The following is a 41,429-nucleotide window of genomic DNA, read 5'->3' as shown; positions in this document are numbered from 1 at the left end:
TCCCCCCCCCCCCCCCCGCGCGCCCCCCCACTCCTTTTCCTTTAATCTCCCTTTTTTTGGGGGTGGGTGGGGGGGGGGGGGGGCCGGGGGGGGGGGGGGCCCCCCCCCCCCCCCCCGACCCGGGTTACCGTCAACTTCAACGCTGCAGGGGGACGGAGTGACTGCCGCCGCCATTCTTGAAATCCGCGACATATCGAAATCCTTCGGTGCCATCAAAGCGCTGACCGGGGTCGATTTCACGCTGCAGCGAGGCGAAATTCACGCGCTGTGCGGCGAGAATGGCGCGGGCAAGTCCACGCTGATGAATATCATCGCCGGCATTGTGCAACCCGATGAAGGCACCATTCGTCTCGAAGGCAGGGACGTCACCATCGCATCGCCATCCGCCGCGCAGCGGCTTGGCATAGGCCTCGTCCATCAGGAAATCGCGCTCTGCCAGGATGCCACGGTCGCCGAGAATATTCTCATGGCGGCGATCAACAATCGGCGTGCGCCGCTGATGAATTTTCGCCGGCTCTACGCCGATGCGCAGAAGATAATGGACCTGCTGGCGCCGATCTCGGTCGAGACGCCGGTCGCCGAGCTTTCGATTTCCAACCAGCAGCTTGTGGAAATCGCCAAGGCGCTGACGCTCGAATGCCGGGTGCTGATGCTCGACGAGCCGACGGCCGCCCTGACCGAGACCGAGGCGCGGCGTCTTTTCGCAATCGTCCGCGATCTCAAGGCGCGCGGAATTTCAATCATCTACATCAGCCACCGCATGGCCGAGATCTTCAGCCTGTGCGACCGCGTCACGGTGTTTCGTGACGGCAGATATGTAGCGACCGATCCTATCGCTTCGGTCACTCCCAATGATGTCGTGCGCAAGATGGTCGGGCGCGAAATCACGCAGCTCTATCCGCAAAAGCTCTCGCCTGAACGGCGCACCGACCGCCCCGTGCTGTCGGTCGGGAATCTCTCCTATCGAGCGGGTTCCGACGGCGTCAGCTTCACGCTTCGTGCAGGCGAAATTCTTGGCATCGGCGGATTGATTGGCGCTGGCCGCAGCGAGATGGCTCAGACCGTTTGCGGCTTGCGCGCGAAGCTGTCGGGATCGGTCGAACTCAATGGCGAGCCGGTCAGCATCAGGACCTACAGCGATGCAGTGCGCGCCGGCCTGGTCTACCTCTCCGAGGACCGCAAGGCGTCTGGCCTGTTCCTCGACCTATCGGTTGCCTCGAACATCTCCGCGCTGGACCTTCGGAAACTGACCACACCACTTGGGCTGCTCGATCGCCGCGCCGAGGCAAAGCAAGCCACCGACCTGGTCGAGCGCCACGGTGTGCGCATGGGCGGCATCGAGACACAGGTGTCGACGCTTAGTGGTGGCAATCAGCAGAAAGTCGCCATCGCCAGGCTTCTTTCGGTCGGCCCCAAGGTGGTCATTCTGGACGAGCCCACACGCGGGGTTGATGTCGGCGCCAAAGTGGAAATTCATCGCCTGCTTCGCGACCTCGCCGAGCGGGGCGTCGGCGTCATCCTGATTTCATCCGAGCTTCCGGAATTGATCGGGCTCAGCGACCGGGTGCTTGTCATACGCGAAGGTGTCCTCGTCGGCGAACTGGAGGCGGACGAATTGACCGAAGAAGCGATCATGCTGCTGGCTTCGGGTGTCCGCCAGCGACGATCAAACGCAAGGCAGGTTCAGAATGTCGCTTAGACAGACCGGAGGAACCCTCATGGACGCTGAAATCAAGGCGAGCGCCCCCGGGCTTGGCGGGCGCAACTGGCTGCGTTTGGGGTCAATGCGCGAGGCGGGGCTGATCGCAATCATGCTGGCGCTGTGCCTCGCCATGACATTCGCCTCGCCGCATTTCCTGACTTGGGGGAATTTCCGCGCAATGCTGATGAGCTTCTCCATTGAAGGCATCGTCGTGGTCGGCATGACGATACTCCTCATTGTCGGCGGCATCGACCTGTCCGTCGGGTCGGTGGTCTGCTTCTCCATGGTCGTGTCAGGCGCTCTCTTCCTGATGGGTCTGGACCCGTGGACCGCGAGCCTCATCGGCATAGGCGCCAGCGCGCTGATCGGCGCGGTCATGGGCTTCTTCGTGACCGTTATCGGGCTCAATCACTTCATCACATCGCTGGCGGCGATGGTGATCGTGCGCGGTCTCTGCCTTGTCATCACCAAGGGAACCCCGCTGTCGCTGTTCACCCTGCCGCCCGGATTCAAGGCGATCGGCCAGGGCAGCTTCGGCAATGTGCCTTATGTCATCGTCATCTTTGTTGTGGTCGTGGCCATCTTCGATTTTCTGCTTCGGCGTGCCACCGCCTTCCGCAAGGTCTTCTATACCGGCAGCAACGAGAAGGCGGCCCAATTTTCGGGCATCAAGACCAAGCAGGTCAAATTCTGGGTCACGGTTCTCTGCTCCACCCTCGCGGGCTTTGCCGGCGTCATCTATATGTCACGCTTTGGCGCTGCGACCCCGACCTTCGGCGCTGGCATGGAGCTCAACATCATCGCCGCGGCGGTGATTGGCGGAGCATCGCTCAATGGCGGCTCGGGCACCATCTTCGGCGCCATACTGGGCATGGCGCTGCTCTCGGTCGTCACAAGTTCGCTGATCCTGCTCGACGTTTCCGTCTATTGGCAGGACATGATCAAGGGATGCATCCTGCTCGCGGCGGTATCGATCGACCACTTCCTGCACCGCAGGAAATCCTGAGCAGCAGCGGCGAGAGTTGAGCATCCATCATGTCACCAACCAATTCGCGGGACGACGTCACGATCGTCCGCCAGATGTATCAGGCGCTGGTGCTTCATTACATGGAAGCCAAGACGCAGGCGGAAATCGCCAAGGAGCTCGGCATCTCGCATGCGACCGTCAACCGGCTGATCAAGCGCGGTCACCAACTCGGGCTTGTCGAGATCAAGATTAAGTCGCCGATCGAGCAACTGGTCGACATCGAGGCGCGACTTGTCGCGATAGGGGGACTCCAAAGGGCCGTCGTCGTTCCTTCCGTTTCGGACAATCCGCAGACTGCCCTCCAGCGCGTCGGCGAGGCCGCGGCGAGGCTGGTGCTCGAGACGATCAAGGACGGCGACACGATTTCCATTACCGGGGGCAAGGGGGTGAGTGCCGTCGTCGCCGGCCTCAAGCCGAACCGAAGCTACGACGTCGAGGTCGTTCCCGCGACCGGCCTGGTTCAGGGCAAGCATTACACCGACGTCAATCATGTCGCGTCTCTGATGGCCGACAAACTCGGCGGGCGCGCCTATCAGGTTCACGCGCCGCTGTTTGCCGACAGCCCGGCCCAACGCGACATGCTGATGGGCGTCCGGGCGGTTTCGGATGTCTTCAGCAAGGCGCGGGAAGCAACGCTTGCGGTCGTCGGCATCGGCTCCATCCTGACCGACGATTCGAGCTACTACGATCTGCACCCGTCCTCGAGCGCCGACCGGCTGGCCATCGAACGCTCGGGCGCGGCGGGCGAGCTGCTCGCGCATCTCATAGACAGCAACGGCAAGCTCGCCGACTACCGCCTCAACCACTCACTGGTTTCGCTGACGCTCGAGGAATTCGCGACCATTCCGCAGTCGATAGGGGTCGCCAGCGGCGCAAGCAAGGTGGTCCCGATCCTCAGTGCCATGCGCGGCTCTCACCTCGACACTCTCGTCACCGACGAAACCACCGGCTTGAAGATCCTCGAGCTCGCCGAAGGAAATGCAGCATGAATTCTCGACAAATCACCCGCTCAATCGGCAAGTCCGGCGTTGTCGCTTCGGCGGTGGGACTCGGCACCTGGGCCATCGGCGGCTGGATGTGGGGTGGCACGGATGAAGCAGAATCGATCGCTGCGATCCAGGCGTCCATCGATGCCGGCGTCTCGCTGATCGACACCGCGCCGGCTTACGGTCTCGGCCGCAGCGAGGAGATCGTCGGCAAGGCCATCAAGGGCCGGCGCGACCGCGCGGTCATCGCCACCAAATGTGGCCTGAACTGGCATTCGAAAAAGGGCAATCACTTCTTCGATCAGGACGGAACGCCGGTGAACCGATATCTCGGCGCCGAGGGCATCGCTTATGAAGTGGAACAGAGCCTGAGGCGGCTCGGCACCGATTGTATCGATCTCTACATCACCCATTGGCAGGACCCGACGACCCCCATTGCCGAAACAATGCAAGCGCTCGAACGCCTCAAATCAGCTGGCAAGATCCGCGCCATCGGCGCAAGCAATCTCAGCCCCGCCGAGCTGCAGCACTACGTGACCGCTGGCCAGCTCGATGCGATCCAGGAAAGATATTCGATGCTGGATCGCGAGATTGAGCAGACATTGCTGCCGATCGCGCGCCAGCATCAGGTCGCTGCGCTCAGTTATTCGTCGCTTGCGCTCGGCCTGCTTTCGGGCGCGATTGATCCGGCGCGTGAGTTCAGCGGCGACGACCAGCGCAAAGACAACCCGCGCTTCTCTCAGGCCAACCGGCGCAAGGTAGCCGCTTTGAAGCATGCCCTGGCCCCGGTCGCGGAGGTCCACCAGGCAAGCATGGCGCAGATCGTCATCGCCTGGACGCTGGCGCAGCCCGGCATCACCTTCGCGTTGTGTGGAGCGCGAAACGCGACGCAGGCGCTCGACAACGCCAGGGCAGGGGAGATTTTACTGAGCGCCGCGGAACTGACCGCCATCGATGCGGCGGTGGCCGGGCATCTCGTAGCGATAGATGCGTGATCGAAAGCGCGTCCTGAGATGAATCGCATCCAGACGATCGCCGGCTTGCGCGAGAACCCCGATATTGACGTCCTCGTCATAGGCGGCGGCATTAACGGCATCAGCGTGTTTCGCGAACTCGCTTTGCAGGGCGTCAATGTGCTGCTCGCGGAAAAAAACGATTATTGTTCCGGCGCCAGCGCAGCCCTCTCGCGCATGGTTCATGGCGGCTTGCGCTATCTTGAAAACGGCGAGTTCAAGCTGGTCCGCGAATCTCTGCTCGAACGCGATCGGCTGTTGAAGAACGCGCCGCACTACGTTGCGCCACTGCCAACCACAGTGCCTATCTTCGACCTGTTCTCAGGCATAGCAAATGGCGCATTCCGCTTCCTTGGGCTAAGCCGCCGTCCGGGCCGGCGTGGCGCCTTGGTCATCAAGACCGGTCTGGCGATGTATGACTTCTTCACCGCCGCGCGGCGTATCGTCCCGCCGCACAAATTCAGGAGCCGCGCTGAAACACTCAAGGTCTGGCCTGCAATCAATCCTGCTATCCGGAATTCGGCGACATACTATGACGCCTGGGTCAGCCACCCCGAGCGGCTGGGTACCGAGATGCTGCGCGACACCATAAAGGAAAAGCCGTCCGCCCGGGCGCTCAACTATGCACGGGTATCGCTCGGTGACGCGAGCCTGGTGCTTAACGACGGACTGTCTGGCGAAACCGTGGCCGTGAAGCCGCGGCTCGTGGTCAATGCCACAGGCGGCTGGGTCGACCTGACCAATTCGGCGATCGGAGCCGTTGCGCCGAAGCTTATGGGCGGCACCAAAGGTTCGCATCTGATCGTCGACAATCGCGAGCTTCATGACGCGCTCGACGGTCACATGATCTACTACGAGAACGAGGACGGCCGGATCTGCATCCTGTTCCCCTATCTCGGCAACGTGCTGGTCGGCTCGACGGATATCCGTGTCGACGATCCCGACCAGGCGCGCTGTGTGGATGACGAGCGGCAATACATTCTGCAGTCCCTGTCCTTCGTGTTTCCCGGGATCGAGATCGCCGATACCGACATCGTCTTTCAGTTCACCGGGGTGAGGCCGCTACCGATAAGCCAAGACAGTTTTACCGGGCGCATTCCCCGCGATCATTTCTGCGAGCTCATCGAGGGCGCCGGTATAGTGCCGCCGACGCTCTGCATGATCGGCGGGAAATGGACGACCTTCCGCTCGTTCGGCGAACTGGCAGCGAATATCGTGCTCGAGCGATTGTGCCGACAGCGCATCGTCGGCACCGAAAACATGCCGATCGGCGGCGGCCGGCATTTTCCCATTGCCCCGGCAAAATGGTGCGCAGAACGCGCGGCCGCACACGGCCTGTCGCTTGACCGCATGGGTAGCCTCTTCGAGCGCTACGGTACCGCGGCGGATGCCGTCGCCGCCCATATGGCAGCGGGACATGACGAGCTCTTGCCCGGCAATGACTACTCGGCCCGGGAGATCCAATATCTCATCGCCGATGAATATGTCGAACAGCTGGAGGACCTGCTGCTTCGCCGCACGACAATCGCCATCACCGGCGCGCTCTCTTCCGGCCTTCTCGATGCGGTTCTCGATATTCTCGCTGTCGAAAAGAACTGGGACGCCGCGCGCAAGGCATTCGAGCGAACCGATTTCCTCGCCATGTTGCAACGCCGGCACGGCATCGATCTCGACCAGCTATCCCAAGAAGACGAAGGAAGGAGCGCCGAATGCGCATCAACAAGAAAGTCCGCATGAACCGGTTGTTCGGCCGGGCGCGCTGTCTCGACGTCGCAATCGACCATGGCGTGTGCAACGAGCCGTCGTTTCTGGAAGGGCTCGAGGATATGGCCGGCGTCGTCGCCCAGCTGGTTGGCGCGGGACCGGACGCCATTCAGATGAATTATGGCCAGGCCGATCTGCTGCAGTCCTTGCCCGGCAAGGACAAGCCGGCATTGGTCATGCGCATAGACATGGGCAATCCATATAACAAAACCCGCCATCGCTCGATGTGGGCCATCCTGCAGAACGAAGCCGAACCATTGATGGGCGCGCTGGAGATGGACGCGGCCTGTGTGGTCGTCAATCTATTCATGCTGCCCGACGAGCCGGACCTGTTCCGGCAATGCGTCCACAACATTGCCCGCGTTCGCGCCGACTGCGAAAAATACGGCCTGCCGCTGATGATCGAGCCGCTGGCGATGCTGCCGAACTCGGAGCGCGGAGGCTACATGGTCGACGGCGACCCCGAAAAGATCGTCACCCTGACCCGGCTCGCCAGCGAGATGGGCGCCGACATCATCAAGGCGGACCCGACCACCGATCCGAACGACTTCCACCGGGTGGTGGCGGCGGCGCGCTGTCCTGTCCTTGTGCGCGGTGGGGGCAGGGAGGATTTGCGCGCAGTCTTCGACAAGTCGGCGGCGCTGATTGCACAAGGCGCGGCAGGCATGGTCTATGGCCGCAACATATACCAGCATTCCAACCCTCGCGCCGTCGTGAGAGGATTGATGGCGATCATCCATGAGAATGCGGATGGCGCGGCGGCCTGGGAGCTCTACCAACAAGAATAATCTTTGCAGCTTGGGAGGAGCTTCAATGCAGCGATACATTCTTGGTCTTGATGCGGGCAATACCGTCATCAAGGCCATCATCTTCGACACCGCCGGTCGCGAACTCGCGCTCGCCGCCCGGGACGGCCGCTCCTGCATGCCAAAGCCCGGCCATGTCGAGCGGGACCTCGGTGAATTGTGGCGCGACGCCGTCGAGGTCATCCGCCACTGCCTCGACCAATCGGGCATTGACGCTGGCGATATTGCGGTGATCGGCTGCGCCGGGCACGGCAACGGGCTCTACGCGCTGGACCGCGGCGGCGACCCGCTGCTCGGCATCCAGTCGCTCGACACGCGCGGCGTCGGCATCGTCGGCGAATGGGCGGCCGCAGGCGTTGGCGACCGGACCTATATCCACTGCCTGCAACGGCCCTGGGCGGCGCAGACGCCGACTCTGCTGGCGTGGCTCAAGCACCATGATCCGGCACTTTTTGCCAAAATAGGCACCGTCTTCCTGTGCAAGGATTTTATCGTCAACCGCCTCACCGGCGCGCGCTCGACCGACACTTCGGACATGTCGGGCTGCGGGCTTTTGCACATGCCTGATCGACGATACGAGCGAGAGTTGCTGGCCGCCTATGGTCTCGACGATTGCATGGAACTGCTGCCTGACGTGCTGGAAGCCTCCGGCATCGCCGGCCATATCACGCGCGATGTCGCCGCTGCCACCGGCCTTCGGGCGGGCACGCCTGTGGTGGCGGGCCTGTTCGACGTCGTCGCCAGCGCCATCGGTTCGGGCGTCACCAGCACCGGCGCCGCCTCGATCATTGCCGGCACCTGGAGCATCAACCAGGTCATCACCGAAGAGCCGATCCGCGATCCGTCGATCTTCATGCTGTCGACGTTCGATCCGCTGCGCTACCTCGCCATCGAATCGAGCGCCACTTCGGCCGCAAATCTCGAATGGATCGTCCGTGAGTTCTTCGAGCATGCGCCGCCGGCAGGCGCATCGCCATTCGAAATCTGCAGCGAGCTTGTTGCTTCCGTCGATCCCGCGGGAGACATGCCGATCTACCACCCCTTCCTTTACGGCTCGCAGCAGAATGGCAAGGCGCGTGCAGGTTTCTACGGCATCGCCGGCTGGCATACGCGGGCGCATATGCTGCGCGCACTGTTCGAGGGCGTCGTCTTCGAACACCGGCGGCATGTCGAGACGCTGCGCCGAGCGGGAGCGACTGTCAGCCAGGCGGTTCTTTCGGGCGGCGGCTCGCGCAGCGCCATCTGGCCGCAGATATTTGCGGATGTGCTGGACGTGCCGGTGACCGTGGCGCGTAGCCGCGAGACGGGGGCGCTGGGAGCTGCAATTGCAGCCGGGACAGGCGTCGGCCTGTTTGCCGACTTCTCTGCAGGCGCGGCCGCGATGACCGCGCCCGACCGCTGCTACCAGCCCAATAGCGAGATCGCACCGGCCTATGAGCAGCGTTATCGTCTGTATGGCGAGATCAACCAGGCCATGGGTCCGCTATGGGACAGGATGGCAAGCGAACGGACGTCCAATTGACACAGACCGCTGCCGATTTTGGACGATACGACTTCATCATCGTCGGCGCAGGTTCGGCCGGCTGCGTGCTGGCCAACAGACTGTCGGCCAATCCAGCCATGCGCGTGCTGCTTCTGGAAGCCGGCGGCAGCGACCGCTATCACTGGGTCAACATTCCCATCGGCTATCTCTACTGCATGGGCAACCCGCGCACCGATTGGCTTATGAAGACCGAGCCGGAGCCCGGGCTGAACGGTCGTGCGCTCGACTATCCGCGCGGCAAGCTTCTGGGCGGCTGCTCATCGATCAACGGCATGATCTACATGCGCGGCCAGGCGGCCGACTATGATGGCTGGCGGCAAGCCGGAAATCTCGGTTGGGGCTGGGATGACGTGCTTCCATATTTCCGCAAGTCCGAGGACCATTTTGGTGGCGCCAACGACCTTCATGGCGCCGGTGGCGAATGGCGCGTCGAGCGCCAGCGCCTGTCCTGGCCGATCCTGGATGCCTTCCGCGATGCTGCCGAGGAACTCGGCATCCCCCGGACCGAGGATTTCAACGGCGGGACCAACGAGGGGTCGGGCTATTTCGAGGTCAACCAGAGGAAGGGCGTGCGCTGGAATACCTCGAAGGCGTTCCTGCGGGGCGTGCTCCGGCGGCCGAATTTGCGCGTCGTGACCGGCGCCGAGACCGAGAACCTAAATTTCGACGGAGCTTGCGTCACCGGCGTTGTCTTCCGCATGGGCGGCCAGTTGCATCGTGCGTTGGCGGGCGAGACGATACTTGCCGCCGGCGCGATAAATTCGCCGAAGCTGCTCGAGCTTTCCGGCGTCGGCCGACCCGACGTGCTTGGCGCAGCAGGAATCCCGGTTCGCCACGCGTTGGTAGGCGTCGGCGAGAACCTGCAGGATCATTTGCAAATTCGCACGGTTTTCAAGGTCGCCAATGCCTCGACGCTAAACCAGCGCTACCACAATCTGTTCAGCCGCGCGGCCATGGGCGTCGAATACGCCATCCGTCGCAGCGGACCGCTATCGATGGCGCCGAGCCAACTAGGTATCTTCGCCAGAAGCGATCCACGCCTGGAGACCCCCGACCTCGAATATCATGTCCAGCCGTTGAGCACTGACCGGCTGGGCGAGCCGCTGCATCGCTTCCCCGCGGTCACGGTTTCGGTCTGCAACCTCAGACCGGAAAGCCGCGGCAACGTCCACATAGGGGCGCCCGATCCGCAGACGGCCCCGAAGATCCGGCCGAACTATTTGTCTACCGAGGGAGACAGGACCGTGGCTGTAGCATCGCTCCGCCACGTCCGCCGCTTGATGAAGGCGCGTGCCGTTGCCCGTTTCGCGCCTGAGGAAATGCTGCCCGGTGCACACTATGAAAGCGACGAAGATCTCGTCCGCAAGGCCGGCGATATCGGCACTACGATTTTCCACCCGGTCGGCACCTGCAAGATGGGCGCAGGCTCGATGGCAGTTGTCGACGGCCGGCTGCGGGTGCACGGCATTTCTGGCCTGCGCGTCGTCGACGCTTCGATTATGCCGACGATCGTTTCCGGCAACACCAACTCTCCAGTGGTCATGATCGCGGAGAAGGCATCGGAAATGATCTTGCAGGACGCCAACCAGGAGAAATAATCCTCGCCGGCGCGAATAGCTGCCGGTCTGCGTTAACTCAGATGCAGTTTACTGCGGCTTTGTCGCGCAGATCGCGAAGCGATGTTGAGTGGCGCGTTCGAGCGCCTTGGGCCAACTCATCTGTCGAGCCTGAGCGCGATGGATCGCGCCCAGTTTCCAGTCGACGACCGGCTGCTCGAACTCGGCTTCGGCCAGCAAGCGAACTATCTCTTCCGCCCGTGCGCCGCCTGAGAAATAGACACGAGCAAGAATGCTCAGGTGGCGTTTGGCCATGGAGGCGCCGTCATTGTCCGAGACCCGGGACTTGCCGGCCGTGAGCCTCTCCCAAAGTTCCCGCAAACTCACCGCCCAGTTGCGGCCGACAAAATCGCCGTCGATGACCAGCAGCCTGCCGCCGGGCTTCAGCAGCGAGAACCATTCGGCAAAGGCCGCCTTCGGATCCAGTAGCGTCCAGACCAGGTGACGGGTGACGATGACATCGTAGCTCGCCTTGTCCTCGAGCGTCCGTTCGGCATCCCTCACGATGAAGCGGATATCGGCGTCGCGGTTTTGTGCCTTGGCGCGCGCCTTGGCGAGCATGGCTTCCGACCAGTCGAGGCCTGTCACCACAAAGCCTAGATCGTGCATCAGATGCGAAATAACGCCTGTCCCACAGGCGAGATCCAGAGACGCCCGCCCGGCGCCTGGCCCAAGGTGCCTGCTTATGAGCGCATGCCAGGCAGCGCGCTCCCGCTCGGAAAAAATCTCGTGGCCGACCTGCAGGTCGAACGTTTCGGCGCGATCGGACCAATAGTCCCGAATTTCGTCGCGCAGCGAATAGTTTGCGTGAGCCGTCATTGCCCGAAACGCTCTCCCCAAAAGCGGTACATTGGAATTGCTCTAAAAGATAATTCTTGATTACACAATTCATGTTTTCTAAAGCCGGGCCGGTAAACTGAATTGCGAGAGCACAATGATTTTGAAGTCGATATTTGCGGCCGCGGTCGCCCTCGCGGCCTCCATGCCGCTAACCCACGGCGCGCGCGCCGAAACCGTCACCGACATTAGCGGCCGCAAGGTCGAGGTGAAGACGCCGGTCGAGAAGGTCATCCTCGGCGAAGGCCGGCAAATCTACCTGATCGCCGCGCTCGATACCGACAACCCCTTCAAGCGAATCGTTGGCTGGCGCGAGGATTTCTCCCAGGCTGATCCCGACAATTACGCCGTCTATCTGGAAAAATTCCCCTCGATGGCCACGATACCGACCTTTGGCGGTTTCAAGGACGGCACCTTCGACATCGAGCAGGCCATCGCGCTTCAGCCGGACGTGATGATCATGAACATCGAGTCCAAGCAGGCGACCGAGGATGCGCAATATATCGAAAAGCTCGCCGCCGTTGGCATCCCGGTGGTCTATGTCGATTTCCGCGAGCATCCCTTCACCAACACCGAGCCGAGCATGCGCCTCATCGGCAAGCTCTTTGGCCAGGAAAAGCGGGCCGAGGCGTTCATCGCCTACCGCGCCGCGCAGATCGCGCGCGTCACCGAGGTGATCGCAGAGAAGGATCCAAAGCGCCCAACCGTCTTCGTCGAGCGCGCCGGGGGCTATTCCGACGATTGCTGTATGAGCTTCGGCAACGACAATTTCGGCAAGTTCGTCGAGATGGCCGGCGGCCGCAATATCGCGGCGGATCTGATCCCGGGCACTTTTGGCGCGCTCAATCCCGAACAGATCATCGCAAGCGATCCCGACCAGGTGATTGTCACGGGCGGTAATTGGGAGGCCTATGTGCCGGGCGGCAAATGGGTCGGCGTCGGTCCCGGCGCGGACGAAGCGGCAGCAATGAAGAAGCTCAAGGGCCTGACGGAGCGGCCCGCCCTCACCGGCATCAAGGCGGTGGAGAACGGTCGGGTCCACGCCATCTGGCACCAGTTCTACAACAGCCCCTATCAGTTCGTCGCCATCCAGCAGATGGCCAAGTGGCTGCACCCCGACCTGTTCGCCGATCTGGACGCCGAGGCCACCTTCAAGGAGTTGCACGAGAAGTTCCTGCCGGTCGACTACAGGCCTGGCCATTGGGTCTCGCTCTCCAATGAGCAGTGAACCAGCAGCACTATCGGCCAAAGAAGGGCGCGGCCTCTACCGCGCCCTCGTCCTGCGCAAGCAACTCATCCTCGCAGGGCTCGCCCTGGCGCTGCTCCTGAGCCTTTGCATCGACCTCGCGCTCGGCCCGGCCAGCTACAGCCCGGACCAGGTTGTGCTCGCGCTCGTTTCTCCCAGCAGCGTCCCGCTTCAGGTGCGTGTCGTGCTGTGGGAAATCCGGCTTCCCATCGCGCTTATGGCCGTGGTCGTCGGCGCGGCACTGTCGGTCGCCGGTGCACAGATGCAGACTATCCTCAACAATCCGCTCGCCAGCCCGTTCACTCTCGGCATTTCGGCGGCGGCCAGCTTCGGCGCCGCGCTCGCGCTCGCCTTCGGCGTCACGCTCATCCCCGCGGCAATCGAATATGTCGTGCCGCTCAACGCCTTCGTGGTGGCGATGCTGACCGCGTTCGTTATCCACCTGCTGAGTCTCAAGCGCGGCGTGACGGTCGAAACCATCGTGCTTCTCGGCATCGCGCTCGTATTCACCTTCAATGCGCTGCTGTCGCTCGTCCAGTATCTTTCCTCAGAGCAAGCGCTCGCCGCGGTCGTGTTCTGGACCATGGGAAGCCTCACAAAGGCCACCTGGCCCAAGCTCATCATCACCAGCCTCATCCTTCTCGCAACGCTTCCGATATTCGCACGCCGCGCCTGGGCGCTGACGGCGCTGCGGCTGGGCGAAGACAAGGCCGCGAGCTTTGGCGTCAAGGTCGCGCGCCTGAGGCTCGAAACCATGATGATGGTGAGCCTGCTCGCCGCCATTCCCGTCGCCTTCGTCGGCACGATCGGCTTCATCGGGCTGGTCGGTCCGCACATCGCCCGCATGCTGATCGGGGAAGATCAACGCTTCTTCCTGCCCGCCTCGGCGCTTTCGGGGGCACTCATCCTGTCGGCGAGTTCGGTTGCCAGCAAGTCGCTCATTCCAGGCACGATCTTCCCGATCGGCATCGTCACCTCGCTTGTCGGCATTCCCTTCTTCATCTCGCTGATCCTCTCGAATGTGAGGCGCTCATGGTAACGATCAGGCTCGATGGTCTCGGAGCCTTCCACGGGACGCGGCTCGCCCTCTCGGACGTTTCAACTCCCATTTTTCGGGGTGGCGAAGTAGTCGCCGTTATCGGGCCCAACGCAGCGGGAAAGTCGACGCTGTTCAAGCGCATCGCTGGACTTCTGAAAGGCCCGGGGCGTGTCTGCCTCGAGGGGGCGGCGAAGGGACCTGAGGGCATCTGCTATATGCCGCAGGATACGGCAGCCAACGCGGTGCTGACCGTCTATGAATCGATCCTGCTCGCCCGTAAGCAGGGCTCGGCCTGGTCGGTCGGCGATGGCGACCTCGCACTCATAGACGGCATCCTGGCCGCGCTCAGCATTTCGGATATTGCCTTTCGCAATGTCGGCGAACTGAGCGGCGGACAAAGGCAGATGGTAAGCATCGCCCAGATCCTCGCCCGTGAACCTGAAATCCTGCTGATGGACGAGCCGACGTCCGCGCTTGACTTGCACCGGCAGGTCGAGGTGCTGAGCTTCGTGCGCGGGCTTGCGCGCAAGCACGGGATCGCTGTGCTGATCGCAATTCACGAGCTCAATCAGGCCCTGCGCTTCGCCGACAAATGCATCGTCCTCGCCGAGGGGCGGATGATCGCCTGCGGCACGCCGGAAGAGGTTGTCACCCCGGCGCTTTTGCGTGATGTATACCGCGTAGAGGCGAGGATCGAGCGCTGCTCGCGGGGCATCGGTCATGTCATGGTGGACGGCGTCGCGGCCGAACCGGCAGCGACTGCATCGATAGCAGCTTAAAGCGTCGGTGGTCGGAAGCCAAGAACCTAGAAAATAGATCGAAAATTCTGTCGTAAATATTTGAATTAAAAACATTTTCCGTCGCCATTGGTGGGCTACTTGGGCGACGAATGGAGGCGTTCGCTCACGACCGCTGCACGTCCTTCGACGAGCCGCTGTCGTACGAGACACCTTGGGTAGACAGAGGTCGTGAAAACGCGCGATAAGGTTAGCCTGCGCTAGATCTAGAGATGGCCGGGGCACCAGAAGATGGCACGCCGAATGTGCAACGCAATGCTTGGCTTCGCGGCGCTCATAACCGCGTGCCAATCGGCTCCTGAAACGCCGCGACCCAATCTCGAACCTGCGTTAGAACCTGGACCCATTCCTGCCCAACCCGCCTCGGATCCTGCCGCTGTTCCCCCCGGCTCGGCAACTTTGGATCAATCCGTGGCGGTCACTCCCCCTGACAAGACCGTTCCGACAAAATATGCTGTTTTTTCAGGCCTATGGGCCGGACGATTGGATGGGATGTATGACGCCAAACTTGCTGTTCAGACGATTTCTTCCAATGGCAAGGTGACGGTTACCTATGCTTGGGGAACTCTGGGCGACAACCATCCGGGAGAGGCCGCCGGCGTTGGAAGAATTGTGGGGACGACGTTGAAGCTTGAGCGCCTGCCGAATGGCGCAGACCTCAGTTTTGTCATGCGGCCCGACAGAACCCTGGCCGGAACCGTTAGGCTTGCCGGCCAGACCTACACGGGCGCGTTCCTCAAGCAATGATCAAAGACATGTCTGAAGGCTATGTCGGTGCCAGGCGACTGCCAGAAGGTGGAAATTGCTGGAAGTGGATGCTGACCTGCCAGTTTGGGTCTGTGAAGGCCGATAAAGCTTGGCATGCGTTCTGATACCACCACGCCCAGGATGCACCCGAACACTCAGTCGTAGACATTGGCAAACATGCTCAAATTGTCACTGCCGTGTTTGAAGCGTCCGGCGTATGAACCTTGTGGCAAGAGCAATGCCTCGCCTGAACCCATCCGCAAAGTTACAGCCTTCGGCCCGCTTGAGAGGCGGACTGGCGGATCAAAGACGGTGCCGTCAATGTCAACCGCGCCCCGTAGTGGCGTCCCGGTTGCGCTATAGAGTCCATATACGCCAGGGATTGGGACATCGAAGACCTCCTGCTCATCGAGGTAAAGTCGGCGACCGGCAATCCTCAAGTTTGGCGCGACGGTGACATAGCTGTTCCGGATCAGAGGTGCGATCACTGGATAGATATATTCCGTGCGGTAAGACCACAGGATCATTTTAGGCGGAGACTTACTGAATACTTCATAGGCCTCGGATCTGTCGCCCTGTCGCAAAGTCGCGAGGACATAGTGTCTATCAAGCCATAACGTCGACGGTTCGCTCCTGTTGGGCAGCATCCCGATGCCGTCGAAGTACCGGTCACCCGGAGCGAGCAATGATTCTGCACGCGCGACCAGTTCAAGTTGCGCCGCGTTGTTGAAACGGAGGTAAACAATATTGCTGACGAAACTTAGGACCACGGCGGTCACCAGCGCCACCGATGCAATTCGAAAGTGGCGTGTGTTGGGCCTGATCCGGTCCAATGGTGCCAGTGACCACAATGACATGAACGGCAACGCCATGATGAATACGTAAGGCCAAGGCTGATCGTGAATGAAGACCAGAACGGTGATCACGATCGAGAAGATAAGCGCGATGCGATTTCTTTCCTCAAGCTGCCTGAACCGCATCAGTGACAAAGCCATGCCAGAGAAACAGAAGACATAGAGTACTGCGTTCCGCAACAGCGTCTGCAACACGAGGTGCCTCAGTCCGCCGTACTCAACACCTCCGCGGGTCGCAACTTCAATCGGACCGAATACAAGGCTTTCGGCGATGGGGACCGGGTTGCTGCCGCCGAAAAAGAAGCAGTACGCAAGGATCGAAATAGTCCACCCCACCACCAGGCATGCCCCGCGAGCCAGCCCAGTTGAATAGCGTCTCATTACAGCTGCGTCAGTGACCAAGCCGAGCCCCAGCGCAACATTGAAGTAGACCGATTTTTGAGTGGCCAGGAAAGCCAGTCCGCTTAGGACGCCGGCAGCAAGTATATGCCGTGCACTCAACGCATGTGCACGCACCACGACCAGGAGCGCAGCCACCGCGAAGAACACCGCCAGCGGTTCTGCGATTGTCCGGAAAACACGCTCCATGAAATTCGAAAAGCACAGTAGGACGAGAACGATGCTTAAGGCACGCACCCGATCCTCCCCGAGCGCACGGGCGCAGGCGTATACCATGGCAACGATCGCGCAGCCCAGAAGCGCGGTTTGTATGCGCCCGACAAGCAGAATAGACGTGGCATCCCAGCCTACCAGGTGCGCCAGCTTAAAGAACGCTGTCGATCCCGCCGCTTTACTCGGCTGAATTGTATCGAAAAGTTCCCTGAACAGATATTTGGCGTATCCGAGCTGCCCGAACTCGTCCATGACGAAGAGGCTATTCCACGCAAGGACGAAAAGCAGAACAATCTTTACCATGATAAGACCGAGTGCGATTGTGCCTATCTGGTATCGGTCTCCACGGTAGCCTCGCATTCAAACATCGCCCTGATTTTCAGGAGAATTGGGCTTCTCTCCTCGTGCCAACGCAAGTAGACGCTCCGCCATAGACCTCCAGTCATAATGTGCTAACGCGTAGCGAACCATGGCGGCCCGTTCTTTAGACGTGGGTGCAAGGGAATTAATAGCTTGGGCGCAACGTCTGGCCGAGCCTTCCGCGTCGCTCAGATCGATGGTCACGCCATGGAGCCAATCGGTTGCGTTAGGATCGGCTCGGTTGCTGGGTTCACCGCAGACGACCGGCAGCCCAGATGCCATTGCCTCCTGGATTACGAGCGGAAAGCCTTCGCCCACACTCGGCAACAGCAAGAGGTCAACGCTGCGATAGAGAGCGGCCAGAGCGTGCGGGCTCTGAGTCCCAAGGTCATGGACGTTGGCGAGTCCCCACATGGCGGGGCAGATCGGTCCGCTGCCGACCATCAGAAAGGTCAGGTCTTCCCTGGACGCAGCCAGGGCGCGGAGCACCCTGAGCCCCTTCTTCTCGACATAGCGACCAACGAAGAGAATGCGGCGCGCACCCGGCGCAATTGACATCCCTGCCAGAGCGTCCGGCTCGGGAGCCAAACCTTCGCCGGGATGAAAAACTGCACTGTCGACACCATTGAACAGTAGAGAATACGGGATGCGGGCTGGCGTACCGACAAGGTCGTGTCGCACGGTATCGCTAATGAACACGAGTGCGTCGGCTGCCCTCAGCATGGGGCGTGTGACGACGATGTTGGCCAGTGCAACTGCCGAGCGGAGCACCCGCGATGAAAAAGCAACGCCAGCAATATGCTGGATCAAGACAACGCGCTTGCGGTGCGCCTTCGCCATCAGCAATGCGAGTATCGAGGTGACGTACAATGCGTCATGCACCACCACCGCGTCGCAGCGGCGTACTTCGCGAGCCAGGGTTCGGATCGCGCGCGCACCCGGTAGGGGCATCGGCAGGCCAGTGATCTTCTCTATTGGGTTGGCGCAGGCAAGCGGGTGCGCCTCAACTTCGGTATACGGCGCAGGATCGGCATTACTAGCCGCCCAGACTGCCTCAGCACCTAAGCGTGCGAATTGGCGGCACAGGTGTCCAGCGACACGCTCTATGCCGCCGCCATGGGCCTCATAGAAATGGCTGATCGTGAGAATGCGCAACGGGTTATTCGGTCATACTGGCTCGAAGCGCATTGTTATTTCGAGCCGATTGGGAAACAGCAGTGCTCCGACGCTTTTTCGATACCGCGCTGGTGTAGCGCGACAAGCGATGCGGTAGCCACTGTTGGCGGCCAGCATCTCCCATTCTGCTCGAGTGAGGTAACGCGCCCAGATCATGCCCCCAAAGGGGATATTCCCTATCGCATCCAAGGCCATGAGCCGCAGGGTGTCCAGGGTGCCGCATCTTTCGTGATCCTTGATATAAAGTGGACCGGTTACTACCCGCCGTATTTCGCGCAAGAGATCCGAACGGGCAGTGACCGGAACGTGGTGCACCACGTTGTTGAGTGTCGCTGCTTCAAAAGTTGCGTCAGCGAAAGGTAGTGTTTTGCCGTCATATTGCCGGGTTGGTACGCTGAGCGAGGAGCAGAAGCGATCGATTAGATCAACTGCCTGGACCTCGTCCACTGGGAAAAGTTCCGCCATGGCCTGGGCAATCACGCCAGTGCCGCCGCCGACGTCGAGCAAATTCCGATGGCGCGCGGCCCATACCTCACGCAAACTATCGAGCATCGTCGCTTGATAAAATGGGACCCTGGTCCGATACACAGCGAGATGACGCGATAGGATGACTTGCAGGAGCCGCGGGTCTATCGGCGACATCGTTGTGTCCATCGTTAATCACCTGAGCGCCGTCCAGCGGGTCGGCGTGACGATGGCCCAGCGACCGAGCAGGAAATTCAGAGCTAGCATGCAGACCGAAGCGATCGGTGCGGCGAATGTCATCGGCAGGTCGACCTGCTCATGCCAGAACCAGGTGGCAACGAAAGCGAACGGTATATTAGCCGACATTGCAATGAAGTAACGAACCAGGCCAATCGGGGCTAGCGGCTGACGAAAAGTGAACAACCCATGCAGAACATACCCGGCGCAAGCAACGATCCCGAAGGACAGCAGCACGGCGAACCACAGCGGCATACCGACACTATCTGCCAAGATGATAACGGCGTTGTGTAGCGCAATGCACAGGCCGGCGACAGCAACGTAAGCGAGAGGGGTCCGCATAGTCATGCAGCAGCCTTGCGAGCTCGTACCAGGAAGACACAAGCGTTGTCATCGCGTATCTGAGCGGGCGTGATCCGGTCTTCCAACTGAGCGCGCAGGTTCATCAACACGGCCAACGAGGACGCCAAAATGCCACCGATGATAGGCACACGCCTGAGGATGAAAGAAAATCCCGTCGATCGGATCAGTGTGGTAGTCGCCAGCGGACCGACGATTGCGTGCACATCCTCCACTTCGAGGCCTCGATTGGCGAGGTCCACGATAAGCCCGGTGCGCGTCCAGCGGCGATGATCTTCGGGGTGAGGATGATAGAGCCAAGTGCCGTGAGTAGATAGCAGCAGCACGCCATCATCGCGCAACAGCCTCCGTATTTCGCCACAATAGGCGTCGAGGTCACGCACGTGCTCAAGTACCTGCACCGAAAGCACTGCACCTGCCGCACCATCGGCCAGCGGCACACGGCCCTGCTCGTCTATTTGCAAGAAACCTTCACCGCCGATGTCTGCACCGCAGTAATCGATATTCATCTGACGCATCATCTCAGCATACGGCATGTCGCCGCAGCCGAGGTCTACCATCAGCGAGCCTTGTCTGACATGCGCACTTGCTTCTTCCCGCAACAGTCGCGCAAGCGCGCGTAGGATCAGCCAGTCCGTATCCCAGACCCGTGGAACAGCCCTGCTTTGTCTCATGCGGTCCAGTCCTCAAGAACACGCACTATCTGCCCCGCGGCACGTAGGTCCGGAATGTCCGAAACCGAATGGTTAGCAGACACGTCGATTGTCCAGGTTATCCAGGAGCAATTTGAGAACAAATCCGGAAAGCACCATGGAAACGCCTGCCACGCAGGCCGTGGTAATCACAAAAGTCAGATGCACGGATTGCTCCATTGAGCCGCCAACGAAGATCCATCGCAGCGCCAGCAATATATCCGCGAGGAAACCAATCGTCGCGAGCACACCTCCGGAGAGGACTAGCCATTCCAGCGGGCGACTGCGCGTCAGCCAGGCGATCATCAGTCCTGCGCGTACAGGGTGATAGATTGCGATCGCTACCTTGGCCAGCGTCCCGAAGAGAATGGCCGAAAGACCGATCAATGTTGCCATGGATGAGAGCGCGACGAAGTGGATCCCGAAATACTGCCCACCTATGGTGACAGGCCCAGCAGCGAGGATGGCAAGCCCGATGACACCGGCGATCATCAGGATTAGTCCGGGTACAAGATACATCGTGTCCGGTGCATGAGCTACGATCAGCCGCAAGTGTCGCCACCCGTCACGGAAAGAGCGCAGGTGAGGAGGGCGGTCACGTTTGTCGGGATAGAGCTTGATCGGCACCTCACGAATGATCAATCCGGCACGATGCGCGTTGATGACCATTTCGGAAGCGAATTCCATACCGGGCGAGCGTGCGCCCATTCTTTGGAACGCGTCACGAGTGAAACCCCGCATGCCGCAATGAAAATCGCCTATAGGAGAGTGATGAAGCCAGCGCGCAATCGTCGAAAGCACAGGATTGCCAAGGTATCGGTGCAGAGGAGGCATGGCGCCAGGCTCTATCCCGCCAGCAAAGCGATTGCCCATGACCAACTCCGCACCAGCCTCCAGCGCGTCGATGAAGTCGTCGAGTTTGCTCCAGTCGTAGGAATCGTCTGCATCGGCCATGATCAGGTACTTGCCGTGCGCAGACCCAGCCGCTGCACTAATCGCGGCGCCGTAGCCCTTGACCGGCTGGTGCGCGACGCGCGCACCAAGCGACCGGGCAATCTCCACCGAGCGATCGCTCGATCCATTATCCCCGACCACCACCTCACCTCTGATGCCCCGCTTTGCGAACGCATCAAGCGCCTTTCGAATGCAGATGCCGAGCGTGCGCTCTTCGTTCAGGCAAGGTATGATCGCCGATACCAAGGGAGCCTCCAACTCAAGGAAGCCTTGGTCAGTTTGGCCCGTCGCGACGTCAGACCGGCTATTTATCATTCCACCTGATCCAGTCGAATCGTCAGCTGCATCGAGAGTCGGGCACGTGACCAACGTGTTGCTTCTGGCCTTTATCGACCTAGAAAGAACAAGTTGCGTAATTATTCCCAAAGCCTAATTACCGTTGGGCGCGTTAATTTTTTGTGCTTATGCAACCACGACGATTGCAATCAGGAACACGATAGCTCCTGGCCAACACGACGCGCACAGCGCAAACCTAGCGGGAGAATGTCTGGAACTTTGGTGGATAGCTGTCGTTCTCGTCAATCTGCAAGCCTGCAGCCACTTTGGGAGGCATTCGGTCAGCTTTGAGCTGACGTTGAGGCCGGTCGTGCCACGGTGTCGCAAATCACCTTCGCCAGGCTCTGACGAGCCGAGGGGAATCAAGCAGGCACTCCATCCGAAGATGACCGCGGGGCGGTTGAGTTTATTCGACGCGCGCTTGATCGCCAGTCTAGCCGCTGTTTGCGCTGACCGCGTCACCAAGCACCTTTGTGCGGGGCTGCATGCGCGCGGCCGCAGGAGCGAAGACCGAAATCGCCTTCGGGTGGACCTTGAAATGCGCCGGGGTCGAGGTGACGATCTCACCATCGGTGTTCACCGGCATCGGCCTTTTCGTCTCGATGTCGAACTCGACGCATCTGGCCGTGCGAACCTCGCTCCAGGCGCCGTGCGTGCCTGAGCGGAACGAGCGCAGCAAGAGCGCCATCTTCCAGAGGTTCGTCATTTCCAGGCTGTACAGGTCGAGATGGCCGTCATCGATCTCCGCCGTCTCCTCAACCACGTTGCCGCCGCCATAGTGTCGGCCGTTGCCGACTGCTATCTGGTAAGTCTCGACTTCGGTCGCTACGCCCTTTTCGGTAATCCTTGCTTCGAAGTGGCGGGCCTTGGTCAACACTTTCATGGCCGCCACGGCATAGCCAAACCGGCCGAAACGTTTCTTCAGTGCCGGGTCGAGACCCTGGGCAAGGTCGGTGCTGAGGCCGATGCTCGCAACATTGAAGAAAGCGTGACCATTGACGGTCCCGACATCGATCAGACGCCTTCCGCCCTGTACGATCACGTCGGCGGCCTTCCGCAGATCCAACGGTATTTCGAGCGTTCGTGCCAGATCGTTCGCCGTCCCCATTGGAATGATGCCCATCGGCAGCCCGCTTTCCATGGCCGCGACCGCCGCTGAGGACACCGAGCCATCGCCGCCGCACACGATCACAAGGTCGGCCCTATGGCGAAGGCGTACGATATCGCGTGCTATCTCGGGCAGCGCCTCAAACGTCTCGACGCTGACGCGGAGCCCGCCGGCCTCCAGCCGTTCGACGATCGGTGCGATAGATTCCTGCCCGCGTCGCGCCTTTGGATTGACGAGCAGAAGGGCGCGTCTGGTCGTGATGTCGTTCATGCGGCGTAGATAGGGTGCTTGCCTGCGGATTACGACGTCAAAAGGCGCCTGGGAAGACAAGTCACAAAATGACGGCTCCGGCAGCCGTTTGCGAAGGTTGAAATTCGGCCCACAAGGTAATACCTTATAGAAAATGGGTATTACCAGGATGCGGACATGACCAGCACAGTCACAGCCAAGGGACAGGTGACCATCCCGAAGCCGGTCCGCGACCTGCTCGGAATCGTTCCGGGCAGCAAGGTTGATTTCCGCCGCACCGATGACGGCAATGTGTTGATCGTGCGTAGCGACAAGAAGCAGCCCGCCAGCCGCTTCGCGAAATTGCGCGGCCATGCCGGCAAGGGACTCGACACCGACGCGATCATGGCACTGACGCGTGACGCTGGTCGACACCAACGTTCTGCTCGACCTTGTCACGGACGATGCGAACTGGGCGGATTGGTCGATCGCCCAGCTTGAGACGGCAAGCCTCAATGGGTCGTTGTTGATCAACGATGCAGTCTATGCCGAGCTTGCCGTTCGCTACGACCGCATCGAGGATATCGACGCGTTTCTCGACGAAGCCGGTCTCCAAATGGCTCCGATGCCCCGGGCAGCACTGTTCCTCGCCGGAAAGGTCTTTACGCGGTATCGCAAATCGGGCGGATCGCGCACTGGTGTCCTGCCTGACTTCTTCATCGGCGCCCATGCCGCCGTCGATGGACTGCCGTTGCTCACCCGCGACGTCGGCCGCTACCGCACCTATTTTCCATTGCTGAAACTGATCGCACCGGACTACTGAACAGCCCGCCGGCCCGAGAAGCACGATTTGGCGCCAAGGCAGAGGCCCTTTTGCCTCTTAATCCGGAAGTCTTGGTGAGATGTTCCGTGCAAGATTGTCGTCTGGCTATAGAACTGAGTGGCTGCATGGCCTAATCGGCGACCGGTCGCTGGTTTCATCACCTGTTCAGAGCGGTTTCCGGATCCATTTTGCCAGGACGCCAACGATGCCCTCCCGGAACAACAGCACCGCGACAACGAAGATGATGCCTTGGCCGATCGTGACCCAGTCGCCAAATGTCGCGAGGTAATTCTGCATCGTGACGATGACTGCCGCGCCGACGATCGGTCCGAACACCGTGCCCATGCCGCCTAAGAGCGTCATCAGCACGACCTCGCCGGACATGGTCCAGTAGACGTCGGTAAGCGACGCCAATTGGAACACGATTGCCTTGGTTGCGCCGGCGACGCCGGCGAGCGTGGCCGACAGCACGAATACGGCGAGCTTGTAGCGGTTGACCCGATAGCCCAGCGAGATCGCGCGAGGCTCGTTCTCGCGGATCGCCTTCAACACCTGTCCAAACGGCGAATGGATGATCCGATAGATCAACAATATGCCGGCGAAGAAGATGGCGAGCACGAAGAAATAGAGCACTTCGCTCGAGCGCAGGTCGATCAGCCCGAACAGATGCCCGCGCGGCACGGCCTGGATGCCGTCCTCGCCACCGGTAAACGCCGCCTGCAGCGAGAAGAAATAGATCATCTGCGCAAAAGCCAGCGTCACCATGGCGAAATAGATGCCGTGGCGGCGAATGGCGAGGGAGCCAATGGCGAGACCGAGCACGGCAGCCACCAGCGCGCCCGCGATGATGGCGAGTTCGGGCGTCAAACCCCACACCTTTGCCGCATGGGCCGAGACGTAGCTCGCCATGCCGAAATAGGCAGCGTGGCCGAACGACAAGAGCCCGCCATAGCCGAGCAACAGGTTGAAGGCGCAGGCAAACAGCGCGAAGCACAGCACCTTCATGACGAAGATCGGATAGAGCAGAAATGGCGCGGCGATGAGGAAGACGAAGAGCGCGGCGAAGATCGCAAAGTGATGACGTGGCATGCCCGCGGCGCCAACCGACGTGATGGCCACCATCGCGATCGGGTTGGTGTCGGTTGTCATCACACACTCCGCCCAAACAGACCCGCGGGCTTGACGAGTAGCACGAGCGCCATGATGACAAAGATCACCACGGCCGAGCCTTCCGGATAGAACACGCGGGTCAGACCCTCGATCAGCCCAAGCCCGAAGCCGGTGAGGATCGAGCCCAGAATCGAGCCCATGCCGCCGATGACGACGACGGCGAAGACGACAATGATCAGGTCTGCCCCCATGTTCGGATTGACTGCGTATATCGGCGCGGCGAGCACGCCGGCGAAACCCGCCAGTGCGACGCCGAAACCATATGTGAGCGTGACCAGCAGCGGCACGTTGATGCCGAACGCGCCGACCATGGTCGGGTTCTCGGTCGCTGCCCTGAGATAGGCGCCAAGGCGGGTCTTTTCGATAATGAACCAGGTCGCGAGACACACGATGAGTGAAGCCACGATCACCCAGGCGCGCGAATTTGGCAGGTACATGAAACCGAGATTATGCCCGCCGGTCAGAAGCGGCGGCGGCGGGTAAGGCAGGCCGGATACGCCGAAAAACTGGCGGAAGAAGCCGACGATGATCAGCGCCAGGCCGAAAGTGAGAAGCAGACCGTAGAGATGGTCGAGGTGATAGAGTCGTCGGATCAGCACGCGCTCGAGCACGATGCCGGTGACGCCGACGATCGGCGGCACGATGAACGCGGCCCACCAGTAGCCGACGCCGAGATAGTTGAGCAGCATCCAGGTGCCGAAGGCGCCCAGCATGTACTGCGCGCCATGCGTGAAATTGATGATGTTCAAGAGACCGAAGATGACCGCCAGCCCGAGGCTCAGAACCGCGTAAAAGGACCCATTGATCAGCCCGAGCAGCAACTGGCCGAACAGGACCTGCGGCGGAATTCCAAGCAGTTCGAACATGGTCGCTCCGGCTGACTTGTCGACGAAAGGACGCGCCGAGCGGCTCGGCGCGTCGTTGGCGAGGCTCGCTTACTTGACGAGCGGACAGCCGCCGTCGGCGAGCGGGCGGAACGCTTTGTCGGCCGGAATGGTGGCCACCGTCTCGAAATAATCCCATGGCCCCTTCGATTGGTCCGGCTTCTTGACGCGGAACAGATACATGTCGTGCAGCTTGCGCCCGTCCGCGCGGATCGTGCCCTTGCCGAACAGCGGATCATCGGTCGGCATTTCCTTCATCTTGGCCATCACCTTGGCCGCGTCCTTGTCGCCGACGGCCTCGACGGCTTTAAGGTAATGCAGGACCGAAGCGTAGACTCCGGCCTCGATCATCGAAGGCTTCTGTCCGGCATTCCGCTCCTGGAAGCGGGCAGAGAATTCCCGCGTTTGATCGTTCTTGTCCCAGTAGAACGCGCCGGTGAGCACGAGGCCCTGCGCCACTTCGAGGCCAAGCGCATGCACGTCATTGATGAACATCAGCAGGGCGGCGAGCGCCTGGCCACCCTGTGTGATGCCGAATTCCGACGCCTGCTTGACCGCGTTAATCGTGTCGCCGCCGGCATTGGCGAGGCCGACGACCTTGGCACCCGACCCTTGCGCCTGCAGCAGGAAGGACGAGAAATCCTGGCCGGGGAAAGGATGACGGACGGCGCCGAGAACCTTGCCGCCCGATGCTTCGACGACCTTCGACGTATCGCGCTCGAGCGCGTGGCCGAAGGCGTAGTCCGCCGTGACGAAGAACCAGCTATCGCCGCCTTGTGCGACCATGGCCGAGCCGGTGCCGTTGGCAAGCGCCCAGGTGTCGTAGGTCCAGTGGACGGTGTTGGGCGAACAGGCTTTGCCGGTGAGGTCCGACGAGGCCGGACCCGAGGCGAGGAAGATCTTGTTCTTCTCCTTGGTAATCTCGTTGACGGCGAGCGCCACCGACGAGGTTGGCACGTCGGCGATCACATCGACATTTTCGGTGTCGTACCACTGGCGGGCGATGTTCGAGCCAACGTCCGGCTTGTTCTGGTGGTCGGCGGAGACGATCGACACATTGATGCCCTTGTCCGCCGCCTTGAAGTCTTCCGCCGCCATCTGGGCGGCGATGACCGAGCCTTCGCCGGCGATGTCTGCATAGATGCCGGAACGGTCATTCAGAACGCCGATCTTGACATCCGTGGCGTAGGCCGCGCCTGCCATCAGCAGGCTCGCCGTTGAAGCCAGAATAAATCCCATTTTTTTCATCGCTACTTCCCTCCGATTGCGGCGCAATGCGCCGTTGATGATTGCCTCAGACACCGAGATAGGCGTGCAGCTTGTCAATGTTGGCGTCGAGTTCGTCGTTGGGGATCGTGTCGATCACGCGCCCCTGTTCCACCACGTAGTGCCGGTCCGCGACCAACGCGGCAAAATGAAAATTCTGTTCGACGAGCACGATCGTGAATCCCTCCTCCTTGAGCCGGGCAATGGTGCGGCCGATCTGCTGCACAATGACGGGTGCAAGCCCTTCGGTCGGCTCGTCGAGCAGCAAGAGCTTCGCGCCGGTCCGCAAAATCCGGCCGATGGCAAGCATCTGCTGTTCGCCGCCCGAAAGCTTGGTGCCTTGGCTCGAAAGCCGCTCCTTCAGGTTCGGGAAAAGCTCGAAAATCTGCTCGACGCTGAGCCCACCGGGGCGCACCTTCGGCGGCAGCATCAAATTCTCCTCGACCGAGAGGCTGGAAAAGATCGCGCGCTCCTCTGGGCAGTAGGCGATGCCCATCTGTGCGATCGACCGCGACGGCAGCTTGATCGTCTCACGGCCGTCATAGGTGACCGAGCCCGAGCGCCTGGAAAGGATGCCCATGACGGCCTTCAGCGTCGTCGTCTTGCCGGCGCCATTGCGGCCGAGCAGCGTCACCACTTCGCCTTCGCCAACCTCGAAGCTCACGCCGTGAAGCACATGGCTCTCGCCGTACCAGCCCTGCAGGCCATCGACGCGGAGGAGGGGTCTCGCCGAGGAGGCAACAGCCGGCCTGCTCGTCAGTTCAGCTTCAACCATGGCCGGCCCCGATATAGGCTTCGATAACGCGCGGATCTTTGGATACCGCAGCATAGTCGCCTTCGGCGAGGACTTTGCCGCGCGCGAGCACGGTGATGCGGTTCGACAGCGAGGCTACGACCGACAGATTGTGCTCAACCATCAAAATGGTGCGGTTCTTGGAGATGCGCCGGATCAGCGCCGAGATGCGCTCAATGTCTTCTTGTGCCATGCCTGCCATAGGCTCATCGAGGAGCAGCATTTCAGGGTTCAGCGCCAGTGTCGTCGCGATTTCAAGCGCGCGCTTGCGGCCGTAGGACAGATCGCTGGCGCGGATGTCCGAAAACTCGGTCAAACCGACATCGGCGAGAAGAGCCGCAGCCTCGCTATTGAAATTGGAGAGCACTTTCTCGGAGCGCCAGAAATCGAAACTGTCGCCGCGCCGGCGCTGCAGCGCGATGCGGACATTCTCGAGTGCGGTCATGTGCGGAAACACCGCCGATATCTGGAAGGAGCGCACAAGGCCCAGCCGCGCGATGTCGGCCGGCTGCATCCTGGTGATGTCCCGGCCCTGGTAGCGGATCGCGCCGCGCGTCGGCTGCAGGAATTTGGTCAGCAAGTTGAAGAGGGTCGTCTTGCCTGCGCCGTTGGGGCCGATCAGCGCGTGGATCGATCCTCGCTCCACCGTCAGGTTGACATTGTTGACAGCGACGAAACCCTTAAATTCCTTAGTCAATCCCGCTGCTTCGAGGATCGCTCCGGAATTCATGCGCGGGAACCTTCGCCCGTCATCGGCGTGAAAACGTGGAACCGCGCTGCGAGGCTGTCCGCCCCCAGGGTGACTTCCATGGTTTCCTCCCGTGGCACTCCTGCCCGCAACAAACGACCTAATGCACATCGCGTCAAGGCCGCAATTTTCAGAAGCCTCGAACTTCACGAAGCGCTGAGTCAACTGCCCTTGGCACAGGCTCGCCTCGAGAAGCTGGCGTGCGGTTGGCATCACATCCGATCGAGCGGCATTTACAGGGATCTGTTGCGGTCTTTGACTGCCGGCGCTGTGGCACGGGGCCTTCGATGAACCCCATCCCTGGCCGAGCAGTGCGAAATCCCTCGCCGCCCGACTAGATGAATGCGAAAAGCTTAGCTGCGTTAGTTCGAGTTGGGGTTGTCCTTGCCGCGGTTTGGATCCTTGCCGGCAGCCTGGCTGCTCTGTTGGGCTTGTCCTTCTTGTCCTGATTGCCGCGGTTGCTCGACGCGGCGATTGTTCCCGCGGGGAACATATCGGCCTTTCGAGAGTTCGCGCTATAGGACCGCAATGAACGCGAGGAAGGGGATTGCCGTCGAAGCTTTTTGAAGGATGACCTTCGCTTTTGAGAAGTTGTCAGGATTGATCGTGGACACACCAGACGAAGCTGTGGACGCGGCACCGCGGATAAGCGGCCTCGATCGTGCACGGGTGCGACAAGCTTTTGACGTGCGATTCACGATCGAGCGCGTGCGCAGCGATTACTTGGCGATCTATCGCTCGCTCATGGAGGGCACAACGAATGCACTTGGTTCTCAAAACAAGCGCGCTAAAAATACCGCAATGATGACTATGGCTACCTGACAGAGCAAGGAGAGGGCTCGGCTGCCCGTACGGCCGGCCCGGATCAGCGCCTGAGCCGCCTTGGTCGCTTCTGAACGGGAGGGGTTGACCATGACCACTCAACTCGAAGACCGCAAGATTGATCCAGCCGTAGCGCTCCCGGCAATCGACGAAACGGCACCGCGCGAGCCGCATCGGCAATTTGCGCTGAAACACGAGGATTGCTTCGTCGTCGCAGACAGCTACGGCGACATACGCGGCACCGGCGACGGGCTTTTCCGCGACGACACGCGTGTACTGTCGCGCTTCCGCCTGTTCATCGGCGGCAGGATGCCGTCGCTGCTCGGCGCCTCGCTGTCGCAGGACAACATCCTGTTCACCGCCAATCTCACCAACCTGGCCACTATCGGGCCGAATGGCAGCGAAGCATTGCCGGGCGTCGTCCATATCGACCGGACGCGGTTCATCTGGCAGGACCGCATGTTCGAACGCATCACCTTCACCAACTATTCCGCGCGCGAGGTGGATCTGCCGGTTCGGCTCGACTTCGACGCCGATTTCCGTGACATGTTCGAGGTGCGCGGCACTACGCGTAGCCGCCGCGGCCGCGCGCATGACGCGCTGGTCGGCGAGGCGAGCGTAACGTTCCGATATGAAGGCCTCGACAATGTGGCTCGTCAATCGGTCATCGCATTCTCGATCAAGCCCGATCAGGTGCACCCCAACCACGCCGACTTCCTTATTCTCGTGGCAAGGCGTGACAGCAGAGCATTGTACCTGGAGGTCGGCCACAGCGAAGAGACCCCCTCCAGCGACCGCTTTCGCGCGGCCGCTGCGCGAGCCCGCTTTGCCATGCGCTCAAAGCGCCGGCAGGGCGCCACCGTCTTCAGCTCCGGCCGCGTGTTCAACGACTGGCTGACACGCACGCGCGCCGACATCGCGCTGCTGACGACCGATCTGGAAACCGGGCCATACCCGTATGCCGGCATCCCCTGGTTTTCGACGGCTTTCGGCCGCGATGGCGTCATTTCCGCCTTACAGATGCTCTGGCTCAATCCGGACCTTGCTCGCGGGGTGCTGGCCTTCCTTGCCCACTATCAGTCGACCGAGATCTCTGTGTTCGACGATGCCGAACCTGGCAAAATCATGCATGAAACCCGGAAGGGCGAAATGGCCGTGCTGCGCGAGCTGCCGTTCGGCCGCTACTATGGCGGCGTCGACACCACGCCACTCTATGTCTATCTGGCTTCGTCCTACGCCGATCGCACCGGAGACGAGGCATTCGTCGATCGCATGTGGAACTCGCTGGGCGCTGCCACTGCGTGGATGGAGGAGGTCGGAACCCGCAACGGGGAAGGCTTTGTAACCTACAACAGGGCGGCCGACACGGGTCTGTTCAACCAAGGCTGGAAGGACAGCGCCGATGCCATCTTCCATGCCGACGGCACGATCCCCAAAGGGCCGATCGCATTGGTCGAGGTGCAAGGTTATGTCTTCGCCGCATATCAAGGTATGGCCGCGCTGGCCGCCAGACGCGGCGACGATGCAAAGGCGGCGCACTGGAGCGCCCTGGCAGAGAGGATCCGTGAGGCGGTGGAAACGCATTTCTGGATGCCGGACCGAGATTTCTATGCTTTGGCAATCGACGGAGAAGGCAAGCAATGCGCGGTTCGCGCGTCCAATGCCGGTCACCTGCTCTATGTCGGGCTGCCTTCAGCGGAACGGGCGCAGGCCCTTGCCACCCAGCTGCTCTCTGGTCATCTCCATAGCGGTTGGGGCGTTCGCACACTGGCCGACGACGAGGTCCCATTTAACCCGATGTCCTATCATAATGGGTCGATCTGGCCGCACGACACTGCACTCTGCGCCTCCGGGCTCGCCCGCTATCACGAGCGCGACAGCGTCGTGAAGCTGATGAGCGGTATGTTCGAGGCGGCGGTCCGTTTCAACATGCGCCTGCCGGAGCTGTTCTGCGGCTTTACGCGCGCGGCCAGCGATTCACCGGTGGCCTACCCGGTCGCATGTCTGCCGCAAGCATGGTCGGCAGGCTCCGCGTTCATGATGCTGCAGGCCTGCCTGGGTATCCGGGTCGACGGCTGGAAGCGCGAGATCACTGTGGAACGCCCGCGGCTGCCGATCGGTATCGACAACATTGTTATCCGCCATCTGGCCATCGGCGAGGCGAAAGTCGATCTCATCTTCGAGCGCATTGGCGACCGCGTTGTGTGCTATCTCGACCATCGCCATGAAGGTCTGGTGCCTCTGGTGGTGCGCTCTTAGCGCAGGCCGGCTCCCCATGTGCTCCGTGACGGACTCTGCCATCAACGACTACGGCCCAACTGATACCTGCGCCGATCGCCAGCGCACCGACTGTACGGTGGTACCTGCCCAAGCCAAACCGGACGGCTATCTGCTCGCAGCGTCGCTACAAGATCGCTGAAACGTCGCCCTGGATGCTGACATGCTGGCGCAGGAGCGTGCGCGCCCGCGTCGCCGGCGAGGATTGCTTCCACGATCGCGCACCCACCGTCCTCATTGCCCTCCGCGCATGCGCCGGGCTTTCCTTCTGGCCGAACGTCGCGCCAGCCACAATGAGCCGGCGCGACTTTGGTTCTTCATCTGTCGCCGGGCGTGTCGGGCGCACTGTTATGCTCCCCAGACCTGCCGGGATCCCGATCGCCTAGCTCGCCGGCAGCACCTTCACCGCCATTGCCTGGACCTGAGTTGACGTGGCCGGAGTTGCCGTTTCCGTCGTCATCGCCGTCATCGCCGTCATCGCCGTCATCGCCGTCATCGCCGTCATCGCCGTCATCGCCGTCATCGCCGTCATCGCCATCATCGCCGCCGCCGCCGCCATCGCCGCCATCATCGCCCCCATCGCCATTATCGCCGCCATCGCCACCATCGCCATTGTCGCCACCGCCGCCATTATCGCCGCCGCTGTCGTCGGGAGCCAAGACACTTTGGATTTGCGCAGTGGTCATCGGCGGACATTGGTCGATTTGCGCCGCCGTGAGAATGTCAGTCCGGTTCAGCGCCACGCAGCAAAGCTCATAGTTAGCGTTCGTCAGAGGGTTGCATTGCTGAGCCGTGAGTACGGGCCGCTCGATCTCTTGGACTCGTGCTGGAACGGTCGCTGCCACTCCAAAAAAGGTGGCTGATATCAACACTATACCGGTGCTGTTGAGTAGTGACTCTAGCGTACACATATTAGCTCTCCATTATATTAATTGCTACTAAAACGCGAATACTGTTTCAAATGTTCCCGTCACCGTTACAATTTGTTAACCAAAAACGGGACGCTAAGGCGTCGCGAGGGATTGCTTTAGGTTCAGCGTCGACTATTGCGAGGCGACCACAGAGGCCCCTCGTTTATGATGCGAATTCTGACGCTGCACACATGCGCTGTCCTGCTCTCGGCCTGCACCCAGGCTTCCGGCGCTGGCACTACCATGCAGACGCAGGGCTATGCGTTTGCGCCCCCTGCCTTCAAAACCTTCTGCGCTAAGGAAAAAACGCTTTGCGACACCAGAGGCAAGACCAAAGTTGTGGACTTGACGGGACCTCGCAAGGCGGAGCTCGCAAGAGTCAACGCCGCAGTCAACCACCGCATTGCTGAACGAAGCGATGTCAGCACCACGGGCAAGGCCGACGAGTGGGACTTGCCGAAAGACCAGGGCGATTGCGAGGACTTCGCCATCCTCAAGAAAAGCGAGCTACTCAAGCTCGGCTGGCCGGCTTCTGTCCTGCTGCTGACTGTGGCGCGCAGCGGGAAAGAAGGCCACACCGTTCTGACAGTGCGCACCAGCCAGGGTGATCTGGTGCTCGACAACAAAACGTCGGCGATCAGGGACTGGTCGCGAACGTCCTACCGTTACTTTGCACGCCAGTCACAGTCGAACGGCAAGGTGTGGGAGCGGATAGGCAAGGCCGGACAACCGTAGGCGCGTCTGCGGCTCGCGCAACCGCTTGTGCTGCGGTCCCTCAAGATCGTTCGGGCACGCGTTTTTGGCGAGCGCGAACTCGCAATGCTGAAATGGGATATGCCGTCACCGCCGGAGCGCATCAAGGGCAAGGCCGACTATGACTATGACCTGATGGTCGTGGAGCCGCGAATTGACCGTCCATGATGCCCGCCTGATGCCGCCGAGCTATGTCAAGCCGTACGTGAAGCGCCAGAAGAACGATGCTGCCGATGCCGAGGCGATCACCCGGCCGACGATGCGGTCGTCGAGATCAAGGAGCGATGAGCAGCAGAGCATCATGGTGCTTCACCGGGTCCGGCTGACGTCCACACATGGCGCAACTGAGCCTATCACGAAACGCGAATCCGCAGCATGTGAGGGAAGCCGCTATAGGAATGATCGATGTTTGTTCGCCAAAAGTCGCGTAACATTGTATTCGGGAACCACTGGGCGATCCACTATCTGCTCGCCATCGTCGCTACAAGATCGCTGAAACGCTCGCCCTGGATGCTGACATGCTGGCGCAGGAGCGTGCGCGCCCGCTCCGCGTCGCCGGCTAGGATTGCTTCCACGATCGCGCCATGCTCGGCGAACGAGGTGGCAACGCGGTTGCGCACGCGAAGCTGGAGACGCCTGTAGGGTTGCAGACGGCGATGCAGTGCGACGCACTGCTCGGCCAGGAAACCGCTGTGGCTGGCAGCATAGATAGCCTTGTGAAAACGTTCGTTATCGTAATAGTAGAGGTCGCTGTCGCCGGCCGAGGACGAACGCTCGCAATCTGCATGCGCGGCCAGGATGGTTGTGCGATCGGCATCGGTGAACCGTCGCGCGGCCAGCGAACCGGCCAAACCTTCAAGTTCCGCCATCACCTCGAACATTTCGAAAACGCGGTGCGGTCCCGGATCGATCACCACGGCACCCCGGCGCGGCCGGATCTCCACCAGCCCGATCGCGTTCAACTGCATCAGCGCCTCGCGCACCGGCGTTCTCGACACGCCGAAGCGTGTTGCCAACTGCACCTCGTCTAGTCGTGCACCGGGGGCGAAGTCGTTCGAGATGATGCCGTTTTCGATCTCGTCACGTAGGCGTTGAACAACATTCCCTGACATTTTCGGACTCCAAAATGCATTACGCGCATTCTTGTATGCAAGATAGTTGACTTTGCGCACAATCGCATTTAATAACGATACCACAATAGGCAAGTCGCACACAATTGGCGGATTCAACCGAGCAGTAGCACCGCGAGCGCGCGGAGGGTCTTTTGCGCCGATTTCGACTTTGCCAGGAGGACTCCGACATGGCAGGTATCTCGTTCTTTAGCGATATGGTGCAAAGCATCACCGATCGCGGCCGCAGGCTGCTTGCGGCAGGCGCGCGCAGCGAGCCGATCCAAGCCGAGACGAATATCGACACGCTCTGCGACATGCTTTTGTCGAGCCGGGGCGAAGCCTCGGGCATGGCATTGGCCGCCGAGGTCCTTCAGCGCTGGGCCCAACTGGACGCGGTCGGTCAGCAAGACTTCGTGCGTATGCTGCACGAACAGTTCGGCCCAGACATCGCCAAGCTTGACAAAGCCATCGAGCGCTACCGCAGCGACAGGAGTTCGGACGCCGTCATCGAACTGCACCAGGCCGCCGAGCCGCGTCGCCAGGAACTGGTGCGCAGACTCAACCTGGCCCCCAAAGGCACGGCAAGACTGGTGGAGATGCGCGAGCGCCTATTAGCCATGAAGGACGCGACGGAGCCGTTTCGCGCCGTCGATGCCGACTTCGCCCACCTGTTCGGCTCATGGTTCAACCGCGGTTTTCTGACCCTGCGTCCGATCGACTGGTCGACGCCAGCCGACATCCTGGAGAAGATCATCAGATACGAGGCTGTGCATGAAATCGCCGGCTGGGAGGAACTGCGGCGGAGGCTAGCTCCAGCCGACCGCAGGTGCTTTGCGTTCTTCCACCCGCGTCTCGCAGACGATCCGCTGATCTTCGTTGAGGTTGCGCTGACCAAGGCGATTCCCTCTGCCATCGCTGATGTGCTCGATGTAAACCGTTCGCCGATCACGGCCCAGGACGCCACCACCGCTGTCTTCTATTCGATCTCCAACTGCCAGGACGGACTGCGCGGCATCTCTTTCGGGAACTTTCTGATCAAGCAGGTGGTGGAGGATTTGCGCCGCGACCTGCCGGGCTTGAAGACCTTCGTGACGCTGTCGCCGGTTCCGGGTTTCGCTGGCTGGCTAGCAAGACTGCGCAAGGCGACCGATCCGAGCCTCGATGATCAGGCCCTCAAGACGCTCGAGCTGCTGGACGATCCGAGCTGGGCGGACAATCCGCAGAAGGCACGGGTCGTTGAAGCTGTGCTCCTCCCGCTCGCCGCACGCTATTTCGTCAAGGAACGTGCCACCGGCAGACGGCCGGTCGATCCTGTGGCGCGTTTCCATTTGGGCAACGGCGCTCGCCTTGAACGGCTGAACTTCCTCGCCGATCGCTCCGCCAAGGCGATGCGGCAGTCCCACGGCTTGATGGTCAACTACTTTTACAAGTTGGACGACATCGAGGCGAACCACGAAGCCTTGGCGCAACATGGCGAGATCGCTGCTTCGCCGGAGGTGAGAAAACTGGCGGCAACCGCTTCGACCGACACCAGTATTGGCGCCCCGGTTCGTCGACGCCGCACCGAAATGCAGAAAACCTAATAAGCAAATTGGGAGGAGTTCAATGAGCAATCACCTGTTCGACGCCATGCGAGCATCCGCCAAGTCAGGCGAGTCGATTTTCATCGAGACTATTGATGGTCAGCGTTGGACCTATGCAGATGCGCTGCGGCTCTCCGGACAGATCGCCAGCGCAATTGATGTGCTCGGCGTTCGCCCAGGCGACCGCGTCGCGGTCCAGGTGGACAAGAGCCCGCTGGCTCTGATGCTCTATCTCGCATGCGTGCGCTGCGGGGCGATATATCTGCCGCTGAATACCGCCTATACGCTGGCTGAACTCGACTATTTTATCGGTGACGCCGAACCGCGGCTCGTCATCGTCTCCTCGAAGTCGCGAGCTGATGTCGAAAGGATCGCGCACGGCCACGGCGCGATTGTCGAAACGCTCGATGCGGACGGCGCCGGGTCGCTCATGGAGTTGGCCCGGGACGAGTCTGCCGATTTTCTCGACGCGGCGCGCGCGCCTGACGATCTCGCCGCGATCCTGTACACATCTGGGACCACCGGCCGTTCCAAGGGCGCAATGCTGACGCACGACAACCTTTTGTCCAATGCATTAGCACTGCGCGAATGCTGGCACGTGACCGCAGCCGACCGGCTGATCCACGCGCTGCCGATTTTTCACACGCATGGGCTCTTCGTGGCGACCAATGTCACGCTGGTTTCCGGCGCCTCGATGTTTCTGCTGCCAAAGTTCGAGCCTGGCGAAATCCTTCCTCTGATGTCGCGGGCGACGCTGATGATGGGCGTGCCGACCTTCTATGTCCGGTTGCTTCAGCATGAGGGCCTGAACCGGGAGACGGTCGACAACATTCGGCTGTTCATCTCCGGCTCGGCGCCGCTGCTCGCTGAAACGCACGCCGCATTCAAGCAGCGCACCGGTCACGCCATTCTCGAACGCTACGGCATGACCGAAACCAACATGAACACCTCAAACCCCTATGACGGCGAGCGAAGGGCAGGGACAGTAGGTTTCCCACTCCCGTGCGTGTCGGTGAGGGTCACCGATCCGGCCACGGGCGAGACGCTCGGACCAGGCGAAACCGGCATGATCGAGATCAAGGGCCCGAACGTTTTCAAAGGTTATTGGCGGATGCCTGAAAAGACTGCGGCGGAGTTCACCAAGGACGGCTATTTCATCAGCGGCGACCTCGGCAAGATCGATGAGGCGGGCTATCTCCACATCGTCGGCCGCGACAAGGACCTGGTGATCTCCGGCGGCTATAATATCTACCCGAAGGAAGTCGAGGGTGAGATCGATCAACTCGTCGGTGTCGCCGAGAGTGCGGTCATCGGCATTGCACATCCGGATTTCGGGGAGGGGGTGACGGCCATCGTGGTGCTCAAGCCCGGTGCCACAATGGACGAAAAGGCCGTGCTCAACGCGCTGCGCGACCGCCTCGCGCGCTACAAGCAGCCGAAACGGGTGATTTTCGCCGAGGACCTTCCGCGCAACACCATGGGAAAGGTGCAGAAGAATCTTCTGCGCGACCGGTTCAGCAACCTTTACATGCCCGCCTCCTAGGAGGCGCTGACTACCCTGCGTTGGTGCTTGGGAGCGAGACCAACGCAGGCTGATCTACTAACCGATGGAAATGAGAACGGGCGCCTGAAGGCGTTTCCCGAGGGAGGAAGCTATGAACATCCAGATTCTGTCGATCGCGCTGCTGGTCGGCATGTTCGTGATCGCCACCATCCAGCCGATCAATATGGGCGCACTCGCCTTCGCATGCGCCTTTCTGGTCGGCTCGCTCATCATGGCCATGAAGCCGGCGGAAATATTTGCTGGCTTCCCGAGCGACCTCTTCCTGACACTGGTCGGCATTACCTACCTGTTCGCCATCGCCCAGATCAACGGTACTATCGATTGGCTGGTCGAGGGCGCGGTCAAACTGGTGCGCGGACATGTGGCGTGGATTCCCTGGGTCATGTTCCTGGTCGCCGCCGTCATCACCGGCTTCGGTGCGCTCGGACCTGCGGCGGTCGCCATCCTGGCCCCGGTGGCGCTGGGTTTTGCGTTCCAGTACCGCATCAATCCGGTCATGATGGGATTGATGGTTATTCACGGTGCACAGGCGGGCGGCTTTTCGCCGATCAGCGTCTATGGTGGCATCACCAACCAGATCGTCGAAAAGGCGGGGTTGCCGTTCGCGCCGACATCACTGTTTCTCTCCAGCTTCTTCTTCAACCTGGCCATCGCCGTCCTCGTATTCTTCCTCTTCGGCGGCTCGAAGGTGCTGCGTAAGTATTCGATGGCGTCGGGACCGCTGCCTGACCTCCACCCCGAGGGCGTGACGCAGTCAATCGTCGGCCACGGCGGCACGCCGGCTACTCCGATCAGCCATCACGTCTTTGAGGAGCAGACAAAAAATGTGTCGGCGCTTTCCGGCCTGACTACGGAAAGGTTGACGACATTAATCGGCCTAACCGCGCTCGCGGTCGGCGCACTTGTCTTCAAGTTCAATGTCGGCCTGGTGGCGATCACTGTTGCGGTCGCGCTCGCACTCCTCTCGCCGAAGACCCAAAAGGCAGCGATCGACAAGGTCAGCTGGTCGACGGTGCTCCTGATCGCCGGCATCATCACCTATGTCGGCGTCATGGAGAAGATCGGCACGATCGACTACGTCGCCCACGGCATTTCAAGCCTGGGCATGCCGCTGCTGGTTGCACTCCTCCTCTGCTTCACCGGCGCCATTGTATCGGCATTCGCCTCGTCCACGGCATTGCTGGGAGCCATCATTCCACTGGCCGTGCCCTTCCTCCTGCAGGGACAGATCAGTGCCATAGGTGTGGTTGCCGCGATCGCGATCTCCACCACCATCGTTGACACCAGTCCGTTTTCGACCAACGGCGCGCTGGTCGTCGCCAATGCCCGGGAAGCAGAGCGCGAGAGCGTGCTGAAGACGTTGCTGATCTACAGCGCGCTTATCGCCATCATCGGCCCTGTCATCGCCTGGCTGGTTTTCGTGGTCCCCGGGTTAGTTTGAACGGTCGGCCGCTTCCCGGACATTCCCAATCAGTCTGGCCGCTCCGGTGCAATTTGACCGGCGGCCAGGCTTGACCCCGAACCTGATCTGGTCGGCGTCAACAAGAAAAACGCCGGCGCAGGCAGAACTGATTCCCTATCAAAGCAGCCGTTGGGCCGATAGGGTGCCCCGCCCGGTTTGGCTACGTGACCCCGCTCAGGCAGGCGAGGGCGCGTAGCGGCTGCCCAGCGAATAGCGGCTGCCGACATAGGTGAGCTTGTTGACGGTGGCGACCGCCGCGCCTGACCAGGTCCGCCGATGCAGGAGCAGGCAGGGGTCGCCTGGCCGGATCATCAAACGGCCGGCGGCCACCTCGTCGGCGGCGACGGCCGAGATCACGTGCTCCACTTCCGTCAGCGGCGTCGCCCGCTGCAGATAGTCGTAGGTGGTGGTCGCAACAAAATTTTGCCGGTGGTAGTCCGGTGCGAGCGCCGAATTGACGAAGCGTTCCTCAAGCTGGACGGGCACATCGTCCTCGAAATGCACGATGATCGAATGGGCGACCGGCCTGCGGCGCATGAACTCGAAGGCGACAATGAGGTCCAGCGCCGGGTCGCGGATCTTCTCGAGCACGACGACCTCGGCCCTGTGGCGTCCGCCGCGCGCGGCGATCTCGCCGGCGATGTTCCTGATTTCGATGAGAGCAGATTGCGGTTTCGGCGGCGCCACGAAGGTGCCTACGCCCTGGATGCGCAGGAGGTGGCCTTCCGAGGTCAGTTCCCTCAGCGCCCGGTGCACGGTCATGCGCGAGACGCCGAGCGTGCTGACCAGCTCGTTTTCGGAAGGCAGCCTGCGGTCCTTCGGCCATTTGCCGCTGCCGATGTTGCCAAGCACGTAGTCCTTGACCTTTTCGTAGAGCGGTCCGGCAGTTTCGGGAAGCTTGATCATCGCCCTCTCTCCATTCGGACGATGGTCTTCAGGCCGCCGCTCGCACCTGCGATCAGGCGGTGGTAGGCGGCGGGAATTTCGCCGATCGCGATCTCCTCGGCCACGAAACGCGACAACGCGGGGGCGAGATCGCCAAGCATGGCTACGGCCGGCGCAAGCTCGTCGGCGAAGGCGTGGCAGCCGACAAGCGCGATCTCGCGCTCGACCAGGAAGTTGGGGTCGAGGTCGAGGCGGCCATGCGAAATGCCGACCAGCGCCAGCGTGCCGCCGCCGGCCAAACGATCGAGCAGCCGCGCCATCACCGTCACATTTCCCGTCGCGTCGATGGCATGGCGCAAGTTGGGATCGTGGGACAGGATGTCCAGGTCGACGACGGTCGCGCCGCTCACCTCGGCCACGAGATCCGCACGTGCCGCATTGCGGTCGGCGACGAGGACCGGTCTCTCGCTGCGCCGCGACAGGAGCAGCGCCGCCAGCCCGCCGATCGGGCCGCAACCGGCGATAAGCACTGGCGCCCCGGCCGGCGCCGACAGCCGCCGCACTGCGTGCAGGGTGACCGCCAGCGGCTCCGCCATGGCGGCGATTGCGGGATCGAGCGCAGGGTCATGGCGCAGGAGCAGCCGCGCCGGCAGCTCCGTCTCTTCCGCGAAGCCGCCGTCGCAGACCTCGCCTACAAAGCCCAGTGTGGCACAGACATTATGCAGGCCGGCCCGGCAAGCAGAACATTCGCCGCACCAGAAACGCGAATCGGCGACGACCCGGTCTCCGAGGGCCACCTGGGACACGCCGGCCCCCACGGCAGTCACTTCGCCGGCGAACTCATGTCCAACGACGCTCGGCGCGCGGCTGATCCACTGACCGGTGCGGAAATTGTGGAGGTCGGAGCCGCAGATGCCGGCGGCCGTCACCCTGAGCCGCACCCAGCCAGGCCCTGGTTCGCCGGGAGACGGCACATCCTCGACCCGCAAGTCGCCCGCCGCATGGAGTCTGGCCGCCTTCATCATCCGCTACCGCACCAAATATCGGTCGCGTACATCGGAAACGGCGTGTTCGTGCGAGGAAAAGCCTTCATAGCGGGCAAGCGTGCGGGCATGACGCGCGAATTCCGGATAGGCCGTCGCCGTCACGTAGCCGATGGAAGAGCGCTTGACGAAATCCGTGACCGAGAGCGGTCCACAGGTACGCGCCCAGCGGCTGGTCGGCAGCACGGCGTTGGGGCCCAGCCCGAAATTGCCGATCGAAACCGGCGTGTGCGGCCCCATCAGGATCTCGGCGGCTTCGGTGATGTGGCCAAGGTGCGCAAAGGGATCGGTGGAGAGGATCTCCAGATGCTCAGGTGCGTAGTCATTGATGAAACGGTAGCTCTCCTCGATCGATGCCGTCAGCACGATGCCGCCACAGGCACCGGTCAGCACCGCGGTGGAGAATGCTACCCGCTGATCGGTCATGCGCGCCCAGTGCTCGGGCAGCGCCGCCAGTGCCTCCTCCGCCACGCGGCGGCTGTGGGTCACCAGATAGGCCGACGAGTCCGGCCCGTGCTCCGCCTCGATGAGGAGGTCGAGCGCGGCCAGTCCGCCATGTACGCTGTCGTCGGCGAGGATAATCGCTTCCGACGGACCGGCGGGAAGGCCTGGATCGATGACTCCCGCAAGCAGCCGCTTGGCCGCAACGACCCAAGGGCTGCCTGGACCGACGATCTTGAGCGCGGGCCTGATCGTCTCTGTGCCGTAGGCGACCGCGGCGACCGCCTGCGCGCCGCCGCATTTGTAGACCGTTTCGACGCCGGCGAGGCGCGCCGCAACCAGTGTCGCTGCGTCCACCGAACCATCGGCCGCTGGCGGCGTCATGAT

Annotated in this window: 38 protein-coding genes and 2 pseudogenes (1 of these 40 cut by a window edge); 23 read left to right on the top strand and 17 right to left on the bottom strand. The window is 61.4% G+C overall.

Annotation, left to right across the window (positions count from 1 at the left end; translation table 11 throughout):
• Positions 1–157 precede the first annotated feature (157 nt).
• The 8 genes from AC0L3I_RS06970 to AC0L3I_RS06935 are packed head-to-tail and all read left to right on the top strand — an operon-like array spanning position 158 to position 10,439.
• Positions 158–1,699 carry a sugar ABC transporter ATP-binding protein gene (locus AC0L3I_RS06970; protein WP_473526403.1) on the top strand — a complete coding sequence of 514 codons (1,542 nt, stop codon included), beginning with the start codon at positions 158–160 and terminating at the stop codon, positions 1,697–1,699.
• 19 nt (positions 1,700–1,718) lie between these two features.
• Positions 1,719–2,708, top strand: a complete 990-nt coding sequence (locus AC0L3I_RS06965) for an ABC transporter permease (protein ID WP_123147198.1) — start codon at positions 1,719–1,721, stop codon at positions 2,706–2,708.
• A gap of 29 nt (positions 2,709–2,737) precedes the next feature.
• Positions 2,738–3,718 (top strand): sugar-binding transcriptional regulator, encoded by a 981-nt coding sequence (locus AC0L3I_RS06960; protein WP_473526402.1) that lies wholly within the window; start codon positions 2,738–2,740, stop codon positions 3,716–3,718.
• Complete coding sequence (locus AC0L3I_RS06955) at positions 3,715–4,710, top strand: aldo/keto reductase (RefSeq protein ID WP_473526401.1); 996 nt, start codon at positions 3,715–3,717, stop codon at positions 4,708–4,710. Before AC0L3I_RS06960 ends, AC0L3I_RS06955 begins: the two co-directional genes overlap by 4 nt.
• Before the next feature lie 18 nt (positions 4,711–4,728).
• Complete coding sequence (locus AC0L3I_RS06950; protein ID WP_473526400.1) at positions 4,729–6,465, top strand: glycerol-3-phosphate dehydrogenase/oxidase; 1,737 nt, start codon at positions 4,729–4,731, stop codon at positions 6,463–6,465.
• On the top strand, positions 6,438–7,280 hold the full coding sequence (locus AC0L3I_RS06945) for a class I fructose-bisphosphate aldolase (RefSeq protein ID WP_473526399.1): 843 nt from the start codon (positions 6,438–6,440) through the stop codon (positions 7,278–7,280). The genes AC0L3I_RS06950 and AC0L3I_RS06945 overlap by 28 nt, the downstream gene beginning before the upstream one ends.
• Positions 7,281–7,305: 25 nt before the next feature.
• Positions 7,306–8,820 (top strand): FGGY-family carbohydrate kinase, encoded by a 1,515-nt coding sequence (locus AC0L3I_RS06940; RefSeq protein WP_473526398.1) that lies wholly within the window; start codon positions 7,306–7,308, stop codon positions 8,818–8,820.
• Positions 8,817–10,439, top strand: a complete 1,623-nt coding sequence (locus AC0L3I_RS06935) for a GMC family oxidoreductase (protein WP_473526397.1) — start codon at positions 8,817–8,819, stop codon at positions 10,437–10,439. Before AC0L3I_RS06940 ends, AC0L3I_RS06935 begins: the two co-directional genes overlap by 4 nt.
• Before the next feature lie 48 nt (positions 10,440–10,487).
• Here AC0L3I_RS06935 and AC0L3I_RS06930 read toward each other — a convergent pair whose 3' ends face one another.
• Positions 10,488–11,276, bottom strand: coding sequence for a class I SAM-dependent methyltransferase (locus AC0L3I_RS06930; RefSeq protein ID WP_473526396.1), 789 nt, complete (start codon positions 11,274–11,276; stop codon positions 10,488–10,490).
• A 163-nt stretch (positions 11,277–11,439) separates the two neighbouring features.
• Between AC0L3I_RS06930 and AC0L3I_RS06925 the strand changes: the two genes are divergently transcribed.
• The 4 genes from AC0L3I_RS06925 to AC0L3I_RS06910 all read left to right on the top strand — a co-directional run bounded on the left by AC0L3I_RS06925 (position 11,440) and on the right by AC0L3I_RS06910 (position 15,123).
• The gene (locus AC0L3I_RS06925) at positions 11,440–12,522 is read left to right on the top strand and encodes an ABC transporter substrate-binding protein (RefSeq protein WP_473526509.1); all 1,083 of its coding nucleotides are present in this window, start codon (positions 11,440–11,442) and stop codon (positions 12,520–12,522) included.
• A complete protein-coding gene (locus tag AC0L3I_RS06920; RefSeq protein ID WP_473526395.1) occupies positions 12,512–13,579 on the top strand; it encodes a FecCD family ABC transporter permease in 1,068 nt (355 codons plus the stop codon). Before AC0L3I_RS06925 ends, AC0L3I_RS06920 begins: the two co-directional genes overlap by 11 nt.
• Positions 13,573–14,358, top strand: coding sequence for an ABC transporter ATP-binding protein (locus AC0L3I_RS06915; RefSeq protein ID WP_473484762.1), 786 nt, complete (start codon positions 13,573–13,575; stop codon positions 14,356–14,358). The genes AC0L3I_RS06920 and AC0L3I_RS06915 overlap by 7 nt, the downstream gene beginning before the upstream one ends.
• Positions 14,359–14,787: 429 nt before the next feature.
• On the top strand, positions 14,788–15,123 hold the full coding sequence (locus AC0L3I_RS06910) for a hypothetical protein (protein ID WP_473526394.1): 336 nt from the start codon (positions 14,788–14,790) through the stop codon (positions 15,121–15,123).
• A gap of 155 nt (positions 15,124–15,278) precedes the next feature.
• Here the strand turns inward: AC0L3I_RS06910 and AC0L3I_RS06905 are convergent, their stop codons facing one another.
• From AC0L3I_RS06905 to AC0L3I_RS06875, 7 genes are all read right to left on the bottom strand, one after another.
• Positions 15,279–16,892: a DUF7055 domain-containing protein gene (locus AC0L3I_RS06905; RefSeq protein WP_473526393.1), complete on the bottom strand. Its 1,614-nt coding sequence runs from the start codon at positions 16,890–16,892 to the stop codon at positions 15,279–15,281.
• Positions 16,893–16,949: 57 nt separating this feature from the next.
• On the bottom strand, positions 16,950–18,104 hold the full coding sequence (locus AC0L3I_RS06900; RefSeq protein ID WP_473526392.1) for a glycosyltransferase family 4 protein: 1,155 nt from the start codon (positions 18,102–18,104) through the stop codon (positions 16,950–16,952).
• Between the two features lie 12 nt (positions 18,105–18,116).
• Positions 18,117–18,779, bottom strand: a complete 663-nt coding sequence (locus tag AC0L3I_RS06895) for a class I SAM-dependent methyltransferase (RefSeq protein ID WP_473526391.1) — start codon at positions 18,777–18,779, stop codon at positions 18,117–18,119.
• Positions 18,780–18,785: 6 nt separating this feature from the next.
• Positions 18,786–19,175, bottom strand: coding sequence for a GtrA family protein (locus AC0L3I_RS06890; RefSeq protein WP_473484769.1), 390 nt, complete (start codon positions 19,173–19,175; stop codon positions 18,786–18,788).
• Positions 19,172–19,861 carry a class I SAM-dependent methyltransferase gene (locus tag AC0L3I_RS06885; RefSeq protein ID WP_473484771.1) on the bottom strand — a complete coding sequence of 230 codons (690 nt, stop codon included), beginning with the start codon at positions 19,859–19,861 and terminating at the stop codon, positions 19,172–19,174. Before AC0L3I_RS06885 ends, AC0L3I_RS06890 begins: the two co-directional genes overlap by 4 nt.
• A gap of 72 nt (positions 19,862–19,933) precedes the next feature.
• The gene (locus AC0L3I_RS06880) at positions 19,934–21,079 is read right to left on the bottom strand and encodes a glycosyltransferase family 2 protein (protein WP_473526390.1); all 1,146 of its coding nucleotides are present in this window, start codon (positions 21,077–21,079) and stop codon (positions 19,934–19,936) included.
• Between the two features lie 523 nt (positions 21,080–21,602).
• On the bottom strand, positions 21,603–22,547 hold the full coding sequence (locus AC0L3I_RS06875) for a lipid kinase (RefSeq protein WP_473526389.1): 945 nt from the start codon (positions 22,545–22,547) through the stop codon (positions 21,603–21,605).
• A gap of 156 nt (positions 22,548–22,703) precedes the next feature.
• On the opposite strand from AC0L3I_RS06875, the pseudogene AC0L3I_RS06870 reads away from it, so the two are divergent.
• Positions 22,704–22,925 (top strand): annotated as a pseudogene (locus AC0L3I_RS06870) (AbrB/MazE/SpoVT family DNA-binding domain-containing protein); the annotation flags it as partial.
• Positions 22,924–23,328, top strand: a complete 405-nt coding sequence (locus tag AC0L3I_RS06865) for a type II toxin-antitoxin system VapC family toxin (RefSeq protein WP_473526388.1) — start codon at positions 22,924–22,926, stop codon at positions 23,326–23,328. The pseudogene AC0L3I_RS06870 and the gene AC0L3I_RS06865, both read left to right, overlap by 2 nt.
• A gap of 165 nt (positions 23,329–23,493) precedes the next feature.
• Here AC0L3I_RS06865 and AC0L3I_RS06860 read toward each other — a convergent pair whose 3' ends face one another.
• The 5 genes from AC0L3I_RS06860 to AC0L3I_RS06840 form a co-directional block, all read right to left on the bottom strand.
• A complete protein-coding gene (locus AC0L3I_RS06860; protein WP_473485131.1) occupies positions 23,494–24,417 on the bottom strand; it encodes a branched-chain amino acid ABC transporter permease in 924 nt (307 codons plus the stop codon).
• Positions 24,418–24,476: 59 nt separating this feature from the next.
• Positions 24,477–25,364 carry a branched-chain amino acid ABC transporter permease gene (locus tag AC0L3I_RS06855; protein ID WP_473484777.1) on the bottom strand — a complete coding sequence of 296 codons (888 nt, stop codon included), beginning with the start codon at positions 25,362–25,364 and terminating at the stop codon, positions 24,477–24,479.
• Between the two features lie 69 nt (positions 25,365–25,433).
• Positions 25,434–26,630: an ABC transporter substrate-binding protein gene (locus AC0L3I_RS06850; protein WP_473526387.1), complete on the bottom strand. Its 1,197-nt coding sequence runs from the start codon at positions 26,628–26,630 to the stop codon at positions 25,434–25,436.
• Between the two features lie 46 nt (positions 26,631–26,676).
• Positions 26,677–27,423: an ABC transporter ATP-binding protein gene (locus AC0L3I_RS06845; RefSeq protein ID WP_473526386.1), complete on the bottom strand. Its 747-nt coding sequence runs from the start codon at positions 27,421–27,423 to the stop codon at positions 26,677–26,679.
• A complete protein-coding gene (locus tag AC0L3I_RS06840) occupies positions 27,416–28,171 on the bottom strand; it encodes an ABC transporter ATP-binding protein (RefSeq protein WP_473484783.1) in 756 nt (251 codons plus the stop codon). Before AC0L3I_RS06840 ends, AC0L3I_RS06845 begins: the two co-directional genes overlap by 8 nt.
• A 588-nt stretch (positions 28,172–28,759) precedes the next feature.
• Between AC0L3I_RS06840 and AC0L3I_RS06835 the strand changes: the two genes are divergently transcribed.
• The 6 genes and pseudogenes from AC0L3I_RS06835 to AC0L3I_RS06810 form a co-directional block, all read left to right on the top strand.
• A complete protein-coding gene (locus AC0L3I_RS06835; protein WP_473526385.1) occupies positions 28,760–29,011 on the top strand; it encodes a hypothetical protein in 252 nt (83 codons plus the stop codon).
• A gap of 90 nt (positions 29,012–29,101) precedes the next feature.
• Positions 29,102–31,270, top strand: coding sequence for an amylo-alpha-1,6-glucosidase (locus AC0L3I_RS06830; protein WP_473526384.1), 2,169 nt, complete (start codon positions 29,102–29,104; stop codon positions 31,268–31,270).
• A 449-nt stretch (positions 31,271–31,719) separates the two neighbouring features.
• Complete coding sequence (locus AC0L3I_RS06825; RefSeq protein ID WP_473526383.1) at positions 31,720–32,151, top strand: hypothetical protein; 432 nt, start codon at positions 31,720–31,722, stop codon at positions 32,149–32,151.
• 216 nt (positions 32,152–32,367) lie between these two features.
• Positions 32,368–32,934, top strand: coding sequence for a transglutaminase-like cysteine peptidase (locus AC0L3I_RS06820; protein ID WP_473485132.1), 567 nt, complete (start codon positions 32,368–32,370; stop codon positions 32,932–32,934).
• A gap of 27 nt (positions 32,935–32,961) precedes the next feature.
• The gene (locus tag AC0L3I_RS06815) at positions 32,962–33,120 is read left to right on the top strand and encodes a hypothetical protein (protein WP_473484790.1); all 159 of its coding nucleotides are present in this window, start codon (positions 32,962–32,964) and stop codon (positions 33,118–33,120) included.
• Positions 33,095–33,274 (top strand): annotated as a pseudogene (locus tag AC0L3I_RS06810) (IS110 family transposase); the annotation flags it as partial. The gene AC0L3I_RS06815 and the pseudogene AC0L3I_RS06810, both read left to right, overlap by 26 nt.
• A 139-nt stretch (positions 33,275–33,413) precedes the next feature.
• On the opposite strand, the gene AC0L3I_RS06805 reads toward AC0L3I_RS06810, so the two are convergent.
• Positions 33,414–34,064: a GntR family transcriptional regulator gene (locus AC0L3I_RS06805; protein ID WP_473485133.1), complete on the bottom strand. Its 651-nt coding sequence runs from the start codon at positions 34,062–34,064 to the stop codon at positions 33,414–33,416.
• A 188-nt stretch (positions 34,065–34,252) separates the two neighbouring features.
• Here AC0L3I_RS06805 and AC0L3I_RS06800 point away from each other — a divergent pair, with 188 nt between their 5' ends.
• The 3 genes from AC0L3I_RS06800 to AC0L3I_RS06790 all read left to right on the top strand — a co-directional run bounded on the left by AC0L3I_RS06800 (position 34,253) and on the right by AC0L3I_RS06790 (position 38,652).
• Positions 34,253–35,647, top strand: a complete 1,395-nt coding sequence (locus tag AC0L3I_RS06800; protein WP_473526382.1) for a malonyl-CoA decarboxylase — start codon at positions 34,253–34,255, stop codon at positions 35,645–35,647.
• A 22-nt stretch (positions 35,648–35,669) separates the two neighbouring features.
• On the top strand, positions 35,670–37,190 hold the full coding sequence (locus tag AC0L3I_RS06795) for a malonate--CoA ligase (RefSeq protein WP_473526381.1): 1,521 nt from the start codon (positions 35,670–35,672) through the stop codon (positions 37,188–37,190).
• 112 nt (positions 37,191–37,302) lie between these two features.
• On the top strand, positions 37,303–38,652 hold the full coding sequence (locus AC0L3I_RS06790) for an SLC13 family permease (protein ID WP_473526380.1): 1,350 nt from the start codon (positions 37,303–37,305) through the stop codon (positions 38,650–38,652).
• A 195-nt stretch (positions 38,653–38,847) separates the two neighbouring features.
• Here the strand turns inward: AC0L3I_RS06790 and hutC are convergent, their stop codons facing one another.
• The 3 genes in view from hutC to hisD are tightly spaced (at most 6 nt apart) and all read right to left on the bottom strand, a layout consistent with a single transcriptional unit that may run on beyond the window.
• Entirely contained in the window at positions 38,848–39,579 is a 732-nt protein-coding gene (gene hutC, locus AC0L3I_RS06785; protein ID WP_123147222.1) for a histidine utilization repressor, read from the bottom strand.
• Positions 39,576–40,580, bottom strand: a complete 1,005-nt coding sequence (locus AC0L3I_RS06780) for a zinc-dependent alcohol dehydrogenase (RefSeq protein ID WP_473526379.1) — start codon at positions 40,578–40,580, stop codon at positions 39,576–39,578. Before AC0L3I_RS06780 ends, hutC begins: the two co-directional genes overlap by 4 nt.
• Positions 40,581–40,586: 6 nt before the next feature.
• Positions 40,587–41,429: the 3' portion of a histidinol dehydrogenase gene (gene hisD / locus AC0L3I_RS06775; protein ID WP_473484798.1), read on the bottom strand. It continues 480 nt past the right edge of the window; only the last 843 of its 1,323 coding nucleotides appear in the window; the start codon falls outside the window, past its right edge; the stop codon is at positions 40,587–40,589.

Source organism: Mesorhizobium sp. WSM4840 (assembly GCF_055811755.1).
The sequence above is the reverse complement of the archived record's forward strand: the minus strand, read 5'-3'. Positions and strand labels throughout refer to the sequence as shown.

What these genes read in the sequence shown, in the direction of transcription:
- AC0L3I_RS06950 (WP_473526400.1), top strand. Translation starts at nt 4,729, where the DNA reads ATGAATCGCATCCAGACGATCGCCGGCTTGCGCGAGAACCCCGATATT.
- AC0L3I_RS06830 (WP_473526384.1), top strand. Translation starts at nt 29,102, where the DNA reads ATGACCACTCAACTCGAAGACCGCAAGATTGATCCAGCCGTAGCGCTC.
- hutC (WP_123147222.1), bottom strand. Translation starts at nt 39,579, where the DNA reads ATGATCAAGCTTCCCGAAACTGCCGGACCGCTCTACGAAAAGGTCAAG.
- AC0L3I_RS06915 (WP_473484762.1), top strand. Translation starts at nt 13,573, where the DNA reads ATGGTAACGATCAGGCTCGATGGTCTCGGAGCCTTCCACGGGACGCGG.
- AC0L3I_RS06920 (WP_473526395.1), top strand. Translation starts at nt 12,512, where the DNA reads ATGAGCAGTGAACCAGCAGCACTATCGGCCAAAGAAGGGCGCGGCCTC.
- AC0L3I_RS06885 (WP_473484771.1), bottom strand. Translation starts at nt 19,861, where the DNA reads ATGAGACAAAGCAGGGCTGTTCCACGGGTCTGGGATACGGACTGGCTG.
- AC0L3I_RS06795 (WP_473526381.1), top strand. Translation starts at nt 35,670, where the DNA reads ATGAGCAATCACCTGTTCGACGCCATGCGAGCATCCGCCAAGTCAGGC.
- AC0L3I_RS06860 (WP_473485131.1), bottom strand. Translation starts at nt 24,417, where the DNA reads ATGCCACGTCATCACTTTGCGATCTTCGCCGCGCTCTTCGTCTTCCTC.
- AC0L3I_RS06805 (WP_473485133.1), bottom strand. Translation starts at nt 34,064, where the DNA reads ATGTCAGGGAATGTTGTTCAACGCCTACGTGACGAGATCGAAAACGGC.
- AC0L3I_RS06845 (WP_473526386.1), bottom strand. Translation starts at nt 27,423, where the DNA reads ATGGTTGAAGCTGAACTGACGAGCAGGCCGGCTGTTGCCTCCTCGGCG.
- AC0L3I_RS06790 (WP_473526380.1), top strand. Translation starts at nt 37,303, where the DNA reads ATGAACATCCAGATTCTGTCGATCGCGCTGCTGGTCGGCATGTTCGTG.
- AC0L3I_RS06840 (WP_473484783.1), bottom strand. Translation starts at nt 28,171, where the DNA reads ATGAATTCCGGAGCGATCCTCGAAGCAGCGGGATTGACTAAGGAATTT.
- AC0L3I_RS06960 (WP_473526402.1), top strand. Translation starts at nt 2,738, where the DNA reads ATGTCACCAACCAATTCGCGGGACGACGTCACGATCGTCCGCCAGATG.
- AC0L3I_RS06895 (WP_473526391.1), bottom strand. Translation starts at nt 18,779, where the DNA reads ATGGACACAACGATGTCGCCGATAGACCCGCGGCTCCTGCAAGTCATC.
- AC0L3I_RS06905 (WP_473526393.1), bottom strand. Translation starts at nt 16,892, where the DNA reads ATGGTAAAGATTGTTCTGCTTTTCGTCCTTGCGTGGAATAGCCTCTTC.
- AC0L3I_RS06965 (WP_123147198.1), top strand. Translation starts at nt 1,719, where the DNA reads ATGGACGCTGAAATCAAGGCGAGCGCCCCCGGGCTTGGCGGGCGCAAC.
- AC0L3I_RS06955 (WP_473526401.1), top strand. Translation starts at nt 3,715, where the DNA reads ATGAATTCTCGACAAATCACCCGCTCAATCGGCAAGTCCGGCGTTGTC.
- AC0L3I_RS06940 (WP_473526398.1), top strand. Translation starts at nt 7,306, where the DNA reads ATGCAGCGATACATTCTTGGTCTTGATGCGGGCAATACCGTCATCAAG.
- AC0L3I_RS06925 (WP_473526509.1), top strand. Translation starts at nt 11,440, where the DNA reads ATGCCGCTAACCCACGGCGCGCGCGCCGAAACCGTCACCGACATTAGC.
- AC0L3I_RS06835 (WP_473526385.1), top strand. Translation starts at nt 28,760, where the DNA reads ATGACCTTCGCTTTTGAGAAGTTGTCAGGATTGATCGTGGACACACCA.
- AC0L3I_RS06890 (WP_473484769.1), bottom strand. Translation starts at nt 19,175, where the DNA reads ATGACTATGCGGACCCCTCTCGCTTACGTTGCTGTCGCCGGCCTGTGC.
- AC0L3I_RS06875 (WP_473526389.1), bottom strand. Translation starts at nt 22,547, where the DNA reads ATGAACGACATCACGACCAGACGCGCCCTTCTGCTCGTCAATCCAAAG.
- AC0L3I_RS06945 (WP_473526399.1), top strand. Translation starts at nt 6,438, where the DNA reads ATGCGCATCAACAAGAAAGTCCGCATGAACCGGTTGTTCGGCCGGGCG.
- AC0L3I_RS06855 (WP_473484777.1), bottom strand. Translation starts at nt 25,364, where the DNA reads ATGTTCGAACTGCTTGGAATTCCGCCGCAGGTCCTGTTCGGCCAGTTG.
- AC0L3I_RS06850 (WP_473526387.1), bottom strand. Translation starts at nt 26,630, where the DNA reads ATGAAAAAAATGGGATTTATTCTGGCTTCAACGGCGAGCCTGCTGATG.
- AC0L3I_RS06800 (WP_473526382.1), top strand. Translation starts at nt 34,253, where the DNA reads ATGGCAGGTATCTCGTTCTTTAGCGATATGGTGCAAAGCATCACCGAT.
- AC0L3I_RS06820 (WP_473485132.1), top strand. Translation starts at nt 32,368, where the DNA reads ATGCGAATTCTGACGCTGCACACATGCGCTGTCCTGCTCTCGGCCTGC.
- AC0L3I_RS06780 (WP_473526379.1), bottom strand. Translation starts at nt 40,580, where the DNA reads ATGAAGGCGGCCAGACTCCATGCGGCGGGCGACTTGCGGGTCGAGGAT.
- AC0L3I_RS06930 (WP_473526396.1), bottom strand. Translation starts at nt 11,276, where the DNA reads ATGACGGCTCACGCAAACTATTCGCTGCGCGACGAAATTCGGGACTAT.